The following is a 55015-nucleotide window of genomic DNA, read 5'->3' as shown; positions in this document are numbered from 1 at the left end:
ACGATGTCCGCGGCGCTGACCTCACCGGCGCCCTGCTTGCGCAGGTACATCACGACGGGCTCGTCGTTCTCCGAGGAGACGACCAGCTGCTTGATGTTGAGGATGATCTCGGTGACGTCCTCCTTGACGCCCGGCACGGTGGAGAACTCGTGCAGCACGCCGTCGATCCGGATGGACGTGACTGCGGCACCGGGGATGGAGGACAGCAGCGTCCGGCGGAGCGAGTTGCCGAGCGTGTAGCCGAAACCCGGCTCCAGCGGCTCGATGGAGAACCGCGACCGGTTCTCCGAGATGACCTCTTCGGTCAGGGTGGGGCGCTGTGCAATCAGCACGGTGTGTTTCCTCTCAGCGGGCGTCCGCCATATGACGCTGCGCAGTACTACGAGCCGACCTGGTCTCGGTCCACCTGGTCGACGTAAGGATGTCCGGGTCGGTGCGCGACACGCGGTCGCGCACCGACCCGTACGAGACCGACGGTCAGACGCGCCGGCGCTTCGGCGGACGGCAGCCGTTGTGCGCCTGGGGCGTCACGTCCTGGATCGAGCCGACCTCGAGCCCGGTCGCCTGCAGCGAGCGGATCGCGGTCTCACGGCCGGAGCCGGGGCCCTTGACGAAGACGTCGACCTTCTTCATGCCGTGCTCCTGGGCGCGACGAGCGGCCGCCTCGGCGGCGAGCTGCGCCGCGAAGGGGGTCGACTTGCGCGAGCCCTTGAAGCCCACCTGGCCCGACGAGGCCGACGCGATGACGGCGCCGGTCGGGTCGGTGATGGAGATGATCGTGTTGTTGAACGTGCTCTTGATGTGCGCCTGGCCGTGGGAGACGTTCTTCTTCTCCTTGCGGCGCGGCTTGCGCACGGCGGAACGGGTCTTGGGAGGCATTCTCTTCTTCTCTCGAGGTCTGATCGGCTTGCCCTGGCGCGAGGCGCCCGGGGCGGAGGGCTACTTGCGCCCGGCCTTCTTCTTGCCGGCGACGGTGCGCTTCGGGCCCTTGCGGGTACGCGCGTTGGTCTTGGTGCGCTGACCGCGCACCGGAAGGCCACGGCGGTGGCGCAGGCCCTCGTAGCAGCCGATCTCGACCTTGCGGCGGATGTCCGCAGCGACCTCACGGCGAAGGTCACCCTCGAGCTTGTAGCTCGTCTCGAGGAAGTCACGCAGCGCGACGAGCTCGGCGTCGCCGAGGTCCTTCACGCGCAGGTCCGGGCTGATGCCGGTCGCGGCCAGAGTTGCCTGGGCGCGGGTACGGCCGACCCCGTAGATGTAGGTGAGCGCGATCTCGAGCCGCTTCTCGCGGGGGAGGTCGACGCCGATAAGACGTGCCATGTGCCTGGTGGCTCCTGAACTGCTTCGGAGGTCTGCCGCACTGCCCTCCCGCGTGCTGCGGGCCCCGGCCTCCGACCGAGGGTGCACCGGCGGATGACCGCCGGAGTGGCTGTGCGCTTGCTGGCCCCTCGAGAGAAGTCTCTCTGCGGAGCCGGTGGTGCTGGTCGAGCTGCTGGTCCGACGGACCGGCGTCAGGGCATCAGCCCTGGCGCTGCTTGTGGCGCAGGTTCTCGCAGATCACCTGGACGCGACCGTGCCGGCGGATCACCTTGCACTTGTCGCAGATCTTCTTGACGCTGGGCTTGACCTTCATCGCGTGTTCCTCCGCCGCCGCTCTGCTCCCGGGTCAGGCCCGAGGTGTGACGGCGTGTTCGAGTGGCTGTTACTTGTAGCGGTAGACGATCCGGCCACGGGACAGGTCGTACGGGCTCAGCTCGACCACCACCCGGTCCTCGGGGAGGATCCGGATGTAGTGCTGTCGCATCTTGCCCGAGATGTGGGCGAGCACCTTGTGGCCGTTGGTGAGCTCCACGCGGAACATCGCGTTGGGCAGAGCCTCCACGACGCTGCCCTCGATCTCGATGACACCGTCCTTCTTCGCCATATCCTCCGCTAACTGTCGGTCCTGATGGATCAGCCCACCTCGGCGGCCCCCGCCCAGGAGTGGACGAGGTCGGCGTGGTGGGATCCTGCTGGGAACATCTGTGGGTACGTCGCGCCACGAGAACCGGGCGCACACCCAACGGACAATCTTACGCCATCAGGCCCACGGGACGAAACCATGCCGGGGCCGTCGGTCCGCCCGGGCCTGTGCCGTCCGACACAGTGCGACCGCACCCCGCCGGCACGACCGCCTCCGCGAGGCCGACGTGGCCCCGCGCCTGCACGATCGCGACCCTGCGCACGCGGCCCCGCCTCGCCCCGGGCCGGCAGCGGACGAGCGAAGGGCCGCCGTCGACTCGACGGCGGCCCTCCCCCGCTAGATCAGCCGGTGCTCAGTCAGCTCGTCGCGCGGTGACGGCGCAGCAGGAGCAGGGCGGCACCCGAGAGCACCAGGATCCCGCCCGCGAGCAGGCCGGGCAGCGGGGACGAGCCGGTGGCGGCGAGCGTCGCACCGCCCGTGCTCCCGTTGGCCAGGACCTCCGAGTAGAACGACGCGCTGGGGCTCGGCGTCGCGGCCAGGACCTCGGCCGTCGGGGTCGTCGTGGGAGCCGGGGTCGTGGTCGGCGCCGGAGCCGTCGCGCTCGGCGTCGGCGTCGGCTCGTCGTCCACCTCCGCGATCGGCGTCGGCGTCACCGACGGCGTCGGTGCCGGCGGCGTCACGGTCTGCGACGGGGTCGGCGTCGGGGTCTCGACCGGCGTGGGCGTCGGCGTCGACGTCTGAGTCGGCGTCGGCGTGGCGCTGGGCGTCTCCGTCGGGACCGGACCGCACGGCGGCACGTTCACCATCGCGGACAGGTCCCAGTGCTTGGCGGCGAAGATCGCACCCTTCGGGTTGTCCTTCGTGCGCCAGCCGATGAAGTCCTTCGGGTAGGACGGCGCCTTGTTCTCGGTGAAGACGGTCTCGTCACCCCACGCCTTGTCCTGCTGGACTCCCCACACGTCTCCACAGAGCGCCAGCTCGGCGGGCAGGGCTGCCGCGACCTCCTCGAGGGTGAGGTCGCGCCACGAGGCCCCGGGCCACGTGGCCACGAGGTACTGCTGGGTCGAGTTCTCCCAGGACGCGGGCTTGCTCGCGTCCTTCTTCAGGTACACGTACGCACCCGTGGTCTGCGGCTCAGCGGGCTTGGGCGGCGTCTTCGGACCGCCGCCGCCGTGGCCGCCGCCGTAGCCACCGGTGCTGGGGCGGTCGTGCGCCTGCGCCGCGCCGGCGCCGAGTCCGACGAGGAGGGCCGAGGTGAGGGCGAGGGCGCCGAGCAGACGCGCGCGCCGACGGCCGTGTCGGGGAGAGGTCGGGGAGGGAAGAACGCTGCGCTGCATGAGTCACCCATCACGTCGAGTGCAGGCGCGCGCTGACCACGCGACTGCCGGAGTCGGGTGCTCACACCCCTCACCGCGCGGACCAGACCGTGCGGGCCCCGAGGAGCACCCGTGGCGGATCGTTCACCGCCGGTCAGGACCGTATCCGACAAACCGGTCAACGCGCGTCCGATTCACCCGATCCCAGGCGATTTGTGGATAACTGGACACAAGTTCACCTGGTTGGACGTACTGCCGGGTAGCTCCGCCACTCAGCCGAGCGGCGCGACGGTGACACCGAGCGCACCGAGCTGCTCGACACCACCGTCGGCGGCGGTCAGCACCCAGATCCCGTCCTCCAGGACGGCGACCGTGTGCTCCCAGTGCGACGCGCGCGAGCCGTCGGACGTGACCACGGTCCAGTCGTCGTCGAGGATCTGCGTGAACCGCTGCCCGCGCACGATCATCGGTTCGACCGCCACGCACAGACCGGGACGGACGCGAGGGCCGCGGTCCCTGCTGCGGAAGTTCGGGACGTCGGGCGGCTGGTGCATGGCCGTGCCGATCCCGTGACCGACGTACTCCTCGACGAGGCCGTAGCGTGCACCGCCGTTCAGACCGGCCTCCTCGGCGGCGTCGACGACGTCCTCCACCGCCTCCCCCACCGCGCCGAGGCGCTCGGCGCCGGCGAGCGCCGCGATGCCGGACCACATGGCCCGCTCGGTCGTGGCTGCCAGGTCGACGTCGTCCGGCGCGGCACCGTCGAGGACCACCGTGATCGCGGAGTCGCCGTGCCACCCCTCGACGATCGCGCCGCAGTCGATCGAGACCACGTCGCCCGCCTCGAGCACCCGCGGCCCAGGGATCCCGTGCACGACCTCGTCGTTCACGGACACGCAGAGGGTCGCCGGGTAGCCGTGGTAGCCGAGGAAGGACGCCTTCGCGTCGTGGTCCCCGATGACCTCTGCCGCGACCGCGTCGAGCTGCCCCGTGGTGACGCCCGGCACCGCACGCTCACGGACCGCCGCAAGCGCCTCGGCGACCACCAGGCCGGCGCGGCGCATCAGCAGCACCTGCTCCGGCGTCTTGTACTCGATCCGTTCGCGCCCGAACACGTCAGCGCCCGCTGGTGGCGCCGATCGCCGCGGCCAGACGCTCGGTGACCGCGTCGACGTCGCCGATCCCGTCGACCTGCACGAGCAGGCCGCGCTCGGCGTAGACGTGCGCGATCGGGGCGGTCTCCTGGGCGTAGACGTCGAGCCGGTGACGGATGACGTCCTCGGTGTCGTCGTCGCGGCCCTCGATCTCGGCGCGCTTCAGCAGACGCTCGGCCACGACGTCCGGGTCCGCGGTGATCTCCACCGCCAGGTCGAGCGTCAGGCCGGCGTCGGCGAGGATCGCGTCGAGCTCGCCGACCTGCGCCACGTTGCGGGGGTACCCGTCGAGCAGGAAGCCGTCCGCGGCGTCGTCCTGCGCCAGCCGGTCGCGCACCATGTCGTTGGTGACCGAGTCCGGCACGAGCGCGCCGCGAGAGGTGTACTCCTGCACGGTGCGGCCGAGCGGGGTCCCGCCCTTGATGTTGGCGCGGAAGATGTCCCCGGTGGAGATGGCGGGCACCCCGAAGCGCTCGGCGAGGCGCGCGGCCTGGGTGCCCTTGCCCGCACCCGGAGGGCCGAGCAGGACGAGACGGGTGCTCAACGCAAGAACCCTTCGTAGTGCCGCTGCTGCAGCTGGGACTCGATCTGCTTGACGGTCTCGAGACCGACACCCACGACGATGAGGATCGAGGCCCCACCGAACGGGATGTTCGCGCCGACGCCCAGGACGATGAACGCGATGGTCGGGATCAGCGCCACGATCGCCAGGTAGATCGAGCCGGGCGCGGTGATCCGCGAGATGACGTAGTCGAGGTACTCGGCGGTCGGCCGCCCGGCACGGATGCCGGGGATGAAGCCGCCGTACTTCTTCATGTTGTCGGCGACCTCGTCCGGGTTGAACGTGATCGCGGTGTAGAAGTAGCAGAAGAAGATGATGAGGACGACGTAGATCGCCAGGTGCAGCGGGGCGCTGGGCGACGCCAGGTAGCGGGTGACCCACTGGACCCAGCCCGCCGCCGGGTCGCCGAACTGCGCGAGCAGGCCCGGCACCGCGAGCAGCGACGACGCGAAGATCACCGGGATGACACCGGCCATGTTGATCTTGATCGGGATGTAGGTGCTCGACCCGCCGTACATGCGGCGGCCGACCATCCGCTTGGCGTACTGGACCGGCACGCGGCGCTGCGACTGCTCGACGAAGACGACCAGCGCGATGACCAGGACGACGATCGCCATGACTACGATGAACTTCGAGATGCCGTTGTCGCCACCGGCGATGGACCACATGGCACCGGGGAAGCTCGCCGCGATCGACGTGAAGATGAGCAGCGACATGCCGTTGCCGACGCCGCGCTCCGTGATGAGCTCGCCGAGCCACATGATCAGGCCGGTACCGGCCGTCATGGTGATGACCATGAGCAGGAGCGTCTGCCAGGAGTCGTTCGGGATGACCTCGACGGTGCAGCCGGCGAACAGCTGACCGCTGCGCGCGACCGTGATGATCGTCGTCGACTGCAGGACCGCGAGGCCGATCGTCAGGTACCGCGTGTACTGCGTCAACTTGGCGGTGCCGGACTGGCCCTCCTTGTGCAGCTCCTCGAACCGAGGGATGACCACCCGGAGCAGCTGCACGATGATGCTCGCCGTGATGTACGGCATGATCCCGAGCGCGAACACCGAGAGCTGGAGCAGTGCTCCGCCGCTGAACAGGTTCACCAGCCCGAGCAGGTCGTTGCCCTGCGACTGCTCGATACACGTCTGCACGTTCGGGTACGACACACCCGGCGTCGGCAAGAACGAGCCGACACGGAAGAGCACCATGATCCCGATGGTGAAGAGCAGCTTGCGCCGCAGGTCGGGCGTCCGGAACGCCCGCACGAATGCGCCTAGCACCTGGTCCTCCTGGGCCGCCGGAGCGGCATCTCGTACGACCGGGCCATTCCGGCCGTGCAGCCCGCGACGAGTCGCGAGCACCGGGGCACCCTAACTGATGCCCGCCGACATACGGAACGGGACCGGTGGGTAACTACGTCCCCACCGGTCCCGTCCTTCGATCAGTCCTGCGCGACGCTTCCGCCGGCAGCCACGATCGCGTCCTTCGCGGACGCCGAGTAGGCGTCGACCGCGACAGAGACCTTGACCGTGAGCTCACCGGTGCCGAGCACCTTGACGGGCTTGCCCTTGCGGACAGCGCCCTTCGCCACGAGGTCGGCGACAGTCACGTCGCCACCGTTCGGGTACAGCGCCGAGAGCTTGTCCAGGTTGACCACCTGGTACTCGACGCGGAACGGGTTCTTGAAGCCGCGCAGCTTCGGGAGGCGCATGTGCATGGGCATCTGCCCACCCTCGAAGCGCGTCGGCACCTGGTAGCGGGCCTTGGTGCCCTTGGTGCCACGACCGGCCGTCTTGCCCTTGGACGCCTCGCCACGACCCACGCGGGTCTTGGCGGTCTTGGCGCCCGGAGCCGGACGGAGGTGGTGCACCTTGAGCGTGCCACCGTTGCCGGGCTGCGCGGCGGCCTCGGCCGCCTTCGCCGCCGCGGCGGAGACCGACTTCTTCGGCGCAGCAGCCTTCGGCTCGGCCTTGGCGGCCTTCGCCTTCGGTGCAGCCTCGGTCGTCGACTCGGCAGCGTCGGCCTTCGCCGCGGCCTTCGCCTTGGTCGCCTTCGGAGCGGACTCCGTGTCGGCGGCCTTCTTGGCAGGAGCCTTCTTGGCAGCGGCCTTCTTGGGGGCCGTCACCTCGGCCTCCACCTTGTCGTTCTTCTCGTCAGCCATGGTCACTCCACCTCTTCGACCGCGACAAGGTGCGTCACCGTCTTGACCATGCCGCGGATCTCAGGGCGGTCCTCCTTGACGACGACGTCGCCGATCCGCTTGAGGCCGAGGGTGCGCAGGGTGTCGCGCTGGTTCTGCTTACCGCCGATGCCAGAACGCGTCTGGGTCACCTTGAGTCGAGCCATCAGGCACCTGCCTTCGAGCCCGCCGCTGCGGCCAGGCCGGCAGCCTGGGCACGGAGGAGGGCAGCCGGGACGACGTGCTCGACCGGGAGACCACGGCGCGCGGCCACGGCCTCGGGACGCTCGAGGCCACGCAGGGCCGCGACCGTGGCGTGCACGATGTTGATCGCGTTGGACGAGCCGAGCGACTTGCTCAGGACGTCGTGGATACCGGCGCACTCGAGCACGGCGCGCACCGGACCACCGGCGATCACACCGGTACCCGGCGAGGCCGGACGCAGGAAGACGACACCGGCAGCGGCCTCACCCTGGATGGGGTGCGGGATGGTGCCCTGGATGCGCGGGACCTTGAAGAAGTTCTTCTTGGCCTCCTCGACGCCCTTGGCGATCGCCGCGGGCACCTCCTTGGCCTTCCCGTAGCCGACACCCACGGTGCCGTCGCCGTCGCCGACCACGACGAGCGCGGTGAAGCTGAAGCGCCGGCCGCCCTTGACGACCTTGGCGACGCGGTTGATCGTCACGACGCGCTCGAGGAACGCGCTCTTCTCTGCGGCGTCGCGGCCACGGCCGCCGCCACCGTCACGGCCACGACCGCCGTCACGACGGTCGCCGCCTCCGCCGGTGCCGCCCGCGGGCGCCCCGGTGTTGCTGCGCTGAGGAGCAGCCATCAGTGAGTCCTCTTCTTTCGGAAGGTCGTCGTCGTCGTCACAGCTTCAGCCCACCCTCGCGGGCGCCGTCAGCCACCGCGGCGACACGGCCGTGGTACTTGTTGCCGCCGCGGTCGAAGACCACGGCGTCGAGGCCGGCAGCCTTCGCACGCTCGGCGATGAGCTCGCCGACCTTGCGGGCCTTGGCAGTCTTGTCGTCGTTCGAGCCACGCAGGTCGGCCTCGAGGGTCGACGCGGACACGAGGGTCTGGCCGATGCCGTCGTCCACGACCTGCGCCGTGATGTGCCGGGCGGACCGGGTCACGACGAGACGGGGACGAGCGGCCGAGCCCGCGACCTTCTTGCGAAGGCGCAGGTGGCGACGCTGGCGGGCAACACGCTTGCCCTTGCCGAGGATCTTGAGAGCCATGGTTACTTACCGGCCTTTCCGACCTTGCGGCGCACGTTCTCGCCCGCGTACCGCACGCCCTTGCCCTTGTACGGCTCAGGCTTGCGGATCTTGCGGATGTTCGCGGCGACCTCGCCGACCTGCTGCTTGTCGATGCCCTGCACCGAGAAGCGCGTCGGGGCTTCGACGACGAAGGTGATGCCCTCCGGCGGGTTGACCGTGACCGGGTGGCTGAACCCGAGCGCGAACTCGAGGTCCGAGCCCTTGGCCGTCACGCGGTAACCGGTACCGACGATCTCGAGCTTCTTGACGTAGCCGTCCGTCACGCCGATGACGAGGTTCGCCAGGAGCGTGCGGGTGAGGCCGTGCAGCGAGCGCGAGGCGCGCTCGTCGTCGGGGCGGGTGACCACGAGAGCACCTGCCTCGTCGCGCGCCACCTCGATGGGGGCGGGGATCGTGTGCGTCAGGGTGCCCTTGGGCCCCTTGACCGTCACGACCGCGCCGTTGATGTCGACATCCACGCCGGTGGGGACCGTGACGGGGACTCTGCCGATTCGGGACATGGCTAGCTCCTTTCCGTCTCGGACTTACCAGACGTAGGCGAGGACTTCCCCACCCACGCCCTTCTTGGCGGCCTGCTTGTCGGTGAGGAGACCGGAGGACGTGGACAGGATCGCCACGCCGAGGCCGCCGAGCACCTTGGGCAGGTTGGTCGACTTGGCGTACACGCGCAGGCCCGGCTTGGACACGCGCTTGACGCCGGCGAGCGCACGCTCGCGGTTGGGGCCGTACTTGAGCTCGATGATGAGGTTCTTGCCGACGACGGCGTCCTCGACCTTCCAGCCCGTGATGTAGCCCTCCGCCTGGAGGATCTCCGCGATGTGCGACTTCAGCTTCGAGAACGGGATCAGCACGGTGTCGTGGTGAGCCGAGTTCGCGTTACGCAGCCGCGTGAGCAGGTCTGCGATGGGGTCGGTCATGGTCATGGGGCTTCCGCCCTTCCTCGCCGGGGTATCCCGCCCCCGAAGGGGCAGGACCTACCGACGTTCGTGTTGCTGAGTGGTGCTGAGTGGTTCGATTACCAGCTGCTCTTGGTGACGCCGGGGAGCTCGCCGCGGTGGGCCATCTCGCGCACGCAGATCCGGCACAGGCCGAACTTGCGATACACCGAGTGGGGCCGGCCGCAACGCTGGCAGCGCGTGTAGCCACGCACCGCGAACTTCGGCTTGGCAGCGGCCTTGTTCTTGAGGGCAGTCTTCGCCATGGTCAGATCTCCTTGAACGGGAAGCCGAGGAGCTTGAGGAAAGCGCGACCCTCGTCGTCCGTGTCGGCCGTCGTGACGACCGTGATGTCCATGCCGCGGACCCGATCGATCTTGTCCTGGTCGATCTCGTGGAACACGGACTGCTCCACGAGGCCGAAGGTGTAGTTGCCGTGACCGTCGAACTGCTGCGGCGAGAGGCCACGGAAGTCACGGATGCGCGGCAGCGCGGTGGAGAGCAGGCGGTCCAGGAACTCCCAGGCACGGTCACCGCGGAGGGTGACGTGGGCGCCGATGGGCATTCCCTCACGCAGCTTGAACTGCGCGATCGACTTGCGAGCCTTGGTGACCTGCGGCTTCTGACCCGTGATCTGGGTCAGGTCGCGGATCGCGCCCTCGATGAGCTTGGAGTCCTTGGCGGCCTCGCCGACGCCCATGTTCACGACGACCTTCACCAGGCGCGCGACCTGGTTGATGTTCTCGTGCGAGAACTGCTCGAAGAGAGCGTCGCGGATCTCGTCGTTGTACTTGGACTTCAGACGCGGGAGCGCCGGAGCCGTGAGAGTGGTCTCGGTCATCAGATGTCCTTACCGGAGCGCTTGGCGACGCGGACCCGAACGGTGCGGGTACGGCCGTCACGCTCGACCTGCTCGGTGCGGTAGCCGACCCGGGTGCCCTTCTTGGTCTCCGGGTCCACGAGCATCACGTTGCTGATGTGGATGGGGGCCTCGACGGTCTCGATGCCGCCGGTGCGCGTGCCGCGCTGCGTCTGGCCGGCCTTCACGTGCTTCTGCACGCGCTGGACGCCCTCGACGACGAGCCGCTGCGACTCGACGAGCACCTCGAGGACACGGCCCTGACGGCCCTTGTCCCGACCCGAGATGACGACCACGAGGTCGCCCTTCTTGATCTTCGCCATGGTCAGAGCACCTCCGGCGCCAGCGAGATGATCTTCATGAACTTCTTGTCGCGCAGCTCGCGGCCCACCGGGCCGAAGATGCGCGTGCCACGGGGCTCCCCGTCGTTCTTGAGGATCACGGCGGCGTTCTCGTCGAACTTGATGTACGAACCGTCCGGACGGCGGCGCTCCTTGCGGGTGCGCACGATGACAGCCTTGACGACGTCGCCCTTTTTGACGTTGCCGCCGGGGATGGCGTCCTTGACGGTGGCGACGATGACGTCACCGATGCCTGCGTAGCGACGGCCGGAGCCGCCGAGCACACGGATGCAAAGGATCTCCTTGGCACCAGTGTTGTCGGCGACCCGAAGTCGCGACTCCTGCTGGATCATTTGATGCTCCTGGTGTCAGGCGGGTTCTCGCGCCGGTTCCTGGGAACCGGGCCCGAGCCTGGCCGAACGGATAGTTGCCGTGATGCACACGTCGCGCCGGGTGTCGTCCTGTCGGAGTCCACCCGGCGCCCGTGGGCAACTGGGGGTGGTGCTGAACTGCTGTTGTGCTGAGACTGCTACTGGACTACTTAGCCTTCTCGACGACCTCGACCAGGCGCCACCGCTTGGTGGCGCTCAGCGGCCGGGTCTCCATGATGACCACGAGGTCGCCCACGCCCGCCGAGCCCAGCTCGTCGTGCGCCTTGACCTTGCTCGTCCGCCGGATGACCTTGCCGTAGAGCGGGTGCTTGACCCGGTCCTCGACCTCGACCACGACGGTCTTCTGCATCTTGTCGCTGACCACGTAGCCGCGGCGCGTCTTGCGGTCGCCACGCTTCTCAGCGAGAGACGTGGTGCTCTCGTTCTTCTCGTCGCTCATTGTCGACCTCACTCGCTCGCGCTCGGGGCGGTACGGATGCCGAGCTCGCGCTCACGCAGGATCGTGTAGATCCGCGCGATGTCGCGGCGAACGGCCTTGAGACGCCCGTGGCTCTCGAGCTGACCGGTCGCCGACTGGAAGCGGAGGTTGAACAGCTCCTCCTTGGACTTCTTCAGCTCGGCGACAAGCTTCTCGTCGTCGAAGGTGTCCAGCTCGCTGGGAGCCAGGTCCTTGGTGCCGATAGTCATCAGTTACCACCCTCGCGAACCACAAAACGTGTCTTCATCGGGAGCTTGTGCTGCGCGCGGCGCATGGCCTCGCGGGCAAGGGGCTCCGGGACGCCGGCGAGCTCGAAGAGAACTCGGCCGGGCTTGACGTTGGCGATCCACCACTCGGGCGAACCCTTGCCGGAACCCATGCGGGTCTCGGCAGGCTTCTTGGTGAGGGGACGGTCCGGGTAGATGTTGATCCAGACCTTCCCTCCACGCTTGATGTGGCGGGTCATGGCGATACGAGCAGCCTCGATCTGCCGGTTGGTGACGTAGGCGGGCTCGAGAGCCTGGATGCCGTACTCACCGAAGGAGATCGCGGTACCACCGGTCGCGGCGCCGGAGCGTCCCGGGTGGTGCTGCTTGCGGTGCTTCAGCCTGCGCGGGATCAGCACGGTCAGGCCTCCGTTCCACTGTCGGGGGTCGTCGCTGCCGGAGCAGCGGCGGCCTCAGGAGCGGCTGCCTCAGGGGCGTCGGAACGCTCACGGCGAGGAGCACCCGTGCGCGGACCGCGGTCCGAACGCTCGCCACCGGGGCGATCCGTCCGCGGGCCACGAGCCGGCCGCGAGGGCTGGGTCGCCTGCTCGCGAGCGAACTCCTTCTCGGTCATGTCGCCCTTGTAGACCCACACCTTGACGCCGATGCGCCCGAAGGTGGTGCGAGCCTCGAAGAAGCCGTAGTCGATGTTGGCGCGGAGCGTGTGCAGGGGCACACGGCCCTCGCGGTAGAACTCCGTGCGGCTCATCTCCGCGCCACCGAGGCGGCCGGAGACCTGCACGCGGATGCCCTTGGCACCGGCGCGCTGGGCCGACTGGATGCCCTTGCGCATGGCACGGCGGAACGAGACGCGGCTCGCCAGCTGCTCGGCGATGCCCTGGGCGACCAGCTGAGCCTCGATCTCGGCGTTCTTGACCTCGAGGATGTTCAGCTGCACCTGCTTGCCCGTGAGCTTCTCGAGCTCGCCGCGGATGCGGTCGGCCTCCGCGCCACGACGCCCGATGACGATGCCCGGGCGGGCGGTGTGGATGTCGACGCGGACGCGGTCACGCGTGCGCTCGATCTCGACCTTCGCGATGCCGGCACGCTCGAGGCCCGTGGCCATGAGCTTGCGGATCTTGACGTCCTCGCCCACGTAGTCGCGGTAGCGCTGACCCGGCTTCGTCGAGTCGGCGAACCAGCGCGAGCGGTGGTCGGTGGTGATGCCCAGGCGGTACCCGAGCGGGTTGACTTTCTGTCCCACTATCGGGCCCGTCCCTTCGTCTCACGCTCAGCGACGACCACGGTGATGTGGCTCGTCCGCTTGAGGATCTGGCTGGCCCGACCCTGCGCCCGCGGCCGGAACCGCTTGAGCGTCGGACCCTCGTCGACGAACACCTCGGAGATGTAGAGGTCCGCCTCGTCCAGACGCTCGTTCGACCGCTTGGCGGTCTCCCGAGCGTTGGCGATCGCGCTCTCCACAACCTTGAGCACCGTCTCCCCCGCGGCCTGCGGTGCGAACTTCAGCACCGCCACAGCCTCGCCGGCCTGCTTGCCACGGATGAGGTCCACGACGCGCCGGGCCTTCTGGGGCGTGACGCGGACGAACCGCGCCTTCGCCTTGGCTTCCATTGCTGTCCTGCCTTCTTGTCTCTGCCGGTGAGGGCGTCGCCTGGCTGACCCGGGGGTCAGCGGCGACGACCCTTCCGGTCGTCCTTCTCGTGGCCGCGGAACGTCCGCGTGGGGGCGAACTCGCCGAGCTTGTGCCCGACCATCGCCTCCGTCACGAACACCGGGGTGTGCTTGCGTCCGTCGTGCACAGCGAACGTGTGGCCGAGGAAGTCCGGCGTGATGACCGAACGGCGCGACCACGTCTTGATGACGTTCTTCGTGCCGGCGGTGTTCTGGACGTCGACCTTCTTCTGCAGGTGACCGTCGACGAACGGGCCCTTCTTCAGGCTACGTGGCATCTCAGGCTCCTATCAGCGCTTGTTCTTGCCGGTGCGCCGACGGCGCACGATGAGCTTGTCGCTCGGCTTGTTCGGACGGCGGGTACGGCCCTCGGCCTGGCCCCACGGGCTGACGGGGTGACGTCCACCGGACGTCTTGCCCTCGCCACCACCGTGCGGGTGGTCGATCGGGTTCATGGCGACACCACGGACGGTCGGGCGCTTGCCCTTCCAGCGCATGCGGCCGGCCTTGCCCCAGTTGATGTTCGACTGCTCGGCGTTGCCCACCTCGCCGACCGTCGCGCGGCAGCGCAGGTCGACGTTGCGGATCTCACCGGACGGCATGCGCAGCTGGGCGTAGGGGCCGTCCTTGGCGACGAGCTGCACGGACGCACCAGCCGAGCGGGCGATCTTCGCGCCGCCACCGGGCCGCAGCTCGATGGCGTGGATGACCGTACCGGTCGGGATGTTGCGCAGCGGCAGGTTGTTGCCGGGCTTGATGTCGGCGCCGGGGCCGTTCTCGATGCGGTCGCCCTGCGACAGCTTGTTCGGCGCGATGATGTAGCGCTTCTCGCCGTCCGCGTAGTGCAGGAGCGCGATGCGGGCGGTGCGGTTGGGGTCGTACTCGATGTGAGCGACCTTGGCCGGCACGCCGTCCTTGTCATGACGACGGAAGTCGATGACGCGGTACGCACGCTTGTGACCGCCACCCTGGTGGCGCGTGGTGATGCGACCCGTGGAGTTACGGCCGCCCGTCTTGTGGAGCGGACGGACGAGCGACTTCTCCGGCGTGGAGCGCGTGATCTCGACGAAGTCGGCGACGCTCGAGCCACGACGGCCCGGCGTGGTCGGCTTGTACTTGCGGATTCCCATGAGTTCTCAGTCCTTCGCTCAGCCGACCGGACCACCGAAGATGTCGATCGTTCCCTCGCGGAGGGTGACGATCGCACGCTTCGTGTCCTTGCGGCGGCCGATGCCGAAACGGGTCCGACGGGCCTTGCCCTGCCGGTTCGCGGTGTTGACCGAGTCGACCTTGACGCCGAAGACCTGCTCGACGGCAATCTTGATCTCGGTCTTGTTCGCCCGCGGGTCGACGAGGAACGTGTACTTCCCCTCGTCGAGCAGGCCGTAGCTCTTCTCGGAGACGACCGGCGCGAGCAGGATGTCGCGCGGGTTCTTGCCGATGTCGGTCACTTGCTCTCGTCCTTCGCGTCGGCGGAGCCCTTGACGGGACCCGCGAGGAACGCGTCGAGCGCGCCCTGCGTGAACACGACGTCGTCCGAGATCAGGACGTCGTAGGTGTTGAGCTGGTCAGCGACCAGCAGGTGCACCCGCTCGACGTTCCGCAGCGACTTCCACGTGATCTCGTCCTGACGCTCGACGACGACCAGGACGTTCTTGCGTCCGGAGAGGTTGTCGAGCACGGCGAGCGCGGACTTTGTCGACGGCGCCGTGCCCGGGGCGAAGCCCGAGACGACGTGCACGCGGCCGGCACGAGCGCGGTCCGAGAGAGCACCGCGGAGCGCCGCGGCCTTCATCTTCTTGGGGGTGCGCTGCGAGTAGTCGCGCGGGGTGGGGCCGTGGACGACGCCACCACCGGCGAACTGCGGAGCACGCGTCGAACCCTGACGGGCGCGGCCGGTGCCCTTCTGCTTGTACGGCTTGCGCCCACCACCACGGACCTCGCCACGGCTCTTCGTGTCGTGGGTGCCCTGGCGAGCCGCCGCGAGCTGCGCGACGACGACCTGGTGGATCAGCGGGATGTTGGTCTGCACGTCGAAGACGTCCGCGGGCAGGTCGGCCGAGCCGGACTTCTTGCCCTGGGCGTCGACCACGTCGACAGTCAGCGTGTCACTCATGGTCACGCCCCCTTCACAGCGGAACGCACGACCACGACGCCACCCTTGGGGCCGGGAACGGCACCCTTGACGAGGAGCAGGCCCCTCTCGACGTCGACGGCGTGCACGGTCAGGTTCTGGGTCGTCTGGCGGTCCACGCCCATGCGACCGGCCATCTTGATGCCCTTGAACACGCGCGACGGCGTCGAGGCGCCACCGATCGAGCCGGGCTTGCGGTGGTTGCGGTGCGCACCGTGCGAGGCGCCGACGCCGTGGAAGCCGTGACGCTTCATGACACCGGCGGTGCCCTTGCCCTTGGTGGTGCCGATGACGTCCACGAGCGAGCCGGCCTCGAAGAGGGCGGCCGTGAGCTCCTGGCCGAGCGTGAACTCGGAGGCGTTCGGCGTACGGATCTCGGCCACGTGCCGGCGGGGGGTGACCCCGGCCTTCTCGAAGTGGCCCTTCAGCGGCTTGGTGACCTTGCGCGGGTCGATCTGGCCGTGGGCCAGCTGGACCGCGGCGTAGCCGTCAGCATCGGCGGAGCGCACCTGGGTCACGACGTTCGTGCCGACAGCGACGACGGTGACCGGGACGAGACGACCGTTGTCGTCCCACACCTGGGTCATGCCGAGCTTCGTGCCGAGCAGGGCCGTGACTGCGCGCTCGTTCTGCTGGGTAACCATAGAAATCAGTTCCTTCCCAGCGTCAGAGCTTGATCTCGATGTTCACGTCCGCAGGCAGGTCGAGACGCATGAGCGAGTCGACGGCCTTCGGCGTGGGATCGATGATGTCGATGAGCCGCTTGTGAGTACGCATCTCGAAGTGCTCGCGGCTGTCCTTGTACTTGTGGGGCGACCGGATGACGCAGAACACGTTCTTCTCCGTCGGCAGCGGCACCGGACCCACGACCGACGCACCAGCGCGAGTCACCGTGTCGACGATCTTGCGCGCCGAGCTGTCGATGACTTCGTGGTCGTAGGACTTGAGCCTGATGCGGATCTTCTGTCCCGCCATGGCGCTTCTACTTCCCTCTGTTTGGAACCGGCCCGTCCGACCCCCGCACTCGGGCGTGTCGCTCTTCGCGGCACACCTTCGCGCTGCGTACCGTGTCCGGCACGAGATCGGTGGTTGTTGTCGGGCGTCAACCACCGGGTGATCCCGGGGTCCAGACGCCTTCCACGTGTGTGAGCCCTGTCGTGTGCTGCGCGCGCGAACGCGCCGCCCTCGACTAGGCAACCTGAACAGTGTGCCAGACGGCGCCGCGGAACTCCAATCGCCTCCGTCACACCCAGGCCCGGGAATCCGCGTGATCTCGCGCACATCCCGGGCGGCCGGCCCCCGCGGCTCTCCGCTCGCGCCCGCGGACCGGCCCGCTACGCTGCGCGACATGGACCGTCTGCCCCTGCGGGCGCTCGTCGTCGTCGCCGCCACGGCGATCGCGCTGTCCGGCTGCACCTCCGGCACGCCGGGACCGACCGGCACGGTCTCGCCGGCGGACCCGGCCACGACCTCGGCGGCGCCGACCGAGGACCCGACGACCGCACCCTCCACCCCGCCGCCCCCGGTCCCGGGCGAGCCGTGCGACCCGGCGGCCGGCTCCCCCGACTGCACCGACGCGACGGCCGACTCCGAGTTCCGGTACATCGAGGGGTACGCCGAGTGCGTCGCGAGCTACACCAGCGACGAGACCTACGGCCTGTGCACCGACCTCGACGGCGACGGTCGCGCCGGCTACCCGGACTCCGGCTGAGCCGACCGCACGCCATGAACGACGGAAGGGCCCGGGAGCCGAAGCTCCCGGGCCCTTCCGTCAGATCAGCTGCCCCGAGGGGCGAGCATCACTTGATGATCTTGATGACCTTGCCCGAGCCGACGGTGCGGCCACCCTCGCGGATGGCGAAGCCGAGGCCCTCCTCCATCGCGATGGGCTGGATGAGGTTCACGTGGATCTCGGTGTTGTCGCCGGGCATGACCATCTCGGTGCCCTCGGGCAGCGTGATGACGCCGGTGACGTCGGTGGTGCGGAAGTAGAACTGGGGGCGGTAGTTCCCGTAGAACGGGTTGTGACGGCCACCCTCGTCCTTGGCCAGGATGTAGACCTGGCCCTCGAACTCGGTGTGCGGCGTGATCGAGCCGGGCTTGACGACGACCTGGCCGCGCTCGACCTCCTCGCGCTTCGTGCCACGCAGGAGCAGACCGACGTTCTCGCCCGCCTCGGCGTAGTCGAGCAGCTTGCGGAACATCTCGACGCCGGTGACCGTGGTCTTGATCGCCTTCTCCTTGATGCCGACGATCTCCACCTCCTCGTTCACCTTGAGCTTGCCGCGCTCCACGCGACCGGTGACGACGGTGCCACGACCGGTGATCGTGAAGACGTCCTCGATCGGCATGAGGAAGGGCTTGTCGATGTCGCGGACCGGGTCCGGGACGTTCTCGTCGACAGCCTCGAGCAGGTCCTCGACGGACTTGACCCACTGCGGGTCGCCCTCGAGCGCCTTCAGGCCGGAGACGCGCACGACGGGGACGTCGTCGCCCTCGAAGCCCTGGGCCGAGAGGAGCTCGCGCACCTCGACCTCGACGAGCTCCAGGATCTCCTCGTCGTCGACCATGTCGGTCTTGTTCAGCGCGACGAGCAGGTAGGGCACGCCGACCTGACGGGCGAGCAGGACGTGCTCACGCGTCTGGGCCATCGGGCCGTCGGTCGCCGCGACCACGAGGATGGCGCCGTCCATCTGCGCCGCACCCGTGATCATGTTCTTGATGTAGTCCGCGTGACCCGGAGCGTCGACGTGAGCGTAGTGACGCTTCTCCGTCTGGTACTCCACGTGCGCGATGTTGATCGTGATACCGCGCTGCTTCTCCTCAGGCGCCTTGTCGATCTCGTCGAACGGCGTGAAGGGGTTCAGGTCGGGGTACTTGTCGTGCAGCACCTTCGAGATGGCCGCCGTCAGCGTCGTCTTGCCGTGGTCGACGTGGCCGATGGTGCCGATGTTGACGTGCGGCTTCGTCCGCTCGAACTTCGCCTTGCCCACTGGGTGTCCTCCTCAGGACTTGGTAGAGATTGGCCGACGTTCTGCGGCTACCGGACGGTAGCCGTTCGACGCGGCGTCCTACGGGTCGGTTTGTGTGATGGAACTACAGGGTTCGACCTGTGGGACTACTCGCCCCGGGTCTTCTTGATGATTTCCTCGGCAACGTTCCGAGGAACCTCGGCGTAGCTGTCGAACTGCATCGAGTACACCGCGCGACCCTGGGTCTTCGACCGCAGGTCACCGACGTACCCGAACATCTCGGAGAGAGGAACCTGCGCACGGACGACCTTCACGCCCGTCGCGTCCTCCATCGACTGGATCATGCCGCGGCGCGAGTTGATGTCGCCGATGACGTCACCCATGTACTCCTCAGGAGTACGGACCTCGACGGCCATGACCGGCTCCAGCAGAACCGGGTCGGCCTTGCGGACCGCTTCCTTGAGGATCATCGAGCCCGCGATCTTGAACGCCATCTCCGAGGAGTCGACGTCGTGCGCGGCACCGTCGAGCAGGATCGCCTTGACGCCCACGAGCGGGAAGCCCGCGAGGACGCCGAGCTGCATCGCGCTCTGGATGCCGGCGTCGACCGACGGGATGTACTCGCGCGGGATGCGGCCACCGGTGACCTTGTTCGAGAACTCGTACAGCTCGCCCTCGGCGGGGTCCAGCGGCTCGAAGGTCATCTGGACCTTCGCGTACTGGCCCGAGCCACCGGTCTGCTTCTTGTGCGTGTAGTCGATCTTCTCGACCGAGCGACGGATCGTCTCGCGGTACGCGACCTGCGGCTTGCCGACGTTGGCCTCGACCTTGAACTCGCGACGCATGCGGTCCACGAGGATGTCGAGGTGGAGCTCGCCCATGCCGCCGATGACGGTCTGGCCGGTCTCCTCGTCGTGCTTGACGCGGAAGGTCGGGTCCTCCTCGGCCAGCTTCTGGATGGCCACGGAGAGCTTCTCCTGGTCACCCTTCGTCTTGGGCTCGATGGCGACGTCGATGACCGGCTCGGGGAACGTCATGGACTCGAGCACGACCGGCGAGGCCGGGTCGGACAGCGTGTCGCCCGTGGTGACGTCCTTGAGACCGATGAACGCGTAGATGTGGCCGGCCGTGGCGTCCTCGACCGGGTTCTCCTTGTTGGAGTGCATCTGGAAGAGCTTCCCGATGCGCTCCTTCTTGTTCTTGGTCGAGTTGAGCACCTGGGCGCCCTGCGACACCTTGCCCGAGTACACCCGGACGTAGGTGAGCTTGCCGAAGAACGGGTGCGAGGCGACCTTGAACGCGAGGGCCGAGAACGGCTCCGTCGAGTCGGGGTGACGCTCGACGACGAGCTCGGGGTCCTTCATGTCGTGGCCCTCGACCGCCGGGACGTCCAGAGGCGTCGGCAGGTAGTCGATGACGGCGTCGAGCATGGGCTGGACGCCCTTGTTCTTGAACGCCGAGCCGCACAGGACCGGGTAGGCCTCGGACTTGACCGTGAGGTGGCGGATGCCGGCCTTGATCTCGGCCTCCGTCAGCTCCTCGCCGCCGAGGAACTTCTCGAGCAGCTCGTCGTTCGTCTCGGCGACGGCCTCGAGGAGCTCGGCACGGTACTGGTCCGCCTTCTCGACCAGGTCGGCCGGGATGTCCTCGACCTCGTACTTCTCGCCCAGGGCGGTCTCGCCGCGCCAGACGAGGGCACGCATGGTGACCAGGTCGACGACGCCGATGAAGTCGTTCTCGGCACCGATGGGCAGCTGGATGACCAGCGGCTTGGCCTTGAGGCGGTTCACGATCGTGTCGACGGTGAAGTAGAAGTCCGCGCCGAGCTTGTCCATCTTGTTGACGAAGCAGATGCGCGGGACGTCGTACTTGTCGGCCTGACGCCAGACGGTCTCCGACTGGGGCTCGACGCCCTCCTTGCCGTCGAAGACGGCAACGGCGCCGTCGAGGACGCGCAGCGAGCGCTCGACCTCGACCGTGAAGTCCACGTGGCCCGGGGTGTCGATGATGTTGATCTGGTTGTTCTTCCAGTAGCAGGTCGTCGCGGCGGACGTGATCGTGATGCCGCGCTCCTGCTCCTGCTCCATCCAGTCCATCGTCGACGCACCGTCGTGCGTCTCACCGATCTTGTAGTTGACCCCGGTGTAGAACAGGATCCGCTCGGTGGTCGTCGTCTTGCCGGCATCGATGTGAGCCATGATGCCGATGTTGCGGACCTTCGTGAGGTCCGTCAGCACATCCAGTGCCACGTGAGTTGCCCCTTGTCGGTTGGCTTGGGTGGCGCCACCGGTCCGGCCCGAGGATCGGACCGGCGGCGCAGCGCCCGTGGGTGCCGGGTTTACCAGCGGTAGTGCGCGAAGGCCTTGTTGGACTCGGCCATCTTGTGCATGTCCTCGCGACGCTTCACCGCGGCACCGAGGCCGTTGGACGCGTCGAGGATCTCGTTCATGAGGCGCTCGGTCATCGTCTTCTCGCGGCGTGCGCGCGAGTAGTCGGTGAGCCAGCGCAGCGCGAGGGTGGTCTGACGGACCGGGCGCACCTCGACGGGCACCTGGTACGTGGCGCCACCGACGCGGCGCGAGCGCACCTCGAGCGACGGGCGGACGTTGTCCAGCGCGCGCTTGAGCACGACGACCGGGTCGCCCTGCGTCTTCTCACGGACACCCTCGAGGGCGCCGTAGACGATGTGCTCCGCGACGGACTTCTTGCCGTCCAGCAGGACCTTGTTGATCAGCTGCGTGACGACCGGGGACCCGTAGACGGGGTCGATGACGAGCGGCCGCTTGGGGGCCGGACCCTTGCGAGGCATCAGCCCACCTTCTTCGCGCCGTAGCGGCTGCGCGCCTGCTTACGGTTCTTGACGCCCTGCGTGTCGAGGGCACCACGGACGATCTTGTACCGGACACCCGGGAGGTCCTTCACACGGCCACCGCGCACGAGCACGATGGAGTGCTCCTGCAGGTTGTGACCGACACCGGGGATGTACGCGGTGACCTCGACCTGGCTCGAGAGGCGGACGCGCGCGACCTTGCGGAGCGCGGAGTTCGGCTTCTTCGGGGTCGTGGTGTAGACGCGGGTGCACACACCGCGTCGCTGGGGGGAGCCCTTGAGGGCAGGCGTCTTCGACTTGTTCGTCTTCGCCTGCCGGCCCTTGCGGACCAGCTGCTGGATCGTAGGCACTACGTCTCCGTCTGTTGGATGAATCTCTGGTCGACCGGCACCCGTCGCCCTGGACGGCCGGCATGGTCGAGGATCGTCGCCCGTCGCGCGACTACCCCGCAGGTCGTTCGTCCCGCACCGACCCCCGCGCTCGGGCGTGTCGCCCCGGTCCTCCGCACCGCGGTCCGCAAGGTTGCCTTGACGGAGAGACGGCGCAGTGGTGAGAGACCACCCGATGCGACCGGACCCACCATCCCGAGAAGGGAGGCGTCCACCGGTGCATGCGCGAGAGCCCGACGGCGCGGGCACGGTGTCCTACGTTACCTGGCGCCCGGATGGGCGTCAAAGCGACTGGGTCACACAGGAAGTGAACACCGCCGGGCGTGCGGGTGTTCCGGACAGCCCGAAGGGCCCACCGGCGAACCGGTGAGCCCTTCGGTCGTGAACGTCAGCGGTAGTCGCCGAAGTCGATGTCCTCGAGCGGGATCGCCTCGCCCGAGCCGAGGCCCAGGGCGGGGAAGTCGATCTCGTCGTAGCCGAAGGTCGGGTACAGCTCGGCCTTCGCCTCCTCGGTGGGCTCGACCGCGATGTTGCCGTAGCGGGGCAGACCCGTCCCGGCCGGGATGAGCTTGCCGAGGATGACGTTCTCCTTGAGGCCGAGCAGCGGGTCGGACCGACCCGACATCGCGGCCTCGGTGAGCACCCGGGTGGTCTCCTGGAAGGAGGCCGCCGACAGCCACGAGTCCGTCGCGAGCGACGCCTTCGTGATGCCCATGAGCTCCGGACGACCCGACGCCGGCTGACCGCCCTCGGACACCGCAGCGCGGTTCGCGTCCTCGAAGCGACCACGCTCGGCGAGCTCGCCGGGCAGCAGGTCGGTGGTGCCGGAGTCGAGGACCGTCACGCGGCGCAGCATCTGCCGCACGATGACCTCGATGTGCTTGTCGTGGATGTCCACACCCTGGGAGGAGTAGACGACCTGCACCTCGTCGACCAGGTGCTTCTGCGTCGCACGCGGGCCGAGGATGCGCAGGACCTTCTTCGGGTCGACCGCACCCTGGACCAGCTGGGTACCGACGGAGACGTGGTCGCCGTCCGAGATCAGCAGGCGCGAGCGCTTGGTGATCGGGTAGGCGATCTCCTCCGAGCCGTCGTCCGGCGTGAGGACGAGGCGACGCGAACGGTCCCCCTCCTCGACCGCGATGCGGCCCGAGAACTCCGCGATGGGCGCCTCACCCTTGGGGGTGCGGGCCTCGAAGAGCTCCTGGACACGCGGCAGACCCTGCGTGATGTCGTCGGCCGACGCCACACCACCGGTGTGGAAGGTACGCATCGTCAGCTGCGTGCCGGGCTCACCGATCGACTGGGCCGCGATGATGCCGACGGCCTCGCCGATGTCGACGAGCTTGCCGGTGGCCAGCGAACGGCCGTAGCAGCGCGCGCAGGTGCCGACGCGGGACTCGCAGGTGAGCACCGAGCGAATCTTCATCTCGGTCACACCCGCCTCGAGCAGCCGGTCGAGCAGCACGTCGCCGACGTCGTCACCGGCGTGACCGATGACCTCGCCGTCGATCGCGACGTCCGTCGCAAGCGTGCGCGAGTAGACGCTCGTCTCGACCTTGTCGTGACGACGCAGCGTGCCGTCGGATCCCGGGACACCGATCGGCATGGTCAGACCACGCTCGGTGCCGCAGTCGTCCTCACGGACGATGACGTCCTGCGAGACGTCCACCAGACGACGGGTCAGGTAGCCCGAGTCGGCGGTCCGCAGAGCGGTGTCCGCCAGACCCTTGCGGGCACCGTGCGTCGCGATGAAGTACTCGAGGACCGACAGCCCCTCGCGGTAGTTCGACTTGATCGGGCGAGGGATGATCTCGCCCTTCGGGTTGGCGACGAGGCCACGCATACCGGCGATCTGGCGGACCTGCATCCAGTTACCGCGAGCACCCGAGCCGACCATCTTGTAGACGGTGTTCTGGCGCGGGAAGTTCTCCTGCATCGCCTTGGCGACCTTGTCGGTGGCCTGCGTCCAGATCTCGATGAGCTCCTGACGACGCTCGTCGTCGGTGATCAGGCCCTTCTCGTACTGGCCCTGCACCTTCGCCGCACGTCCCTCGTGCTCCTCGAGGATGGCCGCCTTGGCCGCCGGGGTCGCGACGTCCGAGATGGAGATCGTGACGCCCGAGCGGGTGGCCCAGCGGAAGCCGGCCTCCTTCAGGGCGTCCAGCGACGCTGCGACCTCGACCTTGGGGTACCGCTCGGCCAGGTCGTTGACGATGACCGAGAGGCGCTTCTTGTCGACGACGCCGTTCTCGTACGGGTAGTCCACGGGCAGCAGCTCGTTGAACAGGGCACGACCCAGGGTCGTCTCGAAGATGAGCGTGTCACCCTCGGACCAGCCCTCGGGCGCGTCCTCCTCGGTCAGCACCAGGTCGTCGAACCGGATCTTCACCACGGCGTTCAGGTCCAGGGTGCCCTGGTCGAACGCCATGACCGCCTCGGAGACGGTGCTGAAGGACCGGCCGTGACCGAGCGCCTCGTCCTTGTCGTTCGTCAGGTGGTACAGGCCGATGATCATGTCCTGCGAGGGCATGGTCACCGGACGACCGTCCGACGGCTTGAGGATGTTGTTGCTCGAGAGCATGAGGATGCGGGCCTCGGCCTGCGCCTCCGCGCTCAGGGGCAGGTGGACGGCCATCTGGTCACCGTCGAAGTCCGCGTTGAACGCGGCGCAGACGAGCGGGTGCAGGTGGATCGCCTTGCCCTCGACCAGCTGGGGCTCGAACGCCTGGATGCCCAGACGGTGCAGCGTGGGTGCGCGGTTGAGCAGCACCGGGTGCTCCGTGATGACCTCCTCGAGCACGTCCCAGACGACGGGACGCGCGCGCTCGACCATGCGCTTGGCCGACTTGATGTTCTGCGCGTGGTTGAGGTCCACGAGACGCTTCATCACGAACGGCTTGAACAGCTCGAGCGCCATCTGCTTGGGCAGGCCGCACTGGTGGAGCTTGAGCTGCGGGCCGACGACGATGACCGAACGGCCCGAGTAGTCGACGCGCTTGCCGAGCAGGTTCTGACGGAACCGACCCTGCTTGCCCTTGAGCATGTCCGAGATCGACTTGAGCGGGCGGTTGCCCGGACCGGTCACCGGACGGCCGCGGCGGCCGTTGTCGAACAGCGAGTCGACGGCCTCCTGGAGCATCCGCTTCTCGTTGTTGACGATGATCTCGGGCGCACCCAGGTCGAGCAGCCGCTTGAGGCGGTTGTTCCGGTTGATCACGCGGCGGTACAGGTCGTTCAGGTCCGAGGTGGCGAAGCGGCCACCGTCGAGCTGGACCATCGGACGCAGGTCCGGCGGGATGACCGGGACGGCGTCGAGCACCATGCCGGTGGGCGAGTTGGTCGTCGTGAGGAACGCGTTGACGACCTTGAGCCGCTTCAGGGCACGCGTCTTGCGCTGGCCCTTGCCGGTCTTGATGATCTCGCGCAGCGCGTCGGACTCGGCCTCGAGGTCGAACGCCTCGAGACGCTTCTGGATCGCCGCGGCGCCCATCGAGCCCTCGAAGTAGTTGCCGTACCGGTCCTGGAGCTGGCGGTACAGCATCTCGTCGCCCTCGAGGTCGGCGACCTTGAGGTTCTTGAACCGGTCCCAGACCGCGTCGAGGCGGTCCAGCTCCAGGTCCGCGCGCTTGCGGATCTGCGCCATCTCGCGCTCGGCGGAGTCGCGCACCTTGCGGCGGGCGTCGGCCTTGGCACCCTCGGCCTCGAGCTCGGCCAGGTCGGCCTCGAGCTTGGTGGCGCGGGTGTTGATGTCGTTGTCGCGGCGGTCCGAGATCTCCTTCTTCTCCAGGTCGATCCCGTTCTGGAGGTTGGGGAGGTCCTCGTGCCGGCCGTCGACGTCGACCCACGTGATCATGTACGCCGCGAAGTAGATGACCTTCTCGAGGTCCTTCGGGGCCAGGTCGAGCAGGTAGCCGAGACGCGACGGCACACCCTTGAAGAACCAGATGTGCGTGACGGGCGCGGCCAGCTCGATGTGGCCCATGCGCTCACGACGGACCTTCGAGCGGGTCACCTCGACGCCGCAGCGCTCGCAGATGATGCCCTTGAAGCGCACGCGCTTGTACTTGCCGCAGTAGCACTCCCAGTCCCGGGTGGGACCGAAGATCTTCTCGCAGAACAGGCCATCCTTCTCCGGCTTCAGGGTCCGGTAGTTGATGGTCTCGGGCTTCTTCACCTCACCGTGCGACCAGGCACGGATGTCGTCGGCCGAGGCAAGGCCGATACGCAGCTCGTCGAAGACGTTGACGTCGAGCAAGGGGGGTCCTACTTCCTTCGCTTGCCGGTCTGTGACCGGCGGACGGAAATGTTGCTAAAGGGTGCGGGCACCCGGTCGGCATCTCGGATGAGGAGCCGACCGGGGCTCGACGTCAGATCTCTTCGATGCTGCTGGCGTTCGGACGCCGGGACAGGTCGATGCCGAGCTCCTCCGCTGCGCGGTAGACCTCGTCGTCGTTCTCCTTCATGTCGATGGAGACGCCGTCCGAGGAGAGCACCTCCACGTTCAGGCAGAGCGACTGCATCTCCTTGAGGAGGACCTTGAAGGACTCCGGGATGCCCGAGTCGGGGATGTTCTCCCCCTTGACGATCGCCTCGTACACCTTGACGCGTCCGGGGACGTCGTCCGACTTGATGGTGAGGAGCTCCTGCAGCGTGTAGGCGGCGCCGTACGCCTCGAGGGCCCACACCTCCATCTCGCCGAACCGCTGGCCACCGAACTGCGCCTTACCACCCAGCGGCTGCTGCGTGATCATCGAGTACGGACCCGTGGAACGTGCGTGGATCTTGTCGTCGACGAGGTGGTGCAGCTTGAGGATGTACATGTAGCCGACCGCGACCGGGTCCGGGAACGGCTCGCCGGAGCGCCCGTCGAACAGGCGCGCCTTGCCGTCGCCGCCCACGGTGCGCACGCCGTCACGGTTCGGCAGCGTGGCCGAGAGCAGACCGGTGAGGGTCGCCTCCGGGACACCGTCGAACACGGGCGTGGCCACGGGGTTGCCGGCCGGCGAGGACGCGGCGATCGCCGGGACCTCGTCGCGCCACGACACGTCACCCTCGGCGAGCTGGATGTCCCAGCCCTGCTTGGCCACCCAGCCGAGGTGCGTCTCGAGGACCTGGCCGACGTTCATGCGGCCGGGCACACCGAGCGGGTTGAGGACGACGTCGACCGCGGTCCCGTCGGCGAGGAACGGCATGTCCTCGACCGGGAGGATCTTGGAGATGACGCCCTTGTTGCCGTGACGGCCGGCGAGCTTGTCGCCGTCCGTGATCTTGCGGCGCTGCGCGATGTACACGCGGACCAGCTCGTTGACACCGGCGGGCAGCTCGTCGCCGTCCTCACGGCTGAACGTGCGGACCTCGATGACCGTGCCGGACTCGCCGTGCGGGACCTTGAGCGACGTGTCGCGGACCTCGCGCGCCTTCTCACCGAAGATCGCGCGGAGCAGCCGCTCCTCCGGGGTCAGCTCGGTCTCGCCCTTGGGCGTGACCTTGCCGACGAGGATGTCGCCGGCGCCGACCTCGGCACCGATGCGGATGATGCCGCGCTCGTCCAGGTCCGCGAGGACCTCCTCGGAGACGTTCGGGATGTCCCGCGTGATCTCCTCGGGGCCGAGCTTGGTGTCGCGAGCGTCGACCTCGTGCTCCTCGATGTGGATCGAGGACAGCACGTCGTCCTGCACGAGGCGCTGCGACAGGATGATCGCGTCCTCGTAGTTGTGGCCCTCCCACGACATGAACGCGACCAGCAGGTTGCGGCCGAGCGCGAGCTCGCCCTCGTCCGTGGCCGGGCCGTCGGCGAGCACCGAGTTGACCTCGACGCGGGCGCCGGTGTCGACCAGCACGCGCTGGTTGTACGAGGTGCCCTGGTTCGAGCGGCGGAACTTGGCGACGCGGTACGTCGACGTGGTGGCGTCGTCGTTGGCGACGACGATCAGGTCGGCCGACACCTCGGTGACGACACCCGGCTTCGTCGCGACGATGACGTCGCCCGCGTCGATGGCCGCACGACGCTCCATGCCGGTACCCACGAGCGGGGCCTCCGAACGGACCAGCGGGACGGCCTGGCGCTGCATGTTGGCACCCATGAGGGCACGGTTGGCGTCGTCGTGCTCGAGGAACGGGATCAGGGCCGTGGCCACCGACACCATCTGGCGCGGGGAGACGTCCATGTAGTCGACGGCCTCGCCGGCGACGTACTCGATCTCGCCGCCCTTGACGCGGACCAGGACGCGGTCCTCCTCGAAGGCACCGTTCGCCTTGAGCGGGGCGTTCGCCTGCGCGATGACGTGGCGGTCCTCGTCATCGGCGGTCAGGTAGTGGACCTCGTCGGAGACCTTGCCCTTGATGACCTTGCGGTACGGGGTCTCGACGAAGCCGAACGGGTTGATCCGCCCGTACGTGGCGAGCGAGCCGATGAGGCCGATGTTCGGGCCCTCAGGGGTCTCGATCGGGCACATGCGGCCGTAGTGCGACGGGTGGACGTCACGGACCTCCATGCCGGCGCGGTCGCGGGACAGACCACCCGGGCCGAGCGCGGACAGGCGACGCTTGTGCGTCAGGCCCGCGAGCGGGTTGTTCTGGTCCATGAACTGCGACAGCTGCGACGTGCCGAAGAACTCCTTGATCGACGCCACCACGGGGCGGATGTTGATCAGGGTCTGCGGCGTGATCGCCTCGACGTCCTGCGTCGTCATGCGCTCGCGCACGACGCGCTCCATCCGCGACAGGCCCGTGCGGACCTGGTTCTGGATGAGCTCGCCGACCGCGCGGATGCGACGGTTGCCGAAGTGGTCGATGTCGTCGGGCTCGACGCGGATGTCGACGGCCTCGCCGGCACGCGTGCCCGGCAGGGACGGCAGGTCGATGTGCAGCGACGCGAGGTACTTGATCGTGGCGACGACGTCGTCACGCGAGAGCACCGAGTCCGCGAGCGGGACGTCAAGGCCGAGCTTCTTGTTCAGCTTGTAGCGACCGACCTTGGCCAGGTCGTAGCGCTTCGGGTTGAAGTAGAAGTTCTCGATGAGCGCGCGGCCGGCCTCGACCGTGGGCGGCTCGCCCGGGCGGATCTTGCGGTAGAGGTCGAGCAGCGCCTCGTCCTGCGTCTGGACGTGGTCCTTGTCCAGCGTGTCGATGACGGCCGGGTACGCGGCGAACTCCTCGCGGATCTCCGCGTCCGTCATGCCGAGCGCCTTGAGCAGCACCGTGGCGTTCTGCTTGCGCTTGCGGTCGACGCGGACGCCGACGTTGTCGCGCTTGTCGATCTCGAACTCGAGCCAGGCACCGCGGCTCGGGATGACCTTGGCCGTGAGGACGTCCTTGTCGGACGTCTTGTCGGCCGTGCGCTCGAAGTACACGCCGGGCGAACGGACGAGCTGCGACACGACGACGCGCTCGGTGCCGTTGATGATGAACGTGCCGCGCTCGGTCATGAGCGGGAAGTCACCCATGAAGACCGTCTGGCTCTTGATCTCACCGGTGGTGTAGTTGACGAACTCCGCCGTGACGAACAGCGGCGCGGCGAAGGTGAAGTCCTTCTCCTTGCACTCCTCGGCCGTGTACTTCGGCGGCTCGAAGCGGTGCTCGCGGAACGACAGCGACATGGATCCGCCGAAGTCCTCGATGGGCGAGATCTCCTCGAAGATCTCCTCGAGACCAGCGGTCTCGGGAACGTCCTGCCGACCGGCCTCGAGGGCCGTGGCCACACGGGCCTGCCACTTCTCGTTGCCGAGCAGCCAGTCGAAGCTCTCCGTCTGCAGACCGAGCAGGTCCGGGACCTCGAGGGGCTCGTGGATCTTGGCGAAGGAGATACGGCGAGAGGCGGTGCGGTTCGCGATGGCGTCGGCGGTCGGAGCAGAAGGGGTGCGCGAGGCAGCCAAAAGAGGGGTCCTTCCCAGCGGATCGAGTGCACGCTGCACTGGTCCTGGCTAGGCGCGATCCCCCGGCCGGCGAGCCCCACGACGTCGTGTCTTGACGACGACGGTGGGCTCGGGTTATACGGGATCGCGGGCACAGGCCAGCGCAAAGCGCTAGCATACTCGGCCGCGGTGTCAAAGTCCACCCGGCATCGACACCCCCTGGCGCCACCCGACACGTCGGGCGACGGACCCTGAGGCGTCCGGTACGAACGGGCGGCTCCGCCCGCACGGCGACGTCATTGGCGCCGCGCACATGGTGGCACAGGTGGCCGGACCGCGAAAGCCCGTCCCCCATGCGGACGCGACACCGGGGGCGTCGTCGGGCGCGTCCTCGGGCGCGTCCTCGGTCGCGTCCTCGGTCGCACTCCCGGACGCGACGAGGCCCGCACCCCGTGCAGGGTGCGGGCCTCGTCGAGCGTGCTGCGTGCTACCTCCGTGCGACCGGCTGACCGGCGACGGAGGCGGCGATCACTTGAGGGTGACGGTCGCGCCGGCGGCCTCGAGCTGCGCCTTGGCCTTCTCGGCGTTCTCCTTGGTGACACCCTCCAGGACGGCCTTGGGGGCGGCGTCGACGACGTCCTTGGCCTCCTTCAGACCGAGGGACGTCAGGACGCGCACCTCCTTGATGACCTGGATCTTCTTGTCACCGGCGGCCTCGAGGACGACGTCGAACGAGTCCTTCTCCTCCTCGGCCTCGGCCTCGGCAGCGCCGCCGCCGGCGCCGGGGGCGGCCGCGACGGCGACCGGAGCAGCAGCGGTGACCTCGAAGGTCTCCTCGAATGCCTTCACGAACTCGGAGAGCTCAATGAGGGAGAGCTCCTTGAACGCGTCGATGAGCTCGGTGGTGGTGAGCTTCGCCATGGTGGCGGTTCCTTCCGATCGATGTCCGAGGGCCGTGGTGGCCGTGCTCGGACGGGGTTCTTGAGCGCCTGGAGCCGGATGGCTCAGGCAGCGACCTCGGTCGACTCGTCCAGCTTGAGCCGGAGCGCGTCGACGGTGCGTGCAGCCTGAGCGGCGGGGGCGGTGAACAGGTAGGCCGCCTGGTACAGCGACGCCTTGAACACGCCGGCAGCCTTGGCCAGCAGAACCTCACGGGACTCGAGGTCCGCGAGCTTGGTGACGTCCGCAGCGGTCAGGGCGCGTCCTTCGAGGACACCGCCCTTGATGACCAGTGCGGGGTTCGCCTTGGCGAAGTCACGCAGTCCCTTGGCGGCCTCGACCGGGTCACCGGAGACGAAGGCGATCGCCGACGGGCCCGTGAGCGCGTCGTCGAGGCCTTCGAGGCCGGCATCCTTGGCCGCGATCGCGGTCAGCGTGTTCTTCACCACGGCGTAGGTTGCGTTGCCGCTGAGCGCCTTGCGCAGCTTCTTGAGCTGCGCAACGGTGAGCCCGCGGTACTCGGTCAGCACGGCCGCGTTGGAGTCACGGAACAGGTCCGTGAGCTCTGCGACAGCGGCTGCCTTGTCCGGCCTCGCCATGGCAATCCTTCCGATGGTGGTGCCACCGGTCGTCACGCCCCACCAACAAGAAGAGCCCCGCGCAGGCGCGGGGCTCGGCAGGCAGCTCGGCGCAAGCCGAACCATCCGGGAACTCTCACCTGCGCTGGCCTCCGCTGCTGCGGGACTTCGGGCGATCGGGCCACGAGCACTGCGTGCGCGCGACACGGTCGACGACCGGCGGTCTTTGGGTCCCCCCAAGGTACGGCACCCCGGGGCCGCCGACCAAATCCGCGGTCAGGCGGCGCCGTGCGCGCTGAACGTGCACCAGTTGACGAAGCCCTCCGGCGTCGAGCGGTCCACCCTCCCCCGGGCTGCGTGCAGCGCCCGCGCGAGCGTCAGACCGTCCTGCAGGCCACGGTGCAGCTCCAGCATGAGGTCGACGGCAGCCACGTCCGGCACCGCGGCGATGCTCGCGACCACCCCCGCCGTGCCCTGCGCGAGCATCGCGCTGACGAAGCCGAGCACCTCGTCGCCGAGGTAGGCGACGTCCGCGCCCGAGTGGCACGACGCCAGGACCAGCCGGTGGGGCGCGACGCCCGCGCCGTGCAGCTCCTGGACCGTCACGGGACCGTCGGCGAGGAGCAGGGAGGAGAACATCGGGTTGTCGGCGCGGGGTGAGCCGTGGCACGCCAGGTGCGCAAGGTCCGCGTCCGCGAGCGCGGCGACGACCGTGTGCGCCTGGGCATCCGCCCGGTCCAGCACGAGAGCGCCCGGGTGGACGGCGCGCAGGGCGTCGATCTCCTCGTTGGCGCCCACGAGGTCCGGGCCGGCGACCAGCACCGTCGAACCGGTCCGCCCGCGCGCCAGCGCCGCTCGCCGGGTGCGGACCCAGAAGGTCGCCGACGGTGCCTGCGCGAGCGGACCGTCGTGCAGGCAGGACCACGGCACGCCATGCAGCATGCCCACCGGGACCACCACCAGCTCGTCCTGCGCGCCGACACCCAACGGCGCGATCAGCAGGTCGCGCAGGCGGGCTATCCGCAGGTCGGCGCTCGCGCGGGCCGCCTCCGCCGCCGCACCGCCGCGAGGGTTGGCCAGGCGGCGCAGGGCGAACAGCAGGGGACGGAGCTCCGTGGCGACCTGCTCCTCGGCGCCCAGCTCGACCAGTCGCGCACGCCGCGATTCCACGACGACCGCGACGAGCCGGCCCTCGAGCTTGCCGAGCTCGACCAGGGTGCGCCCGTCGAGCGCCTCCCGCGTGGCGGCGAGCCCGGGCACCTGCGGCAGGGCGACGAGCTTGGGGGCGACGTCCTGCCGCGCCGACCAGTCGAGCACCGGGACCCGCACGTCACCGCCCACCCGCGAGCGGCTCACGTCTGCTCCGCCGGGTTCCGCGTCCTGCGCCTGTGCGTCGCCCCCGGACGGGCTGCGCGGCCGGACCACCGGGACGTCGGAAGCGGGCAGCCGGGTGCTCAGCGCCGCCGCACGGGTGCGCTCCATCCACGCGAGGGTCCTGGCCGGCGACGCCCCGGCCAGGACGACACCCAGCCCGATCTCCCCCAGCTCGGCGCCGTGGCCGGACGCCAGGGCGCGCAGCTCGATGGTGGGCATGACCGAGCGGTGCACGGCGAGGTCGCGCAGCCCCGCGCGGCACTCCGCCAGGACGCCTGCCGGGTTGCCCGACGCCCGCTCCGCCAGCGCACCGGCGACCCTCCCCCGCAGCCGGACGAGGACCTGTCCCCTCTCGGCGAGGGACCGCGCCCGCGACAGGGCGGGCGCCGCCGACCGGGGCCGGTCCAGGTCGAGAGCGACACGCCCGGCGACGAGGTACGCCTCCACGGCGCTGTGCAGGTCACCCGAGCTCTCGAGACGACCGGCGGCACGGCGCGCGACCGCGAGCTCGTCGAGCCCCGCCGTGCCGGCCTGCAGCCGCGCCTCCACACCGATGAGCTGCGCGCGGGCGGACCACGTCGCGCGGCGCTGGCGTCGAGCCGCCTGCGCGGCCTCGTCCGCCAGCTCGCCGGCCTCCTGCGCGCGGCCGGTCAGCAACGAGATCCGGGCGAGCCGCATCTGCGCCTCGGTCAGCATGAGCTGGAGCCCGGCCGCGTCCAGCTCCTCGACCGCCCGGGCGGCCGCAGCGGCGGCCTCGGGCAGCAGCCGCAGGTCCGTCATCGCGTCGGCGTACTCGGTGTAGTACTCCCCGAGCGGGATGCCGGCTGCCACGTACGCCTGGGCCGACCGGTCGAAGTCCCGCATGCCCTCCTGCAGCCGGCCGGCCCGGACCGCGATCCAGGCCCGGCTCTGCACCAGCGGCGCCTCGAGGCTGGGCACCTGGGACGTCGCGAGCGCGACCGCCGCGTCCGCCGCGTCGATCGCCTCGTCGTAGTCACCGCGCTCGGCGAGCACGAGGGCCAGGTTGTTCGTCGCGATCGCCGCCGAACGGGGGTCCAGCGCCTCGCTCGCGAGGATCGCGCGGTACCGCTGCTCCGACTCCGTGAGCCGGCCCGCGTGCTGCTCGACCACCGCCAGCGAGAGCCCGACACGGGCCAGGAAGCGCGCACGCTCGGCAGGCTCGATGGAGGTCGCCCGGCTCATCGCCGCGAGCGCGGCGTCGAGGTCACGAGCGGCGGCGCGCACGTCGCCCAGCTCGTGCTGCACGGACGCGCGGCTGGCGAGGACGGTGGCGGCGACGTGCCACACGCGGTGCCGCCGGGTGACCCGCAGGGCCTCGTCGAGCAGCGGACGCGCGGACGAATCGTCCCACCGTGCCCGAAATGTCGCGGCCAGCAGCCGTAGGCTCAGCCCGAGCAGCTCGGGGTCCTTCCGCGCACGCGCCACCACCACGACGGCCTGCGCCTGAGGCTCCACCGACCTCGGATCGACATCGACCGCGTCCATCAACGAACTCAGATGTATCAGGAGGTCGGCTCGGGCCTCTGGTATGGCATGAGGCTCGTCGTTCGGCGCTGTCGGGTCGGACCCGATGCCGGACGGGCACATCTTTCGGAGTCTAGGCGAGCAAGGAGTGCATGTGAGCACGTCATCGGACGAACCCCGCACGCCGGGGCGACCCTTCGGGCGCGACTACCGGTCCGGGGCGGCCGTCGAGCCGGTACCCGCCCGGGTGCGGCAGCGCGTACAGCGGCAGGTTGACGAGCTGGCCCAGCGCCGCACGGACGCCGGGCTCCGACGCCGCCTGAACTCGGCGGTCCAGGAGCGGTGGAACCTGCGCCACGACACCCGGCTCGCCGTCCTCGTCAAGGACAACGGGCTCGAGACGATGGTGGTGACCGGGGAGATCCTGGTGACCGAGTCGTCGTGGCAGGACCGTGGCGTGCGGACGTACGTCGGACGGCGCGGGCTGGTCGAGGCCGAGCTCGGGTGCGCGGACCTCGAGAGCCGCCTGGTCCGGCTGGTCACCACGCAGCCGACGAGCACCGAGCACCTCGAGGACACCGTCAGCGAGCTGCGCGCGCGGGGCTTCGCCGCCTCGCTGACCCACATCGCCCCGCTCGGCCCGATCGTGAAGCCGTTCAGCGGCGTCGCGGTCCCCACCATCGGGGACTTCGGCTCCTACGCCACGTTCGCGACCGGCGAGGGCGACGGCGCACGGGTCGCGGTCATCGACACCGGCATCGACGGTGCCCTGCGCGGCGACGGGTGGCTGACCGGCATCCCACGGATCACCCAGGACGACCCGGCCACCCACGCCGCCGACATCAACGTCGACCCGCTCGACGCTGACCCGCTCGACGGCTTCCTCGACTTCTCCGCCGGGCACGGCACCTTCGTGAGCGGCGTGGTCGCGCAGGTCGCGCCGACCGCCGACATCACGATGTACCGCGCGCTCGGGACGGGCGGTACCGGGAGCGAGATCGACGTGGCCTGCGCGATCGTCCGAGCGGTCCGCGACGGCGCGCAGATCGTGAACCTGTCGCTCGGCACCCAGACGCAGTACGACCAGCCGTCACTGGCGATCGCCGCCGCGCTCGACGCGGTCCGCGAGATCGAGCTCGAACGCGGGGAGGACACCCTGATCGTCGCCGCCGCGGGCAACTTCGGCGACACGACCCCGACGTGGCCGGCGGCCTTCCGCCGGGTCGTCTCCGTCGGCGCCCTCACCGCCGACCTGCGCCCCAGTGCGTTCTCCAGCCGCGGCTGGTGGGTCGACTGCTCCGCCATCGGAGAGGGAGTGCTGTCGACGTACGTCCAGGGCGAGCAGTCGCCGGACTTCACCGAGGACCCGGAGTCCTTCCCGGCGGACGCGTTCTCGCGCTGGAGCGGGACGTCGTTCGCGGCCCCCCAGGTGGCCGGGGCCGTGGCCCGACTCATGCACGAGCACGGCCTCTCCGCACGGCAGGCCTACGTCCAGCTGCTGGCCACCGGCCGGCCCATGCCGGACTTCGGCCAGACGTTCGACATCCTGCCGGGAGTCTGAAGTGCTGGGCACCGTACTGACCGCGCGCCATGATGGCATCCGAGTCGCAGGACGAAGGGATGCAGACATGGACGACGAGGATCCGTACCGCCGCTGGGACGCCCCCGCGCTGGTGGCGGGCGCCCTGGCCGGGGACTCACAGGCCTGGGGCGAGATCGTGCGCCGGCACACGCCGGCCGTCGTGGCGCGGGTGCGCCAGTTCCGGCTCACGCCGCACCAGGCCGAGGACGTCGCACAGACCGTGTGGCTGAACCTGCTGGAGAACCTCGAGAAGCTCCGCGACCCGCACGCCCTGCCGGGGTGGATCGCCACCACCGCCCGCCACGAGTGCATCCGGGTCACCAACGTGAACCGGCGCACCGTCCCGGTGGACCCGCAGACCGGGCGCCTCGACGGGGTCTCCGACTCCGACCTCGACGAGCGGATGCTGGCGGTCGAGCGCGAGCGGGCCCTGCGCGACGGTCTCGCGGAGCTCCCCGACCACCAGCGCGACATCCTCCTGATGCTCGCGGTCGACCCGCCGCTGAGCTACGCGGAGATCGCCGACAAGCTCGGCGTCCCCGTCGGCTCGATCGGCCCCACCCGGGGCCGTGGACTCGCCCGCCTGCGACAGACGGCGGCGATCAAGAACTACGTGCGGGCCTGGACGGCCTCCACGGCTGACGAAGGAGGACGCGATGTCCTGGCACTCTGATGACCGCGCCCACACCCCCGACCGCACACCCTGGGCCGACGACGAGGCGCTCGGTGCCGAGCTGGTCTCCGCGCTGGCCGAGCGGGAGACCTACGACCGGGTCGTCGCCAGCGCCGACGTGGCGTTCCGCGCGCACCGCGGCATGATCGACGCCCGCGCCGGCCTGGAGATGGACCTCCTGCTGCTGGAGCTGGTCTACGACTCGACCGCGCTCGACGCGCCCGTCGGCGTCCGCGACCGCTCGGGCGGCACCTCGCGCACGCTGGTGTTCGAGGGCCACGGCCTCGGCGTCGAGGTGGAGGTCGAGTCGTCGTCGATCGAGGGTCAGCTGCTGCCGGCCACGCCCGGACGGGTCAGCCTGCGGACGCCCGACGGTGTGGTCGCGACCATCGACACCGACGACGTGGGGTACTTCCGGTTCGACGTCCACCCGGAGGGGCCGCTGCGGCTGGAGTGCTCCAGCGAGGGCGGCACCTGCCTCACCCAGTGGCTGCCGTACTAGGTCGTCCCGAGGCACCCGCGAACGACGAAGGCCCGGTCCGCAGGGGGGACCGGGCCTTCGTCGTGCAGGAGAGCCGTCAGGCGGCGTCTTCCTCGAGCAGGTTCCGCGTCTTGTTCTGGTCCACGAGGATGCCAGGACCGTTCGTCGTCGAGAAGGTCGCCTTCGCGATGTAGCGGCCCTTCGAGGCGGACGGCTTCAGACGCAGGATCTCGTCCAGCGCGGCGGCGTAGTTCTCCACCAGCGCGGTGTCGCTGAACGAGGTCTTGCCGATGATGAAGTGCAGGTTCGCGTGACGGTCCACGCGGAACTCGATCTTGCCGCCCTTGATGTCGGACACGGCCTTGGCCACGTCCATCGTCACGGTGCCGGTCTTCGGGTTCGGCATGAGACCACGGGGGCCCAGGACCTTGCCCAGTCGACCGACCTTGCCCATGAGGTCGGGCGTCGCGACGGCGGAGTCGAAGTCGGTGTACCCGGCTGCGACCTTGTCGATCAGCTCGTCGCCACCGACCTCGTCGGCGCCCGCCGCACGGGCCTGCTCGGCACGCTCGCCCGTCGCGAAGACGATGACGCGAGCGGTCTTGCCGGTGCCGTGGGGCAGGTTGACCGTGCCACGGACCATCTGGTCCGCCTTGCGCGGGTCGACACCGAGGCGGAAGGCCACCTCGACGGTCGCGTCGTACTTGGTGGTCGACGTCGTCTGCGCGAGGCGGACGGCCTCGAGCGGGCTGTAGAGGCGGTCCGCCTCGATCTTCTCGACCGCGGCGCGGTACGCCTTGCTGTGCTTGGCCATGCGTGTCTCTCCTGTCGTGGTCAGTCGGGCCGGTGCGGCCCTTCCACATGTGTCTCAGCGAGCCGAAACCGGCTCACTGTCGTGCTGGTGGTCAGCCCGCAGTGCTTGCTGTCGGGCCGACCTGCGCTCACACTCCGGCAGGACTCGCTTCGCTCGCCCTACCTACGTGCTCGCTCCGGTCAGCCCTCCGTACTCGTTCTTCGGGCCGACCTGCGCTCACACTCCGGCAGGACTCGCTTCGCTCGCCCTACCTACGTGCTCGCTCCGGTCAGCCCTCGACCTTGATGCCCATCGAGCGGGCCGTGCCGGCGATGATCTTCTCGGCCGCGGCGAGGTCGTTCGCGTTGAGGTCCTCGAGCTTGGTGCTCGCGATCTCGCTGACCTGCGCCTTGGTGAGAGTGGCGACCTTCACGGTGTGCGGCGTCGGGGAGCCCTTGGCGACACCCGCGGCCTTCTTGATCAGCTCAGCGGCCGGCGGCGTCTTCGTGATGAAGGTGAACGAGCGGTCCTCGTACACCGTGATCTCCACGGGGATGACGTTGCCGCGCTGCGCCTCGGTGGCCGCGTTGTACGCCTTGCAGAACTCCATGATGTTGACGCCGTGCTGGCCCAGTGCCGGACCGATGGGCGGCGCAGGAGTGGCCGCGCCGGCCTTGATCTGGAGCTTGATCAGGCCGGTGACCTTCTTCTTCGGGGGCATTGCTACATCCGTTCGTGTCGTGGGCCGACGCCGTGGGCGATGACCCGGTTGCAGTGCTCACCCCGCAGACGCGGGGAAGCGTCAGTCAGATCTTGGCGACCTGGCTGAAGGACAGCTCGACCGGGGTCTCCCGGCCGAAGATGGAGACGAGGACCTTGAGCTTCTGGTTCTCGGCGTTGATCTCGGAGATCGTGGCGGGCAGCGTGTCGAACGGGCCGTCCGTGACGGTGACCGACTCGCCGACGGTGAAGTCGACCTTGATCTGCGACGCGGCCTTGGCGGCACCTGCGGCCGTGGTCGGCTGCTTGGGCTCCAGCGACGGCGCGAGCATCGAGAAGACCTCGTCGAGCGTCAGCGGCACGGGCTGGTGGGTGTGGCCGACGAAGCCGGTGACGCCCGGCGTGTGCCGGACGGCGCCCCACGACTCGTCGGTGAGGTCCATGCGGACCAGGACGTAGCCGGGGATCCGGACGCGCTTGACGACCTTGCGCTGCGCGTTCTTGATCTCCACGACCTCTTCCATGGGGACCTCCACCGCGTAGATGAAGTCCTCCATGTTCAGGCTCTGGCGGCGGTTCTCGAGGTTCGCCTTCACGCGGTTCTCGTAGCCGGCGTAGGAGTGGATGACGTACCAGTCACCGAGCTGGCTCCGGAGCTGCGCCTTGAACGCGGCGACCGGGTCCTCCTCGACGTCGGGCTCGTCGTCAGCGTCAGCCTCGTCGACCTCGGCGCCGTCGACCTCAGCCTCGTCGGCCTCGTCGGCCGCCGGCTCGTCGCTCTCGGTGGCGTCGGCGCTGACATCCTCGGTGGAGGCGTCCTCGCCGGCCGACGACTCGACGGCCTCGACCGACGCGATGGCGTCCTCGAGCTCCGCCTCGGCGCCCGTGGTGGGCTCCTGCGACTCCTGCGACACGTGCGAACCTGCTTTCTCCTGCGTGTGCGCACCGGCGGGCCGGTGCGATGGGTGCTCGACCCGGGTGGGGCGACGACCTCGTTCTCGGGACCGCAGCCCCGACGGGCGTCAGCCTCCGAAGACCCAGAACGTGAGCTTGCCGATCCCCAGGTCGACCACGGTGACGAAGGCCATGACCACCGCGACGAACACGAGCACGACGCTCGTGTAGGTGAGCAGCTCCGACCGCGTGGGCCGGACGACCTTCTTCAGCTCCGCGACGACCTGGCGGACGAAGAGCGCGATGCGCGCGAACAGCCCGCCACGGGACTCGCCCTTGCGGGCACCCTTGGACGTCGACGGGCGCGCCGCCGAACCCTCGGCGTCGGACGCCGCAGCCGGTGCTGTTTCGCTCACGTCTGACCCCTACGTCTCGTGGTTCCTCGTGCCGGGCTCCGTGTGGATCCCGGCAGACGGACGGGCCGACGCGTCGCGCCGGACCGACCGGCGGTCCTGCTCGCTTCTCCTGGGCCGCCGGGCGAACCCGGTGGACCAGACGCGTGCGCAGGGCAGACAGGACTCGAACCTGCAACCTGCGGTTTTGGAGACCGCTGCGCTACCAATTGCGCCACTGCCCTACGACGGCCTGGTCGCCATGACACCAGCCGCGCGACACCGACGGACACCACCCGGAGGGGGTCCGTGCGGCTACCGGAGTCCTCCGGGGCACGGCTCATCATGGCGGACGTCAACCGCCGGGGATCCACTGTACGCGACGACCGCCCGTGGGTCGAACCGCCCGCAGACCGCGTCGAGACCTCGCCCGGCGCACCCGCAGGCGAGCGTGTCACCTGCCGATATCGCCTGGCACCACCGGACGTGACCTCTGCCACTATGGGGCCCGTGAGCGAGCAGACCTCCCCCCGCCCCCGTGTGTCCGCCCGACTGGCCGCGATCGCCGAGTCCGCGACGCTGGCGGTCGACGCCAAGGCGAAGGCGCTCAAGGCCGCCGGTCGCCCCGTGATCGGCTTCGGCGCCGGTGAGCCGGACTTCCCGACGCCCGCGTACATCGTCGACTCCGCGGTCGCCGCGGCGAAGGACCCGGTGAACCACCGGTACACGCCGGCCGCGGGACTGCCGGCGCTGCGCGAGGCGATCGCCGCGAAGACCCTGCGCGACTCCGGGTACGAGGTGAAGCCGTCCAGCGTGCTGGTCACCAACGGGGGCAAGCAGGCCGTGTTCCAGTCGTTCGCGGCCGTCGTGGACCCGGGCGACGAGGTGCTGCTCCCCGCGCCGTACTGGACCACCTACCCCGAGGCGATCCGCCTGGCGGGCGGCCTGCCCGTCGAGGTGTTCGCCGGCGTGGACCAGGGCTACCTGGTGACGGTCGAGCAGCTCGAGGCCGCGCGCACCCCGCGGACGAAGGCGCTGCTGTTCTGCTCGCCCTCCAACCCGACCGGCGCGGTGTACTCCCCCGAGCAGACCGCCGCGATCGGCGCCTGGGCGCTCGAGCACGGCATCTGGGTCATCACGGACGAGATCTACGAGCACCTCACCTACGACGACGCGGTGTTCACGCCGATCGTGCGCGCGGTGCCGGAGCTGGCGGACACGACGATCGTCGTCAACGGCGTCGCCAAGACGTACGCGATGACCGGGTGGCGGGTCGGCTGGATGATCGGGCCGGCCGACGTCATCACGGCCGCCACGAACCTGCAGTCGCACCTGACGTCGAACGTGGCGAACGTGTCGCAGCGCGCGGCGATCACCGCGCTCACCGGCGACCTCGCCGCGGTCGAGGAGATGCGGACCGCGTTCGACCGCCGGCGCCGCACGATCGTCGACATGCTGTCGCAGATCGACGGCGTGCGGATCCCCGCACCCGAGGGGGCGTTCTACGTCTACCCGTCCGTCGAGGCGCTGCTCGGCCGCACGATCCGGGGCGTGACACCCCGCACCTCGGCGGAGCTGGCCACCCTCATCCTCGAGCAGGCCGAGGTCGCGGTGGTCCCGGGTGAGGCCTTCGGGCCGAGCGGCTACCTGCGGCTGTCGTACGCGCTGAGCGACGACGACCTGGTCGAGGGCGTCACGCGGATCCAGGCGCTGCTCGGCGAGGCCGAGTAGCGGCTCACAGGCTCTTGCCCCTGACGCGGCGTCAGGTCCTAGCGTCGGTCGCATGACGACAGGACACCGGGTGGGCGAGCTGGCGGAGGCGACCGGGCTGACGGTCCGGACGCTGCACTACTACGAGCAGATCGGGCTGCTGACGCCCTCGGGACGCAGTCCCGCCGGGCACCGCCTCTACGACGCCGAGGACGAGGCACGGCTGTACCGGGTGGGGCTGCTGCGGCGGCTGGGCATGAACCTGGCCGAGGTGCGGCGCGCGCTCGACGATCCCGCGTGGGACCTCGCGTCGGCCATGCGGGCCCACCTGGCCGCCCTCGACGCGCGCCTGGAGGCGACGGCCCGGCTGCGGTCGACCGTGGCGGGGGCGCTCCAGGCGGGTGGCACCGACCTGGTCGCCGTGCTCGAGGGGATGACGAGCCTCGAGCCTCCGGCGCAGCAGCGCATCATGCTGCTCGTCTACGCCGACGTCGGCGCGGCGCACGCGTGGCTGGTCGAGCGGTTCGGGCTGCTGCCGGGCGAGCTCGTGCGCGACGGCGAGGGCCGGGCGGTGCACGGCGAGGTGCACGCCGGCGACGGGGTCATCTGGCTGCACCCGGAGCAGGACGCGTACCGGCTGGCGTCGCCCCGTTCGGTCGGCGCGACCACCGCCTCGGTCGCCGTGCTGGTGGACGACGTCGACGCGCACCACGAGCGGTCCGTCGCGGCCGGCGTCGAGGTCCGGCAGCAGCCGGTGGACCAGGACTACGGCTACCGCGTCTACAGCGCGTACGACGTCGAGGGGCACCTCTGGTCGTTCATGCGGTCGCTGGACTGAGACGCCTGCGCACCACGCGTCGCGACGGACATACTTGCCTGCATGCCACGCAGCGCCCGGGCCGGCGCCCACGCCGACACGCCCGGTTCCGCGACGGGCGCCATCCCCGTCTACCAGCGGACGCTGGCGCACCTGACGGTAAGAGCCCGGCTGCTGACCGCGGTGGTCGTGCTCTCCGCGCTGACGGTGATGATCGCCGGCGCGACCGCGTTCGCGCTGCAGGCCGCCGAGACCGACGAGCGGATCGACAACTCGTTGTCCCGCGCCGTGGCAGCGCTCCGCGTCGTCGAGGCCGCCGAGGACCGGGAGACCGGCCAGCCGTTCGCCAGCGTGAGCGACGTGCTCCGGGAGGGCATCCGCGCCCGCGTGCCCGGCAAGAACGAGGGCGTCGTCACGCTGCTCGACGGCGAGCTCCACCTGCGGCCCGCCGCGGAGACGAGGTCCGTGCGGCTGGAGAAGGACCCCGAGCTGGTCGCGGTGCTGTCCGAGATCACCCCCGACGAGCCGTCGCTGCCACGCACCGTGGGCACGTCGATCACGCAGTACCGCTTCATCGCCGTGCCGGTGCTGCTGGCCGGGGACCCGAGCGCCGGGCTGTTCGTCGTGGCGTTCGACCGGTCCGCGGAGATGTCGGGCCTGCGCAGCACGTTCTTCACCTACTCCGCGGTCGGCCTCGCCGCGCTCGCGGTCATCTCGGTCGTCGCGTGGTTCGTCGTCGGCCGCCTGCTGCGACCCATCCGGCTCCTGCGGGACACCACGCGCCGCATCACGGAGTCCGACCTCTCGGAACGCATCACGGTCACCGGCAAGGACGACCTGTCCAACCTGGCCCGCACGGTCAACGCGATGCTCGACCGCCTCGAGCGCGCCTTCGGGTCGCAGCGCGAGCTCCTCGACGACGTCGGGCACGAGCTGCGCACGCCCCTGACGATCGTGCGCGGCCACCTCGAGCTGGTCGACGCGGACGACCCCGACGACGTGCGCGCCACGCAGGCGCTCGCCCTGGACGAGCTCGACCGGATGCAGCGGCTCGTCGACGACCTCATGACGCTGGCCACCGCCGACCGGCCCGACTTCGTCCGGCTGGCGCCCACCGACGTCGGGCGGCTGACGGACGACGTGCACGACAAGGCGCGCGGCCTCGGCGACCGGCGCTGGGTGGTCGCTTCGCGGGCGGACGTCACCGTGCTGCTGGACGCCCAGCGGATCACGCAGGCGTGGCTGCAGCTCGTCGCGAACGCGCACCGGTACTCCGCGCCCGGCTCGACCGTGCGGCTGGGGAGCGAGGTGTCAGGCGACCGGCTGCTCCTGTGGGTGCGCGACGAGGGACCGGGCGTGCCGGCCGCCGAGACCGACCGCATCTTCGAACGGTTCCACCGCGGGCAGGCCGACCGCATCTCGCACGGGGCCGGCCTGGGGCTGCCCATCGTCGCCGCGATCGCACACGCCCACCACGGACGTGTGTTCGTGGAGCATCCACCGGCTAACGTCGGCTCCGGCGCGGTCTTCGTGCTGGACCTGCCGGCTGTCGACCTCGTGGACGGCGAACCCCGACCTGTCACCGAGCTCGTGGAGTACCTATGACGCACATCCTCATCGCGGAGGACGAAGAACGTATCGCCGCGTTCGTCGCCAAGGGCCTGCGCGCCTCCGGCTTCGAGACGAGCGCGGTGACCTCCGGCGAGGAGGCTCTGACCCGGGTCCACTCCGGGGACGTCGACCTGCTCATCCTCGACCTCGGCCTCGTCGACATCGACGGCTTCGAGGTCCTGCGCCGGCTGCGGGCGGCCGGCGAGACCGTCCCCGTCATCGTGCTGACCGCACGGTCGTCCGTCACGGACACCGTCACCGGCCTGGAGTCCGGGGCCGACGACTACATGGCCAAGCCGTTCCGGTTCGAGGAGCTGCTGGCCCGCGTGCGGCTGCGGCTGCGGGCACAGGGGGCGGCGTCCGGCGAGACGTCGGTGCTCAAGCACGGCGCGCTCCAGCTGGACCTGCGGACCCGGCGGATGAAGGTGGGCAACCAGGAGGTCGACCTGTCGGCCCGCGAGTTCGCGCTGGCGGAGACGTTCCTGCGGCACCCCGGTGACGTGCTCACGCGCGAACGCCTGCTCTCGGAGGTCTGGGGGTTCGACTTCGACCCGGGCTCCAACGTCGTCGACGTCTACGTGCGGTACCTGCGCCGGAAGGTCGGCGCCGAGCACTTCGACACCGTCCGCGGTGTCGGGTACCGGCTGATCGACGTCGCCACGACCACGACGGCAGGCGCGTGACCTCGACGCGCGACCTCGCACTGCTGCCCAAGGCACACCTGCACCTGCACTTCACGGGGTCGATGCGGGTGTCCACGCTGGCGGACCTGGCGGCGACGCACGGGATCCGCCTGCCGTCCGCGCTCCTCGACGACGACCCGTTGCACGTGCCGTCCACCGAGCGCGGCTGGTTCCGGTTCCAGCGGCTGTACGACGCGGCACGGGCCTGCGTGCGCAGCGAGGCCGACATGCGGCGGATCGTCGCGGAGGCGGCCCAGGACGACGCGGCGGAGGGCTCGGGCCGCCTGGAGCTCCAGGTGGACCCGACGTCGTACGCGCCGTTCGTCGGGGGCCTGACGCCGGCGCTCGAGATCGTGCTCGACGCGGCCCGCCAGGCGTCCGCCGACACCGGGGTGGACGTCGGGGTGATCGTCGCTGCCTCCCGGATGCGGCACCCCCTGGAGGCGCGCACGCTCGCACGGCTGGCCGCGCACCACGCGGGCGACGGCCCCGGTCAGGTCGTCGGGTTCGGGCTGTCGAACGACGAGCGGCGGGGCGAGACCGCGGAGTTCGCGCACGCGTTCGCGATCGCCCGTGCGGCCGGTCTGGCGTCCGTGCCGCACGGCGGCGAGCTACTGGGACCTGCGCACGTGGAGGACGTGGTCGACCACCTGCGCCCCGACCGGCTGGGCCACGGGGTGCGGTCCGCGGAGGATCCCCGGGTGCTCGAGCGGGTGGTCGCGGGCGGCGTCGCGCTCGAGGTGTGCCCGGCGTCGAACGTGTCGCTCGGCGTGTACGCGTCGGCCGACGAGGTGCCGCTGCGCGCGCTGGTGGAGGCCGGGGCGACCGTGGCGCTCGGGGCCGACGACCCGCTGCTGTTCCGCTCGCGCCTGCTGGACCAGTACGTGATCGCGCGGGACGCGCACGGGTTCTCCGACGACGAGCTGGCGGACCTGGCGCGGGCGTCCGTGCGGGCCAGCCGCGCGGCCGACGACGTCCGGGCGCGACTGCTCTCCGGGGTCGACGCCTGGCTCGCTGCTTGACACCGAGCCGGCCGAGCGATTGTATCAATGCATTAGTTGATTGATACAGGGAGGTCGTCATGGCCAGCTGGGTCTGGTACATCCTCGTCGCGCTGCTCGTGGCCGGTCTTGCTTGGTCCCTGCGACCCGTGCGCACAGCTGGGCCGGCGACGCCGTCGCAGGCGTGGATCGCCGCCGAGCGGCATGCCCGCCGGGTCTCCGCCGCCGCCTGGGCGGCGCTCGTCCCGCTGCCGGTGCTCCTCGCGGCGGCCCTGACCGGCAGCCTGAGCGGACCGTCACGCGGCGCCGTCGTCGCCGCGCTCCCGGCCGTCGCGGGGATCGCCTTCGTGGCCGTCCACGCCGCCGGCGAGCTGACGTGGCCCCGACCGGCCGGCGCCGTGCGACGGGCAGCGCTCGCCCGGCGACGCATCCGTGACGTGACGCCGCACACCCTCGCCTGGCTGACGGCCGCGTGGTTCGCGGCCCTCGGCGTGCTGCTGACGGTGTGCGCGCTGGCGGCGGGCACCGGGGGCCGCAGCCTGTCGTACGCCCACGCCGACCAGCTGGTCTCGACGGCCAGCCCGTTCCCCGGCGCCTACTACGGCCGGACCATCGTCCCGGCGACGGTCCTGCTGGGTCTCGGGTGCGTCGGCGTCCTCCTCCTCGTCGCTCGACGCGCGGCCGTGTCCGACACCTCCCCCACGGACGACGTGGCGCTGCGCCGGACGTCCGCGGCACGCATCCTGGCGGGTGTCCAGCTGGTCGCGGCGTGCACGCTCGCCGGCTGCCTGTTCTTCGCCGCGAACGCCGTGGCCGCCGTGCAGCCACGCTGGGCGGACGCCTTCGGGCGCGGCAGCTCCGAGGTCGTCGGCACGGTGGGCCGCCTCACCGCGCTGGTGATCGTGATCGTGTCGGTCGTGGTCGCCGTCCGGGCGTCCCGCGCCCGCCCGTCCGCGCCGGCGTCGCAGCGCGCCGAGCCCTACACGCAGCCCGCGCAGGTCGCCGCATGACCGCCCAGCTCGAGGTGGACCTCACCTCCGGCGTGCCCGCGTTCGAGCAGATCCGGGCGCAGGTCGTCGCGCACGTCGCGGCCGGTCGGCTGGTCGCGGGCGACCGGCTGCCCACCATCCGCGCGCTGGCCACCGACCTGGGGCTCGCGGCCGGGACCGTGGCACGCGCGTTCCGCGAGCTCGAGGCGGAGGGCGTCGTCGAGACCCGTCGACGCGCGGGGACCGTCATCGCGGAGGGCGCGTCGGTGCCCACGGACCTCGCACGACGCGCTGCCGAGACGTACGTGTCGGCGGTGCGCGCGGCGGGACTGAGCGACGACGAGGCGCTCGTGCTGGTGCACGGTGCGCTGCTCGGGCGTCAGAGCGAGACGCCCACCAGCACGGGCTCGGGTTCCAGCTCGACGCCGAAGGACGACCGGACGCCGTCGCGCACCTGACGCGCGAGGGCCAGGAGGTCCTCCGCCTTCGCTCCCCCGCGGTTGGTCAGCGCGAGCGTGTGCTTGGTCGACAGGCTGGCCGGTCCCGGCGCGCCGAAGCCCCGGGAGAACCCGGACCGCTCGATGAGCCAGGCCGCGCTCGTCTTGATGCGCTCGTCCTGCGTGGGGAAGCGCGGCGCGTCGTCCGGGAGCTCCGCCGCCGCGTCGGGGGCGAGGAACGGGTTGGTGAAGAACGAGCCGGCGCTCCACGTGTCGTGGTCGTCCCCGTCGAGCACCATGCCCTTGCGGGCCCGCAGCGCCAGCACGGTCTCGCGGACGTCCGCCAGCGGGGCCCGCCTGCCGACCTCGACCCCGAGCGTGCGGGCCAGCTCGGCGTAGGCGATCGGGCGGGACAGCGTGCCGGGGCGCAGCTGGAACGTCACGTCGAGCACCACGTAGCGAGGGGTCGGCGCCCAGGGGGCGCGCGGGTCGGCGGGGTCGGTCTCGCGCATCGACCGCTTCAGCAGCGACGTCCGGTAGCCGAACGCGAGCGTGACGAGCGGGAGCGTCCGGACCTTGCCGCGACCGCGGTCCCAGACCCGGACCGTCGAGATGCTCTGCGACACCTCCTGGCCGTACGCGCCGACGTTCTGCACCGGCGTCGCGCCCGTCGACCCCGGGATGCCGGCCAGCGTCTCGATGCCGGTGAGCTCCTGCTCGACCGCGTACCGGACCACGTCGTCCCACGGCGTCCCGGCGGGGACGGTGAGCGTCGCCCCGGCGCACGCGGAGGCGTCCGGCACCTCGATGCCGCTGCGCACATCCCGCACGACGACGCCGTCGAAGCCGGCGTCGGCGACCAGGAGGTTCGAGCCGCCGCCCAGCACCAGCACTGGCTCCCCGTCGGCGTCGGCTGCGCGGACCGCGTCGATCAGCTCGGCCTCGGTGGACGTCTCGACGTACCGCCGCGGCGGTCCGCCGACGCGCAGCGTCGTGAGGTCCGCGAGGGTCGACGACGAGGTCGTCCGGGCCGGCCACGTGATCGTCGGGGGGACGGACGCCGGCGAGCAGTCGGCCGTGCTCAGCTCTGTCTGCACCCGACCAGGCTAACCCTGGGCCGGCTTCTTCAACGGCGCGGCGGCGTTGACCACCAGCAGGCCGAGCACGATCGGGACGATGATCACCAGCAGCGCGTGCCGGTAGCCGACGTGCTGGGCGAGCAGCCCGAGCAGCGGCGGACCGGCGAGGAACGCGCTGTAGCCGATGGTCGAGACCACGCTCACCCGGGCGGCGGCGCGCACGGGATCGTCCGCCGCGGCGCTCATGCCCACCGGGAACCCGAGCGCGGCCCCGGCGCCCCACGCCACGATGCCGACCACGGCGAGCCACAGCGGCCCGGCCAGGCCGAAGACCAGCAGACCGACCAGCGACAGCGCCGCGGACAGGCGCAGGACCGTGACGCGGCCGTACCGGTCGAGCAGCGTGGTGCCGAACCAGCGCATCGCGGTCATCGCCGTGACGAAGACGGCGAACGCGACCGCGCCGACGGCGTCCTGGACGTCGAAGCCGTCGACGACCGCGAGGCTGACCCAGTCGTTCGCCGAGCCCTCCGTGAGCGCTGCGGCCAGGACGACGAGCCCGATCAGCAGCGTGCGCGGCTCGAGCCACGCGGCGAGCGCACCCCGGGCACCCTTCTGGGGACGTTCGGTCTCGTGCCGGACCTCCGGCTCGTCGACGATCGGCAGGAAGGCACGCACGGCGAACGCGACGCCGATGACGGACAGCACGACAGCGACCGGGATGTGCACCACGACCGGCACGTGCAGGCCGGCGGCGACGGCGGCGACACCGGCCGCGGCGACGGTGCCGAACGAGAACCCGGCGTGGTAGCGGGGCATCACGGTGCGCCCCAGGTGCTGCTCGACCACGGCGCCCTCGACGTTCATCGACGCGTCCCAGACGCCCGTGCCGACGCCGAACAGGACGAGCCCGAAGCCGACGACGAGCACCTGGCCCAGCGCCACGCCGACCGAGGCCACGACCAGGCCGCCGGCGTTCAGGCACGCGAAGGCCAGGACCGTGCGCCGCGCGCCCAGCCGCTCGACGACCATCCCGGACAGGGGCAGCGCCACGAGCGAGCCGACGGAGCCGACGAGCAGCAGCAGCCCCATCTGCGCCGGGGAGAAGTCGAGCCCGTCCCGGATCGCGGGGAGCCGGGCGGCCCAGCTGGCGAAGTTGAACCCGTTGAGGAAGAACACCGCGAACACGGCGATCGACGCCCGTTCGACCGCCCGGGACACGCGCGCGGGCGCGCCCGTCGTGGTCAGCTCGTCGTCGTGTCCCGCTGGCGTCGTCATCGGCCCTCCGGTGCTCATGATGTCGTCCCCGTCAGGGTCAGGGCACGCGCACGAGGAGCATCGGGCGTGTGCGGGGTGGGATCGGGCAGGTCGAGGGCCGTCGGGTCCTCGACGTCATGACGCACGGGCTCGTCCTCGATCGACGGGCTCTCGGGGGCGACCTGGTGGGCGAGCAGGACGCTCGCGACCATCGCCACGGCGATCAGCGCCAGGGCGTGCCGGGCTCCCGTGGACGCGGCCGCGATGCCGAGCAGCGGCGGCGCCGCGATCGAGGCCACCGAGGCGAACGACGACACGACCGCCACGCGGCCGGCGGCCCGCAGCGGGTCGTCGGACGCGGCCGCGATGCCGACGGGCACGGCCAGCGCCGCGCCGAAGCCCCACAGCACGATGCCGGCACCGGCCAGCGCGAAGGTCGGCGCGAACCCGAACAGCAGCAGGCCCACGACGGAGACGACGCCGGAGACGCGCAGCACGTCGACCCGCCCGAACCGGTCGAGCAGGCGCGTGCCGAGCAGCCGGACCAGCGTCATCGCGCCGACGAACACACCGAGCATCGCGCCGCCGACCGCCTCGGACCGGCCGAAGCCGTCGACGACCGCGAGCGACAGCCAGTCGTTGGCGGACCCCTCGGAGAGGGCGGCGGCCATGACGACGACACCGATGAGCAGCGTGCGCGGCTCGCGCCAGGAGTCCAGGGCGGTCGCGACGCGGCGGCGCCGACCGACCGTGGGGGTGCCGACGGACGCGCGGCGGGGTGTGCGCGGCCGGTCGCCCGGCGTGTCCGGGAGGACCAGGCCGCGCAGGGACGCCAGGCGCCAGACGACGGCGAGCGCGGCGACGGCGGTGAACTGCACCGCCACCGGGATGCCGAGGTGCGATGCGGTGGCGCCCAGCGCCGACCCCGCGACCGCACCGATCGAGAACGCCGCGTGGAACTGCGGGATGACGGTGCGACCCATCGCGCGCTCGATGCGGGCGGACTCGACGTTGATCGGCACGTTTCCGAGCGCGACGGCGACGCCGTTGAGGAAGATGCCGACCGCGAGCAGCGCGACCGAGCCGACGGTGGGCCCGACCCCCATGAGTACCAGCGCGACCGCGAGGACGACGGTCGACGCGACGATGCCGGCCCGGCTGCCGAACCGCTGCACCACGACGCCCGACACCGTGACGGTGAGCAGCGCGCCCACGGAGCCGACGAGCAGCAGCAGCCCGAGCTCGGACGTGGACAGGTCGAGCAGGTCGCGGACCGCCGGGATGCGGGCGAGCCAGCTGGAGAATGCGATGCCGGCGAGCGCGAAGAGTCCCATGAGGAGCCAGCGGGCTCGACTCACGGCGGGGGCGGGGTGGTGCACGGGCTCTGCTCCATCGTCCTGGCGTCGGTTCGAATCGATTCGATCGGTGCCCCGTCAGTGATGTCGAATCGATTTGAGGGACCGTGTCATTGTGCGGGTACGCTGGCCGCTGCGTCAAACCTGTGCAAGCAGCCCGCGCGCCGCGTTCCCGCTGGTCCGCGACGCCGATCCGGAGGTCCGACACTGTCTCCGCAACGCCCGACCCTGGCCGACGTCGCCGCTGCGGCGCACGTCTCCGTGTCGACCGCCTCGCTCGCGTTCTCCGGGGCGGGACCGATCGCTGCGGCGACCCGCCAGCGGGTGCTGGACGCCGCGGCGGCGCTCGGCTACTCCGGGCCCAACCCGCTCGGTCGCCAGCTGCGCCGCGGGCGGTCCGGGATCGTGGGCGTGGTCGTCGGCGACTCGCTGCGCCGGTCGTTCCGCGACCCCGTGTCCGTGCAGGTGCTCGACGGCCTCGTCAGCACCCTGGGCCCGCTCGACCTCGGCGTCCTGCTCATCCCCGGCTCGAGCGACCCGAGCGGCCCCGCGGTGGACCCGCTGCTCGAGACCGCCGCCATGGACGTCGCCGTGATCATGTGGGGCGGCACCACCGACGACCCGATGCTCGGTGCGCTGCGCCGGCGCGGGACGCCCACGGTCCTCGTCGAGGGTCAGCACGCGCCGGACGTGGCCACCGTCGGCATCGACGACCGCGGCGGGATGCGCCAGGCGACGGAGCACCTCCTCGAGCTCGGGCACACCCGGATCGCCTCGGTGACCCTTCCCTTCGACCGGTGCCGCGGCGAGGGCCTCGTCCCGCCCGACCAGATGGACCACCTCGACTGGGAGATCACCCGCCGCCGCCTCGCCGGCGTGACCGACGCGGGCGTGACCCCCGTGGCGATCTGGGAGACGCCGGCCTCGCTGGTCGAGCACGGCCGCACCGCCGGGACCGCCCTGCTGTCCGGCCCGGACCGCCCGACGGCCATCGCCTGCCAGTCCGACCTGCTCGCCTCGGGGGTCGTCCTCGCCGCCCGCGAGCTCGGGCTGCGCGTGCCCGAGGACGTGTCCGTCAGCGGGTTCGACGGACTGGACCTGCCCTGGCTCGCGCCGGACGTGCTGACCACCGTCGTGCAGCCGCTGGCCGAGAAGGGCGCGGCCGTCGGCCACGCCGTGGAGGACTTCCTGTCCGGGGCCGGACCGTCCCGCCGCGAGCTTGCGGTCACGCTGCGGATCGGGACGACGACCGGGCCGGCCCCCGACCTCAGCTGAGGCGGACCAGCGCCTGGGCCTTGCCCAGGACCCGGACGCCGTCGACCGAGACGGTGAGGTCGATGCGCGCCGTGCCGGCCTCGGGGTCGAGGGCGCCGACGACGGCGATCACCTCGATGGTCGCCGCACCCGGGTCGGGTACGGGGACGGGGCGCGTGAAGCGCACCTGGTAGTCGAGCACCGCACCGGGGTCCCCGACCCAGTCGGAGACGACGCCGGACGCAGCCCCCATCGTCCACATGCCGTGCGCGATGACGCCGGGCAGGCCGACCGAGGTGGCGACACGGTCGTTCCAGTGGATCGGGTTGAAGTCCCCGCTGGCGCCGGCGTACCGGACCAGGCGGGCGCGGTCGACGGTGATCTCGCGGCGGGCGACCTCGTCGCCGACGGCCAGGGTCATGACTCCTCCGGACGCACGGCCAGCGTGGAGACGACGGTGCACACCGGCTCGCCGCCCTCCGACGCGATCTCGGCACGTGTGGTGATCATGGCGAGGCCGGCACGCACGGTGATGGAGTCGACGTGCAGCACCGTGACCAGGCGGTCACCCGCGTGGATGGGCCGGTGGTGCGTGAAGCGCTCGTCCGCGTGCACGACGCGGCTGAAGTCGATCCCCGCGGCGGGGTCCTCGAACAGCTGGGCCTCGGCCCGCTGGGCCACCACGACGGCGAACGTCGGCGGCGCGATCACGTCGGGATACCCGAGCGCGCGCGCCACCGACGGATCCGTGTGGGCCTGGTGGGAGGCACCGACAGCGTCGGCGAACTCCTGCAGCTTCTGGCGGCCTACCTCGTAGGCAGCGGTCGGCGGGTACTGACGACCCGCGTACCCGACGTCGACCGGCATCGGCCGGAGGTCAGCGGGTCTCGCGGTGCACGGTGTGGCGGTTGTCGCGCGGGCAGAACTTCTTCATCTCGAGACGGTCGGGGTCGTTCCGACGGTTCTTCTTCGTGATGTAGTTCCGCTCCTTGCACTCCGTGCACGCGAGCGTGATCTTCGGGCGGACGTCCGCGCTCTTGCTGGCCATGGTCTTGCCACCTCTCGCACCCGGATGCGGATGCCTGCGATCTCGTCATTGCGCGCCGGCCGACGCGCTGTTGTGTCACTGGAAGTAGCGGGAGCGGGACTCGAACCCGCGACACCACGATTATGAGCCGTGTGCTCTAACCACCTGAGCTACCCCGCCATGTCGATGCGTTCCTGGTCCGTGCCGCGGAATCACGGCACCTTCGTCGAACACACCACAGAGCCCCGAAAGGGAATCGAACCCTTGACCTTCTCCTTACCATGGAGACGCTCTGCCGACTGAGCTATCGGGGCAGCGCGAGCAAGGTTACACGGGCTGCGGGGTGCTCGCGAAATCGGCTCCGCCGGGCGGTCGGACCAGCCGGTACCTAATCGATTCATCTCATGGTCCGCGCCGGTCTCCGCGTGCCACGATCCCGGCCATGCGCCAGCCCCGACGCAGCATCGTTGCTGCCCTCACGCTCTCCGCCGCCCTGCTCAGCACCGCCGCCTGCACGGGCGGCGGCGGTGACGACGGCCAGGAGAACGCCGACCCCGCCGTCACCGCGACGACCCCGGCGTGGCCGACGGCGATCGACCCGACCAGCACGACCGAGCCGATCTACGTCGTCTGGACGGACGTCGTCGAGACCGGCGAGGGCGACACCGCGAAGCTCCAGCCGACGATCGACTCGCTCGGCACCCTCGGCTACCAGACCCTCCCGTGGGACCCGGCCTGCCAGACCGGGGCCGAGGAGCTGCTCGCCGGCCTGACCGGGTTCACGAACCCGCTCGGTGTCGGCGTCGTCTTCGCGTCCGCGCAGGATGCGGGCACGTTCGACACCCTGTACGACGGCAACACCATCTCGCTGACGCCCGGGACGTACACCTGCGGGGCGAGCTCCTGACGCGCGGTTCATGATGGGCTCATGAGCACCCGAGCCCTGATAGTCGTCGACGTCCAGAACGACTTCTGCGAGGGCGGCGCGCTCGCCGTGGACGGCGGGAGCGCCGTCGCCCGCGCCGTGACCGGCTACCTGGCGGACCAGGCGGACCGGTACGCGATGGTCGTGGCCACCCGGGACTGGCACGCACCGCTGCCGGACACGAACGCCGGTCACTTCGCGGTGGACGCGCCGCCGGACTTCGTGACGACGTGGCCGGTGCACTGCGTCGCCGGGACGCCCGGGGCCGAGTACCACCCCGACCTGGCGCTGCCGCCGGGCACCGTGCACGTCCGCAAGGGCCAGAGCCGCCAGGACTACTCCGGGTTCGAGGGTGACGTGGTGGACGCGTCGGGGTCGCTGGCCGACGTGCTGACCGCGGCCGGTGTCACCGACGTCGACGTCGTCGGCCTGGCTACCGACCACTGCGTCACCGCGACCGCGTCGGACGCCGTCTCGGCCGGCTTCACGGCCACCGTCCTGCTCGACCTGACCGCCGCGGTCGCCCTGCCGACCACCCTGCGCGCCGTGGCCAGGCTCGCGGACGAGGGCGTGACGCTGACCGCGAGCGACGCCGGCTGAGCGACCGTCAGCCGCGGACCGCCAGCGCGAACGGCAGGACGGCCGACGCACCGGCCAGCCGCACCTCGCGGGCGGCCACGGTCATGGTCCAGCGGCTGTCGACGAGGTCGTCGACGAGCAGGACGGGTCCGGCAGGGAGCTCCAGCGCGGAGGCGTCCAGACGGCCCCAGACGCCCGCGAGGCGGAACGCGCTGTTGCCGCCCGGCTGCCCGGTCGGGCCGCCGTCCCGCGGCGCCAGGGCGCCCGCGTAGGGCAGCCGGCCGACCTCGGCGAGCCCGCGCGCGAGGGAGTCGACCAGCAGCGGGCGCCGCCGGGACGGGAGCGCGACGACCGCCACCGGGCGCTCGTCCCACTCCCACTGGGCCAGCACCCGCACGCACCCCGCCAGCATCGCGGGCGTGATCGGCGCGTCGGGCGCACCGGCCGCGAACACGTCGCGCAGGGCGGTCCCCCAGCCCAGGTCCGTCAGCCGCGCGAGCGCCCGCCCCTCGACCGCCCGCTCCGCCTCGGGGATCTTGCCGCGCACCGGCACGCCCAGCCGGTCCGCGCCGACCGGCCACTGCGCCCGCGGCTCGACCGGCACACCGACCCGGTCCAGCGAGCGCTCGGCCGACGCGGCGGCGTCCTGCCCGACGTCGGTCGGGTACCAGGGGCCCGCGCAGGAGTCGCAGCGGCCGCAGGGGGTCGCCGTGTCGTCGTTCAGGCTGCGCTGCAGGAACTCCATCCGGCAGCCGTCCGTGCGCTCGTACTCGAGCATGTGCTCCTGCTCGGCCTGCCGTGCGGCGGCGATCCGGGCGTACCGCTCCGCGTCGTAGGTCCACGGC

Annotated in this window: 64 protein-coding genes and 3 tRNA genes (2 of these 67 cut by a window edge); 14 read left to right on the top strand and 53 right to left on the bottom strand. The window is 70.5% G+C overall.

Annotation, left to right across the window (positions count from 1 at the left end):
* The 30 genes from CXY01_RS13460 to rpsJ all read right to left on the bottom strand — a co-directional run.
* Positions 1-332 carry the 5' portion of a DNA-directed RNA polymerase subunit alpha gene (locus CXY01_RS13460; RefSeq protein WP_146927934.1) on the bottom strand. 679 nt of this gene lie to the left of the window's left edge, so only the first 332 of its 1011 coding nucleotides appear in the window; it begins with the start codon at positions 330-332; its stop codon lies off the left edge, out of view.
* Positions 333-477: 145 nt separating this feature from the next.
* Positions 478-879, bottom strand: a complete 402-nt coding sequence (rpsK, locus tag CXY01_RS13455) for a 30S ribosomal protein S11 (protein WP_055912186.1) — start codon at positions 877-879, stop codon at positions 478-480.
* Positions 880-939: 60 nt separating this feature from the next.
* Entirely contained in the window at positions 940-1320 is a 381-nt protein-coding gene (rpsM, locus tag CXY01_RS13450; protein ID WP_056023447.1) for a 30S ribosomal protein S13, read from the bottom strand.
* A gap of 199 nt (positions 1321-1519) precedes the next feature.
* Entirely contained in the window at positions 1520-1633 is a 114-nt protein-coding gene (gene rpmJ, locus CXY01_RS13445) for a 50S ribosomal protein L36 (RefSeq protein ID WP_013117849.1), read from the bottom strand.
* Positions 1634-1702: 69 nt separating this feature from the next.
* Positions 1703-1924 carry a translation initiation factor IF-1 gene (infA, locus tag CXY01_RS13440; RefSeq protein WP_013770189.1) on the bottom strand — a complete coding sequence of 74 codons (222 nt, stop codon included), beginning with the start codon at positions 1922-1924 and terminating at the stop codon, positions 1703-1705.
* A gap of 395 nt (positions 1925-2319) precedes the next feature.
* Entirely contained in the window at positions 2320-3300 is a 981-nt protein-coding gene (locus CXY01_RS13435) for an LPXTG cell wall anchor domain-containing protein (RefSeq protein ID WP_146927933.1), read from the bottom strand.
* Between the two features lie 251 nt (positions 3301-3551).
* Complete coding sequence (map, locus tag CXY01_RS13430; RefSeq protein ID WP_146927932.1) at positions 3552-4394, bottom strand: type I methionyl aminopeptidase; 843 nt, start codon at positions 4392-4394, stop codon at positions 3552-3554.
* A 1-nt stretch (position 4395) separates the two neighbouring features.
* Positions 4396-4977 (bottom strand): adenylate kinase, encoded by a 582-nt coding sequence (locus CXY01_RS13425; RefSeq protein ID WP_146927931.1) that lies wholly within the window; start codon positions 4975-4977, stop codon positions 4396-4398.
* A complete protein-coding gene (gene secY / locus CXY01_RS13420) occupies positions 4974-6269 on the bottom strand; it encodes a preprotein translocase subunit SecY (protein ID WP_146927930.1) in 1296 nt (431 codons plus the stop codon). Before secY ends, CXY01_RS13425 begins: the two co-directional genes overlap by 4 nt.
* Before the next feature lie 161 nt (positions 6270-6430).
* Positions 6431-7150, bottom strand: a complete 720-nt coding sequence (gene rplO, locus CXY01_RS13415; RefSeq protein ID WP_146927929.1) for a 50S ribosomal protein L15 — start codon at positions 7148-7150, stop codon at positions 6431-6433.
* Positions 7151-7152: 2 nt separating this feature from the next.
* Positions 7153-7335: a 50S ribosomal protein L30 gene (gene rpmD / locus CXY01_RS13410; RefSeq protein WP_028045050.1), complete on the bottom strand. Its 183-nt coding sequence runs from the start codon at positions 7333-7335 to the stop codon at positions 7153-7155.
* Complete coding sequence (gene rpsE, locus CXY01_RS13405) at positions 7335-8000, bottom strand: 30S ribosomal protein S5 (protein WP_055912175.1); 666 nt, start codon at positions 7998-8000, stop codon at positions 7335-7337. The genes rpmD and rpsE overlap by 1 nt, the downstream gene beginning before the upstream one ends.
* A 37-nt stretch (positions 8001-8037) precedes the next feature.
* Positions 8038-8409 carry a 50S ribosomal protein L18 gene (gene rplR / locus CXY01_RS13400; protein ID WP_146927928.1) on the bottom strand — a complete coding sequence of 124 codons (372 nt, stop codon included), beginning with the start codon at positions 8407-8409 and terminating at the stop codon, positions 8038-8040.
* 2 nt (positions 8410-8411) lie between these two features.
* Positions 8412-8951, bottom strand: coding sequence for a 50S ribosomal protein L6 (gene rplF / locus CXY01_RS13395; RefSeq protein ID WP_146927927.1), 540 nt, complete (start codon positions 8949-8951; stop codon positions 8412-8414).
* A gap of 24 nt (positions 8952-8975) precedes the next feature.
* Positions 8976-9374 carry a 30S ribosomal protein S8 gene (gene rpsH / locus CXY01_RS13390; protein WP_055912171.1) on the bottom strand — a complete coding sequence of 133 codons (399 nt, stop codon included), beginning with the start codon at positions 9372-9374 and terminating at the stop codon, positions 8976-8978.
* A 92-nt stretch (positions 9375-9466) separates the two neighbouring features.
* On the bottom strand, positions 9467-9652 hold the full coding sequence (locus CXY01_RS13385) for a type Z 30S ribosomal protein S14 (RefSeq protein WP_028045055.1): 186 nt from the start codon (positions 9650-9652) through the stop codon (positions 9467-9469).
* Positions 9653-9654: 2 nt separating this feature from the next.
* Positions 9655-10227 (bottom strand): 50S ribosomal protein L5, encoded by a 573-nt coding sequence (rplE, locus tag CXY01_RS13380; RefSeq protein WP_146927926.1) that lies wholly within the window; start codon positions 10225-10227, stop codon positions 9655-9657.
* The gene (gene rplX / locus CXY01_RS13375) at positions 10227-10568 is read right to left on the bottom strand and encodes a 50S ribosomal protein L24 (RefSeq protein ID WP_146927925.1); all 342 of its coding nucleotides are present in this window, start codon (positions 10566-10568) and stop codon (positions 10227-10229) included. Before rplX ends, rplE begins: the two co-directional genes overlap by 1 nt.
* A gap of 2 nt (positions 10569-10570) precedes the next feature.
* Positions 10571-10939 carry a 50S ribosomal protein L14 gene (gene rplN / locus CXY01_RS13370; RefSeq protein WP_034625870.1) on the bottom strand — a complete coding sequence of 123 codons (369 nt, stop codon included), beginning with the start codon at positions 10937-10939 and terminating at the stop codon, positions 10571-10573.
* Positions 10940-11123: 184 nt separating this feature from the next.
* Positions 11124-11417: a 30S ribosomal protein S17 gene (rpsQ, locus tag CXY01_RS13365; RefSeq protein ID WP_146927924.1), complete on the bottom strand. Its 294-nt coding sequence runs from the start codon at positions 11415-11417 to the stop codon at positions 11124-11126.
* Between the two features lie 8 nt (positions 11418-11425).
* The gene (rpmC, locus tag CXY01_RS13360) at positions 11426-11665 is read right to left on the bottom strand and encodes a 50S ribosomal protein L29 (protein ID WP_056023416.1); all 240 of its coding nucleotides are present in this window, start codon (positions 11663-11665) and stop codon (positions 11426-11428) included.
* Positions 11665-12081: a 50S ribosomal protein L16 gene (gene rplP / locus CXY01_RS13355; RefSeq protein ID WP_055912160.1), complete on the bottom strand. Its 417-nt coding sequence runs from the start codon at positions 12079-12081 to the stop codon at positions 11665-11667. The genes rpmC and rplP overlap by 1 nt, the downstream gene beginning before the upstream one ends.
* A 2-nt stretch (positions 12082-12083) precedes the next feature.
* A complete protein-coding gene (rpsC, locus tag CXY01_RS13350; protein WP_056585854.1) occupies positions 12084-12926 on the bottom strand; it encodes a 30S ribosomal protein S3 in 843 nt (280 codons plus the stop codon).
* Positions 12926-13294, bottom strand: coding sequence for a 50S ribosomal protein L22 (gene rplV / locus CXY01_RS13345; protein ID WP_055912156.1), 369 nt, complete (start codon positions 13292-13294; stop codon positions 12926-12928). Before rplV ends, rpsC begins: the two co-directional genes overlap by 1 nt.
* Before the next feature lie 56 nt (positions 13295-13350).
* Positions 13351-13632 carry a 30S ribosomal protein S19 gene (rpsS, locus tag CXY01_RS13340; protein WP_055912154.1) on the bottom strand — a complete coding sequence of 94 codons (282 nt, stop codon included), beginning with the start codon at positions 13630-13632 and terminating at the stop codon, positions 13351-13353.
* Between the two features lie 12 nt (positions 13633-13644).
* Positions 13645-14484, bottom strand: coding sequence for a 50S ribosomal protein L2 (gene rplB, locus CXY01_RS13335; protein ID WP_055912153.1), 840 nt, complete (start codon positions 14482-14484; stop codon positions 13645-13647).
* A gap of 18 nt (positions 14485-14502) precedes the next feature.
* Complete coding sequence (rplW, locus tag CXY01_RS13330) at positions 14503-14805, bottom strand: 50S ribosomal protein L23 (protein WP_055912151.1); 303 nt, start codon at positions 14803-14805, stop codon at positions 14503-14505.
* Positions 14802-15470, bottom strand: coding sequence for a 50S ribosomal protein L4 (gene rplD, locus CXY01_RS13325; protein WP_146927923.1), 669 nt, complete (start codon positions 15468-15470; stop codon positions 14802-14804). The genes rplW and rplD overlap by 4 nt, the downstream gene beginning before the upstream one ends.
* A gap of 2 nt (positions 15471-15472) precedes the next feature.
* A complete protein-coding gene (rplC, locus tag CXY01_RS13320; RefSeq protein ID WP_055912147.1) occupies positions 15473-16132 on the bottom strand; it encodes a 50S ribosomal protein L3 in 660 nt (219 codons plus the stop codon).
* A gap of 22 nt (positions 16133-16154) precedes the next feature.
* Entirely contained in the window at positions 16155-16463 is a 309-nt protein-coding gene (rpsJ, locus tag CXY01_RS13315) for a 30S ribosomal protein S10 (RefSeq protein ID WP_013117879.1), read from the bottom strand.
* A gap of 373 nt (positions 16464-16836) precedes the next feature.
* Between rpsJ and CXY01_RS13310 the strand changes: the two genes are divergently transcribed.
* A complete protein-coding gene (locus CXY01_RS13310; protein ID WP_146927922.1) occupies positions 16837-17199 on the top strand; it encodes a hypothetical protein in 363 nt (120 codons plus the stop codon).
* Positions 17200-17287: 88 nt separating this feature from the next.
* Here the strand turns inward: CXY01_RS13310 and tuf are convergent, their stop codons facing one another.
* The 9 genes from tuf to CXY01_RS13265 all read right to left on the bottom strand — a co-directional run bounded on the left by tuf (position 17288) and on the right by CXY01_RS13265 (position 33902).
* Positions 17288-18481 (bottom strand): elongation factor Tu, encoded by a 1194-nt coding sequence (gene tuf, locus CXY01_RS13305; protein ID WP_146927921.1) that lies wholly within the window; start codon positions 18479-18481, stop codon positions 17288-17290.
* A 125-nt stretch (positions 18482-18606) separates the two neighbouring features.
* The gene (gene fusA, locus CXY01_RS13300) at positions 18607-20709 is read right to left on the bottom strand and encodes an elongation factor G (RefSeq protein WP_146927920.1); all 2103 of its coding nucleotides are present in this window, start codon (positions 20707-20709) and stop codon (positions 18607-18609) included.
* Between the two features lie 89 nt (positions 20710-20798).
* Entirely contained in the window at positions 20799-21269 is a 471-nt protein-coding gene (gene rpsG, locus CXY01_RS13295) for a 30S ribosomal protein S7 (RefSeq protein WP_028045072.1), read from the bottom strand.
* On the bottom strand, positions 21269-21640 hold the full coding sequence (gene rpsL, locus CXY01_RS13290) for a 30S ribosomal protein S12 (protein ID WP_013770160.1): 372 nt from the start codon (positions 21638-21640) through the stop codon (positions 21269-21271). Before rpsL ends, rpsG begins: the two co-directional genes overlap by 1 nt.
* Positions 21641-22067: 427 nt before the next feature.
* Positions 22068-25937, bottom strand: a complete 3870-nt coding sequence (locus CXY01_RS13285) for a DNA-directed RNA polymerase subunit beta' (RefSeq protein WP_146927919.1) — start codon at positions 25935-25937, stop codon at positions 22068-22070.
* 112 nt (positions 25938-26049) lie between these two features.
* The gene (gene rpoB / locus CXY01_RS13280; RefSeq protein ID WP_146927918.1) at positions 26050-29556 is read right to left on the bottom strand and encodes a DNA-directed RNA polymerase subunit beta; all 3507 of its coding nucleotides are present in this window, start codon (positions 29554-29556) and stop codon (positions 26050-26052) included.
* A 507-nt stretch (positions 29557-30063) separates the two neighbouring features.
* Positions 30064-30456 (bottom strand): 50S ribosomal protein L7/L12, encoded by a 393-nt coding sequence (gene rplL / locus CXY01_RS13275; RefSeq protein WP_146927917.1) that lies wholly within the window; start codon positions 30454-30456, stop codon positions 30064-30066.
* A gap of 83 nt (positions 30457-30539) precedes the next feature.
* Positions 30540-31073 carry a 50S ribosomal protein L10 gene (gene rplJ, locus CXY01_RS13270; protein WP_146927916.1) on the bottom strand — a complete coding sequence of 178 codons (534 nt, stop codon included), beginning with the start codon at positions 31071-31073 and terminating at the stop codon, positions 30540-30542.
* A 255-nt stretch (positions 31074-31328) separates the two neighbouring features.
* The gene (locus CXY01_RS13265) at positions 31329-33902 is read right to left on the bottom strand and encodes a CHAT domain-containing protein (RefSeq protein ID WP_186813405.1); all 2574 of its coding nucleotides are present in this window, start codon (positions 33900-33902) and stop codon (positions 31329-31331) included.
* A gap of 163 nt (positions 33903-34065) precedes the next feature.
* On the opposite strand from CXY01_RS13265, the gene CXY01_RS13260 reads away from it, so the two are divergent.
* The 3 genes from CXY01_RS13260 (at position 34066) to CXY01_RS13250 (ending at position 36668) form a co-directional block, all read left to right on the top strand.
* Entirely contained in the window at positions 34066-35472 is a 1407-nt protein-coding gene (locus CXY01_RS13260; RefSeq protein ID WP_146927914.1) for a S8 family peptidase, read from the top strand.
* 67 nt (positions 35473-35539) lie between these two features.
* A complete protein-coding gene (locus tag CXY01_RS13255; RefSeq protein WP_146927913.1) occupies positions 35540-36166 on the top strand; it encodes an RNA polymerase sigma factor in 627 nt (208 codons plus the stop codon).
* A complete protein-coding gene (locus CXY01_RS13250) occupies positions 36150-36668 on the top strand; it encodes a hypothetical protein (protein WP_146927912.1) in 519 nt (172 codons plus the stop codon). Before CXY01_RS13255 ends, CXY01_RS13250 begins: the two co-directional genes overlap by 17 nt.
* A 76-nt stretch (positions 36669-36744) precedes the next feature.
* On the opposite strand, the gene rplA is transcribed toward CXY01_RS13250, so the two are convergent.
* From rplA to CXY01_RS13225, 5 genes are all read right to left on the bottom strand, one after another.
* Positions 36745-37461: a 50S ribosomal protein L1 gene (gene rplA / locus CXY01_RS13245; protein ID WP_146927911.1), complete on the bottom strand. Its 717-nt coding sequence runs from the start codon at positions 37459-37461 to the stop codon at positions 36745-36747.
* 268 nt (positions 37462-37729) lie between these two features.
* The gene (gene rplK, locus CXY01_RS13240; RefSeq protein WP_056023364.1) at positions 37730-38161 is read right to left on the bottom strand and encodes a 50S ribosomal protein L11; all 432 of its coding nucleotides are present in this window, start codon (positions 38159-38161) and stop codon (positions 37730-37732) included.
* An 85-nt stretch (positions 38162-38246) separates the two neighbouring features.
* Positions 38247-39074 carry a transcription termination/antitermination protein NusG gene (gene nusG / locus CXY01_RS13235; RefSeq protein ID WP_146927910.1) on the bottom strand — a complete coding sequence of 276 codons (828 nt, stop codon included), beginning with the start codon at positions 39072-39074 and terminating at the stop codon, positions 38247-38249.
* 108 nt (positions 39075-39182) lie between these two features.
* Positions 39183-39470, bottom strand: coding sequence for a preprotein translocase subunit SecE (gene secE / locus CXY01_RS13230; protein ID WP_146927909.1), 288 nt, complete (start codon positions 39468-39470; stop codon positions 39183-39185).
* 148 nt (positions 39471-39618) lie between these two features.
* A tRNA-Trp gene (locus CXY01_RS13225) sits at positions 39619-39691 on the bottom strand.
* A gap of 256 nt (positions 39692-39947) precedes the next feature.
* Between CXY01_RS13225 and CXY01_RS13220 the strand changes: the two genes are divergently transcribed.
* Genes CXY01_RS13220 through CXY01_RS13185 form a run of 7 tightly spaced genes read left to right on the top strand, consistent with a single transcriptional unit; the run spans position 39948 to position 46715 of the window.
* The gene (locus tag CXY01_RS13220; protein ID WP_146928086.1) at positions 39948-41177 is read left to right on the top strand and encodes a pyridoxal phosphate-dependent aminotransferase; all 1230 of its coding nucleotides are present in this window, start codon (positions 39948-39950) and stop codon (positions 41175-41177) included.
* 52 nt (positions 41178-41229) lie between these two features.
* Positions 41230-41994: a VOC family protein gene (locus CXY01_RS13215; protein WP_146927908.1), complete on the top strand. Its 765-nt coding sequence runs from the start codon at positions 41230-41232 to the stop codon at positions 41992-41994.
* 42 nt (positions 41995-42036) lie between these two features.
* Positions 42037-43578, top strand: coding sequence for a sensor histidine kinase (locus CXY01_RS13210; RefSeq protein ID WP_146927907.1), 1542 nt, complete (start codon positions 42037-42039; stop codon positions 43576-43578).
* The gene (locus CXY01_RS13205; RefSeq protein ID WP_146927906.1) at positions 43575-44267 is read left to right on the top strand and encodes a response regulator transcription factor; all 693 of its coding nucleotides are present in this window, start codon (positions 43575-43577) and stop codon (positions 44265-44267) included. The genes CXY01_RS13210 and CXY01_RS13205 overlap by 4 nt, the downstream gene beginning before the upstream one ends.
* Positions 44264-45289, top strand: coding sequence for an adenosine deaminase (locus tag CXY01_RS13200; RefSeq protein ID WP_146927905.1), 1026 nt, complete (start codon positions 44264-44266; stop codon positions 45287-45289). The genes CXY01_RS13205 and CXY01_RS13200 overlap by 4 nt, the downstream gene beginning before the upstream one ends.
* A gap of 59 nt (positions 45290-45348) precedes the next feature.
* Complete coding sequence (locus CXY01_RS20885; RefSeq protein ID WP_186813404.1) at positions 45349-46278, top strand: hypothetical protein; 930 nt, start codon at positions 45349-45351, stop codon at positions 46276-46278.
* On the top strand, positions 46275-46715 hold the full coding sequence (locus CXY01_RS13185; RefSeq protein ID WP_146927902.1) for a GntR family transcriptional regulator: 441 nt from the start codon (positions 46275-46277) through the stop codon (positions 46713-46715). The genes CXY01_RS20885 and CXY01_RS13185 overlap by 4 nt, the downstream gene beginning before the upstream one ends.
* Here CXY01_RS13185 and CXY01_RS13180 read toward each other — a convergent pair.
* The 3 genes from CXY01_RS13180 to CXY01_RS13170 form a co-directional block, all read right to left on the bottom strand.
* Complete coding sequence (locus tag CXY01_RS13180) at positions 46637-47737, bottom strand: UDP-N-acetylmuramate dehydrogenase (protein WP_146928084.1); 1101 nt, start codon at positions 47735-47737, stop codon at positions 46637-46639. The two genes, CXY01_RS13185 and CXY01_RS13180, sit on opposite strands and share 79 nt — an antisense overlap.
* 63 nt (positions 47738-47800) lie before the next feature.
* A complete protein-coding gene (locus CXY01_RS13175) occupies positions 47801-49051 on the bottom strand; it encodes an MFS transporter (protein ID WP_146927901.1) in 1251 nt (416 codons plus the stop codon).
* Between the two features lie 14 nt (positions 49052-49065).
* Positions 49066-50409, bottom strand: coding sequence for an MFS transporter (locus CXY01_RS13170; protein ID WP_246125329.1), 1344 nt, complete (start codon positions 50407-50409; stop codon positions 49066-49068).
* 183 nt (positions 50410-50592) lie between these two features.
* Here CXY01_RS13170 and CXY01_RS13165 point away from each other — a divergent pair, with 183 nt between their 5' ends.
* Positions 50593-51660, top strand: coding sequence for a LacI family DNA-binding transcriptional regulator (locus tag CXY01_RS13165; protein ID WP_246125369.1), 1068 nt, complete (start codon positions 50593-50595; stop codon positions 51658-51660).
* On the opposite strand, the gene CXY01_RS13160 is transcribed toward CXY01_RS13165, so the two are convergent.
* From CXY01_RS13160 to CXY01_RS13140, 5 genes are all read right to left on the bottom strand, one after another.
* Positions 51653-52060 (bottom strand): MaoC family dehydratase, encoded by a 408-nt coding sequence (locus tag CXY01_RS13160; protein ID WP_146927899.1) that lies wholly within the window; start codon positions 52058-52060, stop codon positions 51653-51655. The two genes, CXY01_RS13165 and CXY01_RS13160, sit on opposite strands and share 8 nt — an antisense overlap.
* Entirely contained in the window at positions 52057-52506 is a 450-nt protein-coding gene (locus tag CXY01_RS13155; RefSeq protein WP_146927898.1) for an FAS1-like dehydratase domain-containing protein, read from the bottom strand. The genes CXY01_RS13160 and CXY01_RS13155 overlap by 4 nt, the downstream gene beginning before the upstream one ends.
* Positions 52507-52516: 10 nt before the next feature.
* The gene (gene rpmG, locus CXY01_RS13150; RefSeq protein WP_013770136.1) at positions 52517-52687 is read right to left on the bottom strand and encodes a 50S ribosomal protein L33; all 171 of its coding nucleotides are present in this window, start codon (positions 52685-52687) and stop codon (positions 52517-52519) included.
* A gap of 85 nt (positions 52688-52772) precedes the next feature.
* Positions 52773-52846, bottom strand: a tRNA-Met gene (locus tag CXY01_RS13145).
* 61 nt (positions 52847-52907) lie between these two features.
* A tRNA-Thr gene (locus CXY01_RS13140) sits at positions 52908-52980 on the bottom strand.
* 128 nt (positions 52981-53108) lie between these two features.
* Between CXY01_RS13140 and CXY01_RS13135 the strand changes: the two genes are divergently transcribed.
* Both CXY01_RS13135 and CXY01_RS13130 read left to right on the top strand, forming a co-directional pair.
* On the top strand, positions 53109-53573 hold the full coding sequence (locus CXY01_RS13135) for a hypothetical protein (RefSeq protein ID WP_146927897.1): 465 nt from the start codon (positions 53109-53111) through the stop codon (positions 53571-53573).
* 21 nt (positions 53574-53594) lie between these two features.
* Complete coding sequence (locus tag CXY01_RS13130) at positions 53595-54191, top strand: isochorismatase family protein (protein WP_146927896.1); 597 nt, start codon at positions 53595-53597, stop codon at positions 54189-54191.
* Between the two features lie 7 nt (positions 54192-54198).
* On the opposite strand, the gene CXY01_RS13125 is transcribed toward CXY01_RS13130, so the two are convergent.
* Positions 54199-55015, bottom strand: the end of a protein-coding gene (locus tag CXY01_RS13125; protein ID WP_146927895.1) for a RecQ family ATP-dependent DNA helicase. Its footprint extends 1277 nt past the window's final position; 817 of the gene's 2094 nt are visible here — the last part of the coding sequence; its start codon lies off the right edge, out of view — the gene reads right to left on this strand; the stop codon is at positions 54199-54201.

This window comes from Cellulomonas xylanilytica (assembly GCF_007989805.1).
Taxonomy (GTDB): Bacteria; Actinomycetota; Actinomycetes; order Actinomycetales; family Cellulomonadaceae; genus Cellulomonas; species Cellulomonas xylanilytica.
This window is presented reverse-complemented; position numbering and strand designations above follow the sequence as displayed.

What these genes read in the sequence shown, in the direction of transcription:
- rplA (WP_146927911.1), bottom strand. Translation starts at nt 37,461, where the DNA reads ATGGCCAAGCACAGCAAGGCGTACCGCGCCGCGGTCGAGAAGATCGAG.
- rpsQ (WP_146927924.1), bottom strand. Translation starts at nt 11,417, where the DNA reads ATGAGCGACGAGAAGAACGAGAGCACCACGTCTCTCGCTGAGAAGCGT.
- rplN (WP_034625870.1), bottom strand. Translation starts at nt 10,939, where the DNA reads ATGATCCAGCAGGAGTCGCGACTTCGGGTCGCCGACAACACTGGTGCC.
- rpsE (WP_055912175.1), bottom strand. Translation starts at nt 8,000, where the DNA reads ATGGCTGCTCCTCAGCGCAGCAACACCGGGGCGCCCGCGGGCGGCACC.
- rpsS (WP_055912154.1), bottom strand. Translation starts at nt 13,632, where the DNA reads ATGCCACGTAGCCTGAAGAAGGGCCCGTTCGTCGACGGTCACCTGCAG.
- CXY01_RS13185 (WP_146927902.1), top strand. Translation starts at nt 46,275, where the DNA reads ATGACCGCCCAGCTCGAGGTGGACCTCACCTCCGGCGTGCCCGCGTTC.
- rplC (WP_055912147.1), bottom strand. Translation starts at nt 16,132, where the DNA reads ATGGTTACCCAGCAGAACGAGCGCGCAGTCACGGCCCTGCTCGGCACG.
- CXY01_RS13435 (WP_146927933.1), bottom strand. Translation starts at nt 3,300, where the DNA reads ATGCAGCGCAGCGTTCTTCCCTCCCCGACCTCTCCCCGACACGGCCGT.
- rplF (WP_146927927.1), bottom strand. Translation starts at nt 8,951, where the DNA reads ATGTCCCGAATCGGCAGAGTCCCCGTCACGGTCCCCACCGGCGTGGAT.
- rplE (WP_146927926.1), bottom strand. Translation starts at nt 10,227, where the DNA reads ATGACCGAGACCACTCTCACGGCTCCGGCGCTCCCGCGTCTGAAGTCC.
- rpsH (WP_055912171.1), bottom strand. Translation starts at nt 9,374, where the DNA reads ATGACCATGACCGACCCCATCGCAGACCTGCTCACGCGGCTGCGTAAC.
- CXY01_RS13175 (WP_146927901.1), bottom strand. Translation starts at nt 49,051, where the DNA reads ATGACGACGCCAGCGGGACACGACGACGAGCTGACCACGACGGGCGCG.
- rpsK (WP_055912186.1), bottom strand. Translation starts at nt 879, where the DNA reads ATGCCTCCCAAGACCCGTTCCGCCGTGCGCAAGCCGCGCCGCAAGGAG.
- rplB (WP_055912153.1), bottom strand. Translation starts at nt 14,484, where the DNA reads ATGGGAATCCGCAAGTACAAGCCGACCACGCCGGGCCGTCGTGGCTCG.
- CXY01_RS13130 (WP_146927896.1), top strand. Translation starts at nt 53,595, where the DNA reads ATGAGCACCCGAGCCCTGATAGTCGTCGACGTCCAGAACGACTTCTGC.
- rpsJ (WP_013117879.1), bottom strand. Translation starts at nt 16,463, where the DNA reads ATGGCGGGACAGAAGATCCGCATCAGGCTCAAGTCCTACGACCACGAA.
- rpmC (WP_056023416.1), bottom strand. Translation starts at nt 11,665, where the DNA reads ATGACTATCGGCACCAAGGACCTGGCTCCCAGCGAGCTGGACACCTTC.
- rplL (WP_146927917.1), bottom strand. Translation starts at nt 30,456, where the DNA reads ATGGCGAAGCTCACCACCACCGAGCTCATCGACGCGTTCAAGGAGCTC.
- CXY01_RS13310 (WP_146927922.1), top strand. Translation starts at nt 16,837, where the DNA reads ATGGACCGTCTGCCCCTGCGGGCGCTCGTCGTCGTCGCCGCCACGGCG.
- CXY01_RS13220 (WP_146928086.1), top strand. Translation starts at nt 39,948, where the DNA reads ATGGGGCCCGTGAGCGAGCAGACCTCCCCCCGCCCCCGTGTGTCCGCC.
- CXY01_RS20885 (WP_186813404.1), top strand. Translation starts at nt 45,349, where the DNA reads ATGGCCAGCTGGGTCTGGTACATCCTCGTCGCGCTGCTCGTGGCCGGT.
- rplD (WP_146927923.1), bottom strand. Translation starts at nt 15,470, where the DNA reads ATGAGTGACACGCTGACTGTCGACGTGGTCGACGCCCAGGGCAAGAAG.
- rpsG (WP_028045072.1), bottom strand. Translation starts at nt 21,269, where the DNA reads ATGCCTCGCAAGGGTCCGGCCCCCAAGCGGCCGCTCGTCATCGACCCC.
- CXY01_RS13135 (WP_146927897.1), top strand. Translation starts at nt 53,109, where the DNA reads ATGCGCCAGCCCCGACGCAGCATCGTTGCTGCCCTCACGCTCTCCGCC.
- CXY01_RS13160 (WP_146927899.1), bottom strand. Translation starts at nt 52,060, where the DNA reads ATGACCCTGGCCGTCGGCGACGAGGTCGCCCGCCGCGAGATCACCGTC.
- rpsM (WP_056023447.1), bottom strand. Translation starts at nt 1,320, where the DNA reads ATGGCACGTCTTATCGGCGTCGACCTCCCCCGCGAGAAGCGGCTCGAG.
- rplO (WP_146927929.1), bottom strand. Translation starts at nt 7,150, where the DNA reads ATGGCTGACGAGAAGAACGACAAGGTGGAGGCCGAGGTGACGGCCCCC.
- CXY01_RS13155 (WP_146927898.1), bottom strand. Translation starts at nt 52,506, where the DNA reads ATGCCGGTCGACGTCGGGTACGCGGGTCGTCAGTACCCGCCGACCGCT.
- rplR (WP_146927928.1), bottom strand. Translation starts at nt 8,409, where the DNA reads ATGGCTCTCAAGATCCTCGGCAAGGGCAAGCGTGTTGCCCGCCAGCGT.
- rpmJ (WP_013117849.1), bottom strand. Translation starts at nt 1,633, where the DNA reads ATGAAGGTCAAGCCCAGCGTCAAGAAGATCTGCGACAAGTGCAAGGTG.
- CXY01_RS13255 (WP_146927913.1), top strand. Translation starts at nt 35,540, where the DNA reads ATGGACGACGAGGATCCGTACCGCCGCTGGGACGCCCCCGCGCTGGTG.
- rpmG (WP_013770136.1), bottom strand. Translation starts at nt 52,687, where the DNA reads ATGGCCAGCAAGAGCGCGGACGTCCGCCCGAAGATCACGCTCGCGTGC.
- rplV (WP_055912156.1), bottom strand. Translation starts at nt 13,294, where the DNA reads ATGGAAGCCAAGGCGAAGGCGCGGTTCGTCCGCGTCACGCCCCAGAAG.
- CXY01_RS13210 (WP_146927907.1), top strand. Translation starts at nt 42,037, where the DNA reads ATGCCACGCAGCGCCCGGGCCGGCGCCCACGCCGACACGCCCGGTTCC.
- CXY01_RS13250 (WP_146927912.1), top strand. Translation starts at nt 36,150, where the DNA reads ATGTCCTGGCACTCTGATGACCGCGCCCACACCCCCGACCGCACACCC.
- CXY01_RS13205 (WP_146927906.1), top strand. Translation starts at nt 43,575, where the DNA reads ATGACGCACATCCTCATCGCGGAGGACGAAGAACGTATCGCCGCGTTC.
- infA (WP_013770189.1), bottom strand. Translation starts at nt 1,924, where the DNA reads ATGGCGAAGAAGGACGGTGTCATCGAGATCGAGGGCAGCGTCGTGGAG.
- rpmD (WP_028045050.1), bottom strand. Translation starts at nt 7,335, where the DNA reads ATGGCTCGACTCAAGGTGACCCAGACGCGTTCTGGCATCGGCGGTAAG.
- rplX (WP_146927925.1), bottom strand. Translation starts at nt 10,568, where the DNA reads ATGGCGAAGATCAAGAAGGGCGACCTCGTGGTCGTCATCTCGGGTCGG.
- rplK (WP_056023364.1), bottom strand. Translation starts at nt 38,161, where the DNA reads ATGCCCCCGAAGAAGAAGGTCACCGGCCTGATCAAGCTCCAGATCAAG.
- rplJ (WP_146927916.1), bottom strand. Translation starts at nt 31,073, where the DNA reads ATGGCGAGGCCGGACAAGGCAGCCGCTGTCGCAGAGCTCACGGACCTG.
- CXY01_RS13215 (WP_146927908.1), top strand. Translation starts at nt 41,230, where the DNA reads ATGACGACAGGACACCGGGTGGGCGAGCTGGCGGAGGCGACCGGGCTG.
- CXY01_RS13385 (WP_028045055.1), bottom strand. Translation starts at nt 9,652, where the DNA reads ATGGCGAAGACTGCCCTCAAGAACAAGGCCGCTGCCAAGCCGAAGTTC.